This is a genomic window from Halorubrum sp. CGM4_25_10-8A (assembly GCF_005435025.1).
In the GTDB taxonomy this organism is placed as follows: domain Archaea; phylum Halobacteriota; class Halobacteria; order Halobacteriales; family Haloferacaceae; genus Halorubrum; species Halorubrum ezzemoulense.
The window spans coordinates 1-54877 of sequence record NZ_SGTX01000015.1; the positions used below are offsets into that span (position 1 = coordinate 1).

Genomic DNA, 54877 nt, shown 5'->3' on the forward strand with positions numbered 1-54877 from the left:
TAAGATTTACTTCGCAACCTACTCCAGCTACAGGCACTCTCACGTCCGAAAACAAACGATTAGCGCTCACGACCGAACGCATCCGGGATCCAATCTTACTTTGTCTTATTCCGGTAAGACAGAGTAAGCTCTTAGTGACCCCCACCCGTGCCCCCAACCAAGGCAGATTCCGAATTATGGCCAACGCTTCCCGAGACAGTCGCTCCAGCCAGAACAACGCTTCTAGGGCAGTGATCCGAAGGTACAACTCCCACACTCCAAGGGGCCGATGACGGGTCGCCGCTCCGTCGAAACGCCGATCGAGGACACGTTCACGAAGTACCTCACGGACAAGGGGAAGGGTGACGCCGGCGAGGAGGGTGCGTACCGAGCCGACGCCGATCGTGAACTGAATCGATTCCGACGCTGGTGTCTCGGCAAGACAGCTGACTCAGCGAATGCGTCACCACCAGAATCGTGGGCGGGTGTCGTCGACGACGACACCGTCCGGTTCGTCGACCTCGACACGACGGTCTTCTCAGACTACGCACGGTACCTCTCGACCGCGGGATACGCCGCCGGGACCGTGCTCACCTACTACGCCCACGTCGCGTCGTGGTGTGGTTGGGCGCACGCCCAGGGGTACCTCCCACGCCACTATGCCCGCGAATCGGACGCTGAAGACCCACTGCCCGAAAACGACGGGCGACGTCCAGGTGACCAACAAGCGTGGGAGCCGATCCACCGCGACCTGATCACGCAGTTCGTCGACCGCCGCGTCTCTGAAGCGTTCGACGAGCTCGGCGCGATCGAAGTTTCCCACACCGATCGTGGTGACCCCGAGAGTGAGCTGTGGCAGGCCAAACAGCGAGCGCGGTTCGAGGCCTACCAGCGGTGTCGCGAGCAGGCGCTCGTGTACGTCGTCGCCTACACCGGCCTGCGTGGCTCGGAATTCCTCTCCGCGCCGAAGGAGGACCACGAGGGCCGCAACGGAATCCGCTGGCGTGACGTGTCGTTCGCGGACAGCAGCGTTACCGTGTTCCGGAAGAGTCGCGAGTGGAAGGAGGCCTCGCTCCCAGAGCCCGTCAGCACGCCGTTGAAGCGATACGCCGAGGTGCTGGAGGTACCAGAGTCGTGGCCGGTGTTCACGACGCTCCACCGCCCCTCGCTCGCCTCGCACGTCACAGAGGGGCTCAACGATACCGGCCTCGACGATGATCAGATCGAACGCGTCCGGACGGGCGCTCCTGACCTGATCGTCGCTGCCGAACACGACCTTGACCCACCGAAGCCGCTTACTACCGACGGCGCACGCTCGATCATGGAGCGGCTCTGGACCCACGACGCGCTCGTCGAACGTCGCGGCGAGCTGGACCTCTCGCTTGATGGCGACTACCTCGAACTACACGGCGGGCGTCGGGGCGTCGGTGAAGTCCTCGTTCGACAGTTCGGCTACGCCGCGGCCGCACGGTATCTCGACAACAGCGAGGAACAGGTCCGTGAGGCGTACCAGCATATCGAGGCAGCCGAGCGCGCCGATATGGCGACTGAGGCGTTCTCACAAACCGACCAACGGGTAAGTGACCAGTAGAGCCCTGCTGATATCGGCAACGAATGATATCACACCCCTGCGGTCGGTCCATCAGAAAGGGATTATCCAGAGAACTGGTAGCGGTTTTCGATGGACGTGACGAAGTCGAATGCCTTGATGAGCTGAACTGCGTCCTCGTAGCCATGCTGTGAGAGGGCCCGCTCAATCCCGCGGAACGCCGGTAAGTCGTTCGTGTAGATAGCGATCGATTCTGTTCGTCCCTGTTCAAGGAGTGTTGCTGCCGCTCCACCTACTTCCGCATCTGCTTGCTCTATCGTATGCTCGGGACGATCGGTGGCAGCAGAGATATACTGGCGAACCATATCCATCGTCGCAGAAACGACTGGATTTGAATATTTGACCTCCTCGAGAAGCTGTACCCAGCCAGCTTCGATCGCATCCTCTACCGGAGGGGTCCCGTAGGGATAGGATTCTGGCGTGAGTTCCTCATATACTCGTGTGGGCAGGAGCAGGACGATATTCTGCTCGGTGACAGCCCGCTCAAGCAGATTGACAGTGTTGTGCCGCTCGAACCGGATGAAGAGGTTCGCGTCGATGAGATGACTCTCCACAGATGGGAACAGTTGCGCTGACACGGATATTATTCGTCCAATTGTTCGTCGACGGCGGAGTCAAGCTCCTCGATATCGAGGCTCGTCGAGATACCAGGCTCAGCTTCCAGAATAATCTCCTGGAGTTCTTGGAGGATAGTTTCTGCTTCGAGAACAGGGATATCCTGTTCACGGGCCATGATTCGGGCGTTCATTTTCGACTGTGTGTACGCACGAGCGTATTCGATCGCCGTTGCGAGTCCACTGACACCGTTGCGGTCAATATAGAGGCTAATATTCTCGTTCGATTGGCGTTCCGCGAGAGCGACGAGGAGCGTCGGCGTGATCTGGAACGTCTCTCCGCTAGCCTGAATCGTCATATCAACCTGACTCGCTCGATAGCGGTACGGTTGCGTCTCCGTGACCCGTTCCAACAGATCAATCTCCACGAGATGTTTGACATCCTCGTAAATGGTTGTCGTCGAACTCTCGATGCCCTCAGATAGTTCCTCGACAGTTGGCGAATCAAGTTCAAGGACACGAGCATACAACTGGGCGAGCCGGTCGTTCCGAATCACGTCAGAGACGGCCAGCATCGTATCAAGCGGGTGTGAATGTGAGATCGCGGATTCTGCCATGTATTTTACTTTCCGCGGAATAGCAAAAATCTATCGGCGGGATGAGGTCACACAGGTCCGATCTGAAATGCGCTGATAGCGGTGATAGCTCTCTTAGATTAGGTAGCTTAGGCACCTGCTTTAGCTAACTCTGCAGGAATATCTACCGTAGCGATCATAAATCGGCATAACAGATAAAGTAGCTAAGGTGGCTAAGGTAGCTGCTTTATTAAGAGTAGCTGGCATGGGTAGATTCAAGTGCGCCGCAGACGCTGTTCTAGGCAGAACAGGGACTATGGCAGTTGAATAAAGTACCCTAGTCACCTCAGGTGACACAGCTGCCATAGCTACCTTAGCTAACCCACCTATGTCTGAAACAGAACCACGGGCGGTCAGCGTCGGCGTATTAAAAGGTGGCTTCGGGAAGACGACTACCGCCATCAACACGGCGCGCGAACTCGCCCACCGCAACGGGAGCGCGCTCGTTATTGACCTCGACGACAACGGGCACATGACCCGCCAACTCGGGTTCGAAGACGAGTTTACAAGTGAGGTGAACCATACACAGCGTGTCCTCGTCGACAGCGAGGAACCGATCCAGTACATCGTGAACGTCGTCGACGGTCTCGACCTATTCCCGGCCCATACCGAACTTGAATCCGTCGAGAACGAACTCCGGAACGCAACGATGGGGAGCGCCCGACTCCGCAAGCATCTCGTCGATCCGCTACTCGGCGACGAATACGACTACATCGTCGTCGACTGCCCAGCAAACCGGGGAAAGCTGAACGACAACGCGATGTACGCCACGCGGAACATCATCATTCCACTTAAACCTGAGAGTGGCTACGACTCCGGCCTCTCGAATACGATTCAACGGCTCGTCGAGGAAGCTCGAGAATACTTCGAGCTGAATATCCTCGCGGTGACGCCAACGGCGCTTAACAGTCGGATCGACCAGGACACCCGCGATCGGGGTCTGCTCGAACAGCTCAACTCCCTCGATATCGCCGACGATATCATTCCTTCCTACGCTCGCATCACCCCTGAGGAGTGGGACGCTATCGACGTCGGTGAGTACGACGGTGGGCTTCCGGGGATCCGGTTCCGTGGCGCCATCGACGCTGCGCACGACGCTGCTCTTCCCGTCCGTGACTACGACGAGAGCTGTGACCAACTGGAGAACTACGCCGAACTCGCTCAGATCGTCGAACAAGGAGGGATCGACCGATGACCGGATTTGATGACCTCAACGAGGCAGGAAAAGACCAAGCGGCAGAGGAAGAGGAGTCCGGACCCGTCGTCGACGCCGATGAGACCACCGGGCAGGATACGAGCACGTCGACTGTAGACGACAGAAACGAGCCGGCCTTCTCTTTTGACGAATCCGTCCAGGCGCAGATCTACCCACGGAAATCCACGCACGAGAAGTTTGAAGATTTCCTCGATATCGAGGTGAAACGCCACCTCCGTGACCGGAATATCCGCAACGAGACGGGACGAGAGTTACATGAGGCAGTGTTGAAGGTCGCGATACAGCACCCTGAGGAGGTCGCCGAACGGCTCGAAAACGAACGGACAGAGTAGCTGCGTCGTCGCTTCTGACTACGCTTAGACCACAATTACGTTTAGCCCGAGGATGTCATAGAACGGTTATCATGGGTAGGATGAGAGAGCGTTTGTCTAGTTGAGTTCAAAAATGGAGTGAAACTGGAGTTACTCTTGGTGTAGATCGCCGTACTGCGGGTATGTGAACGTTTCTATGATACCCTCAAAAATGCTCGCTACCGCTACACAACCGAGGTGTAGGGGTTAACTAAAGACGGACAGGACAGCGGTTCTCGTGGACTCACCGACCCAAGAGTTGACTCCGGAGACACGCCTGTGGAGACTGCGGTTCCTACGGGAAACACGGTGGTTCCTGCGAAGTACGTCGTGGAATCAGGAAATCCCTAAGTGAAGGAGCTGCTTGAGGCGGCGAGTAAGCAGGGCTGGTTTGTTGGTTAAAGTGGCCGCTCTTATGTAGAAACGTGGAAGGACCGTATAATTACACTGAGCCGATGCTAATCTGGGGATATGGCTTCTACTCAGCCAGCGTTCGGTGGGATGTTTCGACAGCTGATTGAGCTGAGAGTTATCGAAATCAACACGGAGCCGCTCGATGAGGCCATCGAGCGGCGACTCAAGCAGTTCTGGGAGAATACATTCTGTCCACGCTGCGGTCACCAGCGTATGTTGATATCACCATCGATTGTCTTGTTATGGGGGCTTTCCGCAGTTCTACATAAGAGCGAGCCGGGCGAACTGTCTATCCCCGAGCGGCCGATATCGACGAGCATGATCGAGACGTTCGACGTCGACTGCCCGGGGTGTGGCGACACGACAAGGGCGATCACCACGGGCACGAAGTCCGTCGGTATCCACTGTTCGTGCGGCGTCACCGCTCGGGTCGACATCGACGCTCGAGAGGTTGGCGAGTGGGAGAGGCGGTAGCCTACCTCAGCGCCTCGAGCGCTTCCTCACGGTCAGGAAACTCGGAATCGAACAGCCAGATCCACCATATGACCGCGAACACGATCGGGAGCCACGCTGTTATGTCTCCGGAGGCGATTTCCCCGAACATCCCGATGATGTACAGGTAGCCAAGTTCGATCGAGAAGAGCACGCCGAGCCCTATTCCCAACCCCGCCTGCCGCTTCTTGCTCATGTTGGGGTAGTGCTCGAAGTCTGGGTGGAGTGTCATCCCGTCATGCTTTGCCTGACCCCACGCAGTTGCTACTCGCCCAGCAGCGACGCCTGCGTAGCTCGTGAGATAGGCAGCAGCCCCAGCGGGGAACAACGCCTTCGCACCTTCCCAGCCCTCTAGTGTAGCTTGTCTAGCCGTCTCGACGAGGTCGAACGCTGCGTCTCCATCGATATCGCCGATGTCGATGTTGCCGATCTCGTCGGCAGGCTCGAGGTCCTCAACCGGGACCGATAGTTTGGTGTGGGCGAACTGTTCGAACGTGTCGAACCAGCTACCCATGAGAGGATCATTATACGATGAGATTGGGATGCGGTCAGACTGTGACCCCTGCGCTGAGGCTGCGAAGTTATTGTCCCGACGGAACTCGGAGTACGCTGCAGTATACTCGGTGTACCAGAAATTGCGAAAGTGCTTCGGGGTGGGCTTCTCACCGTTGCGAAGCGTCTCGTCGACGCGCTCTCCGATCGCTTTGACGGTATCTCGAACCCACTGCGTCGACCGCGCCCCGTCATCGGAATCATCAGATGGGAACAGCGCTGTGCCGTTGTCCGGCACCGTCTTGACGAACCGCACCCACTGTTCGATGAAGTCTTGGCACAGGATAATCGGGACGAGGCTGGGGCCGTTCTTTCGTTCATCTGTGAATTCGACGTAGGGGCGCTCCCCGTCGAAGTGGATGCCGCGGATCGCCTCCGGATCACAGAAGTCAGCTGGCCGCCACCCCATTACGGCTAGGCAGATCATCACCATCTGCTCCGTTCGGGTTTCGCAGGCGTCGAAGTACGCCTTTACGAGCGATGTAGAGGGCGCAATTGTGACTGATGTCGAATCTCCGGCCCAGCCAGACATCCCGACCAGCGACGTCAGCGGGTCGTGGTCGATGACGTCTTTCTCCTCCATCCGTGCGAGAAGATCGCGAAGCGTCGTCGCGTAGTTGTACTTCGTCTGGCCACTATTGAACTCGTCCTTGAACCCCCGCATCAGCTGCTCCGCGCGATTGAAACAGACCTCACGCTCGCCGCGGCCCAGCTCGAAGATGTCACTCGTTCCGGTCGTCTCCTTGGCGATTTCCATTGAGCGCCGGATGTGTGTCCGAGCTGTCGAGATACTCGTCCCGTTGATCCGCTCGCCAACCTCCTCTTCATACTTGAGCCAGCTTTCGACGCGCCGGACTGTTTCGGGATTGCTACACGGGTAGTCTTTCCCCGACTGCTCGAAGCCACACTCCTCGAGGAGCCACTCATCAGGACGCATGTTGAGTTCGCGGACACGTTTGAGGAAGTATCCGAATCCATTCTGTCGAAGCCACTTGTGGGTCGGCTTCTCGTTCGTATTGTAGCCCTGCTCGGCTCGCAGTTGCTTCACCTCGTCAACGAACCCATTCCGGAGATACTTGAGGGTCCATTTGCGCGACATGATCAGTACTGCCCAGCCCAGGGTAATATTCGTTACTGGGGTGTCTCTTATTGTGCGGTCCAAACGGGAATCCGTACCTTGATCGTCGTTGTTTGAAGATCCAAAGACCCAAACCGCATGACGTGAGTCGGGGGTTGTGTGGATAGCAACATATCATAGAGTGTTTGGAAGCACAACAAATCGCACGACACAACGGTCGTCACCGGCTCTGTAGATCATCTCCTGTTGGCTGTCCGAAGTTGAACAACCAACACACAAGTATAGATCACGGACGGGAGTGCCGCCACTGTTGGCACAAAAAAGCGATGCCGATTGCTCCTAAATATAGTTTATCCGAACAATAATATATAAAATTTGTTCGCTAACATATGAACAGACGGCTCCTTGCGGTCGCTGTCCCTCGTGCTACTCGTTGGGCTCTTTGGTTGTACGACGATCGCCCTACCGACATCGGCTACGCGATCGCGTGCGATCGGTGAAAGCTCACTGCGCGACAACGCCCGGGCGATCGCACTCTACGCCCGCCGGAAGCGCCTCGCCGAGAAGTGCGGCGTCACCACGGTGGACTCGGAGTTCGAAACCCCCCGCTTGCCGACTGGTAACAGGGACGAGTCGGTGGTCGTCGCCGGCGGCCGGGTCGAGACGCCACCGCCGTACGAAGTCCTCGACCTCTCGGAAGACGCGCCCGATCCTGTCGTGAAGGGTCCGTTCAGAGAGCTGGTGAAGAAAGAGCACGGCGATCAGGGCGGCAGCGACGAGTGGGACGTCTCGGAGCTGAAGCGGGCTCGTGACGAGCTGCTCGATGATTGAACATTGGTCCAGAGATCGAGTGTGAGCTTTTTACGCGATTGTGGCGTAGACTAAGGTATGAGCGGGTTCACACTGGGCGGCGAACACGGTGCTACTCTGGGCGGGGCGGTCGGCGGCACTCTAGGTGCTGTACCAACACCAGAGGTTTTCCCGATTACAGCTGCCATCCAGGAGTTCCTCAACGTAGTATTCGATCATATATTCCATCCTGCCGTGCGTAATCTGCTCCTCGAAGTTGATGCTGAATGGGTCTTGGTGATCGTCGATATCTGTTCATCCTCCTCAACATGACCGACGACTGCGTGTTCACCTGTCTGGAGTGCGGCGAGGACGTCCAGGGCGACGTCGACGAACAGACCGTCGCCGACTGGTGAGAACGCAAATCCTAACCAACAACTAGGCAATATCGGTCCACTGTGTTGGTTAAGAGCGAAATCAAGAGATTCCGACACCCACGAATATCACTTCGCGGCGGCTAGAAGATGATATGGGACACAAAACACCGGCCGACATCGACACAATCTCGGACGAGGAGCTCACCGAGCTGCTCGCCGAGGCCAAGGGGACGGCACCAGAAGAGATCGAGCGCGGCGCTGCCGAACTCGATATTGCGCCGCCTGAAGAGGCGACCGTCGTCGACGTCAACGAGTAGCACTACTGCTTCAACGTGGTTTCAGTATCGCCCAGCTACGGCGATAGACGGCTCTAAGGACGCAACGGTCCCATTCTAGTGGATAGAAGACAACATGGACGGTTGATCCAAAGTTGTACCACGATTTGGGGGAGGATAAACGCCTCAGGGCCCCATTCAGAAGTGCTTTATTAAAAGTCGAACTCGAAGTGAGTGCTAAACCCAAGGAAATCGGTTTACAAGACGATTCTCGAACCGAAGACAAATCCGTCAAACCGCAAGAAGGCGAGCGATCAGCAATCTTCTACACATGAGTGTTCCAAAAATATTTAATTGGGAGTAGAAGCACTAGACCGCAAGAAGTTGGTCCTAATGTCGGGCGTTATGACGCAGAGTTGTCGTCTTCGTCGCCGTCACCGTCATCATCATCCACGTCGCCTGAGTCAGCCTCATCACACTCATCGTCAGCGTGATCCTCGGGAAGCAAGTCGACATCAGGTGCCTCGAACTCAGCAGGGTCGAAGTCCTTGCGTTCATGAACGAGATACTTTACACTCACTGGGACGCCTCCATCGTCGCCGAACTGGTTCACAGCTTCTTCACGAGTCAGGGGTGGTCCCTCGTAGTATTCGTGGTGGTACTCGTTCCACGCATGACGATGCTCGATCGGGAGTTGCCGATGCCATATCCGGTAGGGTGGCTCGTCCACCTTGTGGATGTGGACGTGACAGCTCTGACACAGCGGGATCACGTTCTCGACACGGTGGTCCGTATCGTCGCCGTTGACGTGATGGAAGGACAGTTTGTCTTGGTTGCGCGCTCCGTAATCGGTTTCGAGCCATTCCTCTGGCGTTCGACCGCAGAGTACGCATTGCCGGCCCCAGCGGTCGAAGACTGCTTGTTCAAGATGTGTTGGTCGCATTAAGTTGGTGTGGATGGCCGCTCGCGTGGCTGGTCGGCTGTGACCTGACGCCGACAGTGTGTGTCCACACGATGCCGCGAGCAGCAAACTGGTTGGAAATCGAGACGGCTCTGTGGGAGCTTCCTCCCGTGCGGTGCTTCTTTTTTTTGACTGTTCACCTCACCCCCATCGGGAAATAAAAATAGACACCACAGACCGATCACTACCCACTAGAAATCACGTCTATCCACCACCGCTGATGTCGGTCGCATTACAGCGGCCACAGCTGCCGGGGAGACAGTCAGTTTCAATGGCCGCAATTGAAGAGTCCCACTCAAATGGAATTTTGGATTTCAGAAATTGGGAGTTCCGAACGTGTGGTTCCATCCTGTATAGTCCCGCCATGAGATATGAGTTGTCGGTGACATCGGGCAGAGACAACTAGCGATGGTCAGTCTTGAGGACAGAGTGGACGGATATCCGGCACAAACTTAATGCTTGTAGAACATATATATTAGAACAGATATGCCCAAAGGACATTATAAATCGGCGGGAGGGCGAATACAGTACGGGGACGCGACTGATCTCTTCCCGGTGGATGAACTCAATGCGACCGTCCACCAGTACCGGGATGCCGAGCGAGTGCTCGAAAATGTCCGGAGTGAGGACGTAATCTGTGTGTATCCAGAAAGTATGGCGACGGGGTACGCACTCGGTCAGAACCCGCTGACAGCGATTCGCGTTGAGACGCTTCCGGCGACGGTTCGCGGGAGGCTTGGTGACGCACTCGACGCCGCAATCAACTCGTTTGCGATCGTACAAGTTGGGAAGTGGGTGACAAGCAGTCCGAATCGGTCGCTCAGCGAATACGAGACCGCATGAATTTGGTCGCTGGTGATGATTCTATGACAGAGGTAGCAATAGTGGATCAGATTTCGTCAACCTAAACCAAGAAACGTATTTATACGTATAGTGCTTAGAGTGGACAGAGATGCTTACGAAGGCCGGACTCGCTGTCATCGACGCGTTGAGCACCGGCCGGGAAGCAACAGCAGCTGATCTCGCGATAGACACTGAGTATTCGCAGACTCATCTCTACGACGTACTCGACAAGTTACTCGAATCGGGGTTGCTCGCCGAACACCGTGGGCCAAACAACCAGCGGGAAGTCTCCCTCACAGACCACCCGGTCGTCGAAGCGTACCGGGCCCTTCGATCCGAACTCGGACACGTCGAATGGCCCGACCTCCTCTCGCCGGCCACACTTCGGGTGTGCTGGTATCTCGACGAGCCCCGACGCGTGTCCGAGATCGCCGAGCGACTCGGTATTACCCGGCAAGGTGTCCACAAGGCGCTGTCACCACTCAAGCATCGCGCGATGCTGTCCCCATCGGGCCCGGAGTATGCGTTAAGTGAGGACCTCTCGCCGCTGCTGACGTTCGCTCGTGCAGTCGTCCGGCACGAACACCGGTCGCGCGTCCGAGGACTTGTACCGAGTGCGACCGTCGAATGGTGTGATCCGAAGCGAGCACTCGTCCGCGTACAGACAGCCGAAGATACAGAAGCACTCGAGGCCGCCACCGACTGGCAACTGACCGGGCTTGCTCGGTTTGTGGAGTACGGCCTACAGTTCTTCCTCGCCGGCGAACCCGCGTTCTGGTATGCGCCCGACGAGGAGCTCACACCTGCCAACGTCGTGTGCCACACGCTCGTCCTCGATAGCGGGTCTCGTCGTGTCAGTTATGCGATGCTCCTTATCGAGACGTTGGATATCGATCAAGAGACGCTGACAGAGACTGCGCAGTGGTACAGTCTGGAGTCGACAGTGACTGCGATGTATCTGACACTCCACGGAGAGTTCGACACCACAGACGACCTTCCTGTCGTCCTCCCGAGTGAAGCAGAATTCAGGGCGCTCAAAGATCAGTACGGGGTCGCATGACTGTATTCAGTGGTAGCGAGGCGATCAAAGCGTTTCTCGAAGAGTTCGACAGCTGGCTGTCGGAGTCCGTGACGGTGTATCTCCTTGGGGGATCGGCGATGACAGTTCATGGCTTGAAAGACCAAACCGAGGATATCGACCTCGCGCTGGGTGTGGTATCTGAGTTCGAACACGTCTATCAGACGCTCATATCCCAGGGATTCTCAGTGGTTAGCGAGCCAACGGAATCGTTCGAAGGTGTCGGGAAAACCGTCGAACTACATCACGAAGAGCGTGGACTCCAGATTGACCTCTTCGAACAGCAAGTCGTCGGGAAAGTGTGGATCACCGACCGAATGCACGACCGGGCTGAAGAGTTCTGGACCGGCCGTCACGCAACAGCACACATCCTCTCGGATGAGGATATGTTTCTGTTAAAAGCGGTCTCCGGCGGAGACCTGGGGAGTGGCCGGCGCCGCGACATCGAAGATATGCGAACGTATGCCCAGCGTGGGTTGGACTACGAGGTGATTCTGACGGAGATTGACGATCAGCGACCGTTCAACACCGGCTCCACTGAAGCACGACAGATCCGTGACCGCTCCCACCCGCTATTCGCAATCGAAATGGCGGTGAGCTCACTGTCCGGGCTTCCAGATACGTTCATCGACCGCATCGAAGCGTTCGCGACAGCGTTCGAGATCGAATACATCGTCTTGAGGGCTGTTGACGAGGGTATCAACGGCGTCGAAGCAATTCAAGAGCAGGCGCTCTCGAATGTGCGGGCGCTTTCTGGCGATCAAGAAGACGCCGTCGACGACGCGATTGAGCGACTAGTCACGAAGGGTATTCTCGAGCATGATGAGGGAACGGTTCGACTTCGGTGACGCAACACTTCCTGGGTGTTCCAAGAAGGCGCGCATAGATCTCGTTGGGAAAGCGATGTGAGGGTCAGTCAGTTCAGATGACGCCGCCAATAATGAGGAGGACGATGAGGGCCAACAGCGTCGCGACCACGCACCCCCCGGCCAGCCACTTGTTCTCCATCGCTTTCTCGTGGAACGGCATGTCGGCGTACTCCTCGCGGAACGTCTCGAGGTTCTGGTCGTCGTAGAAGTACTTCGTCTTCAGTGTGAACCGCTCGGTGACTGCACACCCCGTACAGACCGGCTCGCCTTCCAGCCGCTCCGTTTTGATGTGGCTGTCGCAGGCGATTGCCCCGCAATTCGGACAGTAGGTGTACGTCTCGTCGACGCCGCTCGTGTCACAGTGGACGCATCGATGGATACCGTCCTCGACGGTCACTCGTGACGGGCCCGCTGCGTAGTACTCGTAGGGATAGGTGTACTCCTGGATGTCGGTGGTCTGCCGAATTTCGGGGAGGTACACTGGTTCGATCGACTGGACGGAGATATCCGAGACATTCGGCTCACACGTCTTGTTGTACGTGACGTTGTTGTCGCCGGTGTAGGTCACCGTCGTCGTATGGTGCTGCTGGAGTCGGTTGACAGCCCACTCCTTGTACTCCGTTTGGGTCTGCCCGAACCGGTTCTCCTCGACATCGTCGAACACCTCTCTGAACTGTTCCGAGTCAAGGTCGACCGTCGCGTGGAGGTTATCGGTGACCAGCGTCACGACGTCTTCGTCCGCGACCTGTGGCTGCCCGCGCTCGGCGTGGGCGACGAATCGCGATCGGTCGTTGATCCGGTGGATGACGCCCACCGATGTCTCGAAGACGGCGTTCGTGTTCGCGGTGACCGCGACCACGGGGCGGAACGTCACCGATGAGTGTGGGTCTGGGAGGCCGACAGCGTCGATGTTCTCGATGTCGCGGAACACCTCCGCGACGGGCGCGTCGACGTCGCCGGCCGGGTCGTACGGGCGGAGTGTCTCGTCGCAGAGTATCTCGATGCGCCCGTTGTAGAGGTCGAGGCCGATCTCGTCGGCGATCTCCCGGAGGTCTTCGCCGTCGAGCAACTCGATTGGGTGTGGGTCGTCGTTCTGCTGGAGGCGGTCGGCGTACTCCTGGGCGGGATTCGTGAACCGGCCGGTCGTGACGACCATTCCGCGTTTGGGGCCGTCAAAGTCGAACGTCGCGATGGCGGAGTGGAGCTTCTGGACGACCGGCCGTCCGACCGTCCCCGTGTGCTTGCACTCGACGATGATCGCGCGCCGCGTGCCGTCGACGACCTCCTCCATGATGACATCGCGACCCTCGTCAGCCGTGCGATCGGCCTGACGGACGTTCTCGTAGCCGAGGTTGCGGAACACGTCCTCCATCACGTCCTCAAACTCGAACCCGGAGAGGTCGTCCAGTACAGCCATCCGAATATAATTGGACTGTATCTTGCTAGAACCAAATACGTTGCCGACTCTGGCGACAAAAACGGATGAGGCGACCGCAGTGGTTCTGCTATTATTGGCTGGCGGAGGCCAATCAGATATACAGTAGTTCCAGCCAGATACTATCCAAGGAGGTCTCGTTGAGCGCCGCCGAAATTCTCCTTCGGAATACCGTAGTCAACGTTCAAATCGTCGAACCACTGGATGACGATTGGAAGAAGTTCTGCTTTCTGACGTGCCATCTCCGCGTGGGTTTCCCACGACCCCGAGTAAGCAAACGACCATCCCTCAAGGCCATGTTCCTCGCAGAGAAAGATATCATGTCGAGCAATCCCGGGATCATCGAGGGATGTATCGCCCAACAGCAGAAGATTAATCGTCGAATCAAGAGGTGGCTCTGTAGATTCCTCCGAGGCCTCTATATTGACAGAAATGCTCGCCAGATCGACGGGCCCATTCAATGTCACCTCCGTCGGGAAACCCTCGCAACTGGTTATGCCGGCGAGCCGGGATGCTAACTCCTGCTCCAGTCGCTCAATATTCGACCTGGGACGCTCTATATCCAGGATATCACAAAGCTCCTCAATCCGTTGTTCAGACGGATTCTTCTCGTCCAGAATTGAATCGAGCAGTCGTTTCGCTTCCTCTTCTGACAGGGTTTTAGTATCACCATCAAGGGGGGCAAAGTCATCGCGACCAAGCGTTCCGGATCCCTCGGTGTAGATTTCTCCAATCGATTTCAATGAGTGGATTGTATCCCACGAAATCTCGTCACCATCATCCAATCCGAAGCGTTCGATGATCGTGTTTCCCCGAGAGCGAAGCTTGTAATTGATGTTCCCAAGATCGCTCGTCCAAGCGCGGATGTAATAACCAGGATCGTTTTTGTAAGCGTTGATCGTCGGCATGCTCAACGACCCTCCTCTCGCTGCTTCTCAAATCGACTGGACATGGTGGCAAGCCGAAGTCGAGAGTGACCTGATGACATCCCATCAGGAGAGACAAACCCAAAACCCATAAATCTGGCGTTAGAAGGCCTTAGACACCAAATTACGCGCGATTAGCGTGCGCGAATTCGCGCGCGACATTACGCGCGTAATGGGGGAGAAAACGATGATTATCCTCAGATGCCAGATGTAAGATGAGTTGCAACGACAGCTTCGGTTGGATTGGGAGGGTGTGAAGGTTTCGAGGGCGACAAGTGGCGGCTCCCGACCAGCACATCTCGGCTGATACCTGTTCGCGAGACATCGACGTCGCTGATGAGACGCCGTCACCGGAGGCCGTCGACATCACGACAGTTGGTTTCGACGAGACGAGCTTTGCGGTTGAGCGAGCGCTCTGTAAAAACCACGACATCAGCATCCACCAGAGCGTCGACGCGCCGCAAGGAACTGAAAGAAGTTCGCGAGACAGTCCGATCAGAAACCACCGACTCGGATGATTGACCCACTCTCTTCCGGCATAACGTCATTAGGTTGGATTCGAAACTGGATATTATGCCCCCATTTCGTGCTCCCGAGACGATTGCTGATCGGATGGTTGAACTCCTCTTCGAGGATGTCAGTTCTACATACAGGAAGCGAATCCTGTATCCGGGATGCGGGGAAGGTGAATTAATTTCTGCTGTGGAACGATATTTCGAGGACTCGGTACATGACCCACCATCCGGGGTTGCGATCGATACCGAGGACGAGTATGTCGAGACGGTTCGAGAGAACTACGGTGATCGAGTAGAGGTTCGGAAAGGAGACTATCTAAGTGCGGACGCACGCCTTGACTCGTTTGAGTTCGTGCTTAGCTATCCGCCGACTATCCAGTGGATTGACCTGAGTGAGGAAAAGCAGCGCGAGTATGCTACCTCCTTTGCTCAGATATCTCCGGATACAGCCCGTATTCATACCGGCCTGCTGTTCCTCGAAAGATCGCTCCACGTCCTAACAGAGGACGGGAACGGTGTATTCTTGACTACGAGAGGATTCAAAACGGAGGACACAAAGGGCCCCTTCCGCAGTTACTTGGCTCCGAAAGTTGGAGATGTTGAATCGGTTGATCGCGACCATTTTGAGACCGATATTCCCCATATGCTCCTCAAAGTCAATAGTCCGGAGTCAGAGGAATTCGACCCAGCTGTGTCAACAATCCGACCAGACCCATCAGAAGTTGAGGCCCAACTCATGGCGAGTGCAACCTCACCGACGATCAGCGAACCTGCTCGCCATACAGCGACATGTTTCCCGGACTTGGATGTATATGATGCTGATGATGACGCCGCCTTTGTGTACTTAGATCTCTACTATGAGGACTACGATGCTGCATTCGTCTTCGATGATCCGGAGCAACTAGAGGGGCTTCGAGGCTACGTCTCCAGAGCAGAGATGGAAATTCGAGGTCAAGAGCCCGTCACGGAACACGTACTGCCGCTAAAGGGCTCGGATTGCGTCGCTCCGGGAGAAGAAGTCGGAACGGTAATTGAACGACTAGGAAGGGACGGAGGACGGTTCTGTTTCGTCGGCCAGCCAGATGATCCTGAGGGAATCGCAACCCGATTCGACCTGAACAAGATTCCCGTCTATCAGTATCTGTACGTGCTGCTTTCCCAGTTTGAAATTCGACTACGAGACATCATCCGTGAACACGTCCCGGACTGGGAAACTGAGACCGACATTTACATCCGCACGACCTACGTCGGCGATCTCGCACCTGACAAGCTAGCCGGGGGGACCGTAGGTGATCTACTTGAAATCCTGTCTGAGGCCGATAAGATGCAGCGGCTGCCGGTAGATCTCGAATCATATGGGGCAACAATATGGGATGTGAAAGACCTTCGAGATGCTGTTGCTCACTATAACCCGCTTGTTCACTCGATGAGTAACGACACGGAGAGCGATTGGACAGCAGGAGATTTACTTGCCCGACATAAGCTTTTGCGGGATATAGTAGAATCGAATTGAGCCATCCGTGGATACCAAATCTGGAGAAGGTACGGCTTCGTCGCTCAAGCACCGAGTAACGACAGTACGATGTGTCTCCGCCGGTTGGTGATTAACCGACAATTGGCTGTTTCCTGGGTCCATATTTGTTAACGTGGTGTTGTTTTTGCGCCCGGGAGGGGCGCAGGGCGCGAGACGATGCGGGCGCTCGTCGATGACCGTTCCTGTTCTGAGGTGAGTGAGATGAAAGATCCAGAGTCCAGAACCATCTTCGCTGGCGTCGATGGACGTACCGACACCGAACTACCCGAGTGGTATCGAGAGCGTCACGGCGGCAAAGACACCGTGAGCTTCGCTGAGGCGATCCGCGACCTCCCGCAGGCCGTCGAGTCGACCGTGGCCTACAAGAATCCGTACACCGACGAGTGGGTCGAGACGGAGCGGTTCAACGCGATCGTCGAGCCGAGTCGCGCTCGAGAGCAGGCCCGTGAGGAGGATGCCGAAACGGATTCCTTGTTCCATATTCCGACCGACTCGTACTCGATCATCAACCCGGTCGACGTCTACGGCCCGCTGGAGGAGGTCCTTCGGGAGGAGACTATCGACGGAACGCCGCTGGGTGACGTGATGTTCGGCGAGATTCGTCGCTACCGGGGCGGCGGCGAGGTCCACATGGACATCATGTTCGACGGCCTCGAGGTGCGCCTCCCCGGCCGGTCGAACCCGATCACGATGGGCGTCACGTCGGGCTACGACTTCTTCGGCGAGCATGCCGTCTACGTGGAAGGGTTCGCTCAGGATGGCTACTGTGCGAACACGATGCGCTCGCTCACCGACAAGGAAGTCATCAAGCACGTCGGCGACGTGCGGAACTTCCGAACCTGGTGGGAGGAGCTCCTCGCACAGGTCGAACTCGTCGCTGACGACCTCTTCGAGTTCATCCGTGACGCCCAGGACATCGACCTTGACTTCTCCGATCTCCCGTTCACCGTCACGGAGTTTTACAGTCTGCTGGGCTTCCCGGACTACCTAGCCGAGCGTGCCGCGAGTGATGCGGAGGCCAACGCTGTCTCCCCCGTCGAAATCAATATGTGGACGCTGCATTCCGGCGCGACGTACGCGCTCACTCACTTCTTCCAGGGCAAAGAAGGCGCGTCGCTGGACGGCTACGTTCGCACGGCCAACGACATCCTGTTCAACCCGGAGGGCACCATCGAGCGGGTCGAGCAGGCCTACGAGCAACAGTTAGAGGCGGACGGCGATGACGGGGCCCAGGCGTCGCTGGACGGCGAACGGGCGCTGGCGACCATCGAGCGCGTTAGCGACGATTTACAGGAAAAGGTCGACCAGTTCGAGGAGCGTGAAGACTCGCTTCGTGAGCGGTTTCAGGACGCAATGGACTGAGAGGTCCACGGCCAAAACAATTGAGGAGCAAATTGAAATTTATTGTTTCCAACGTGACCTAGCCTTACTGCTTGTCACCTTTGTTTTTGCTTTCTTGAGGTTTTATAACCTCATCGCATGTTGGACACTCAGCAAAAACACCGATATCGCCGTCTGCTCGTTCGTATTCAATAAGTTTCCATGCCTGTGAGATCTCACGGTTACAGGTAGGACAATGACCAAGCGAGGGTGGGTTATTGGTCATAGGGGAGAGGAAGGGAGCGTGTGTCCCAGATTCCTCCGTCAGAAACTGAGATTTAAATGATATTAAATATGGCGTGAAAATGCGCCGCCTGCGACAGTCCGATGATTACAACGCACCGCGATACGCTCACAACGAGTAGAACGAACGAGGTCCATGGTCGTCCTGCCACGCAAACGCGTAGAGACGGCGGGTTTCGACACGCCGGAGCCGGCGGCCGTCGGCACTTTCGCCCGTTGTGAGTGTCCACGTCGTGCCATCACCGCTGACCGAGCCGCTCTCAAGTCGAAGTTCGAATTCCGGCTGCTCGAAGGCGTGAAGATCGTCATCGGTCGCAAGAACAACAACAGCAGTTTCACCCACCGTTGTCTCCACGACGCCGCCGGCCGCCTCAACGATGGGCTGCGGGAAGCCGAGCGCGCCGCCGTCGGCCGGCGTCACGCCGAGGACGATCGTTTTCGGATCGAGATCGTCCCGGTTCCACTCGCGCTCCGGACCCTCGCCGCGCATCCCGCGGAGCCCGAATTCCTCGCGCTCTTCATACGCTTCGTACCCGGAGGGATCGTAACCGCTTGCCGCGGCCGATCCCTCAGATTCCGGTTGGAGTACGACCCCGTCGGGATGCGCCTCGCGGAAGGCCGCGTACGTTGTCATCGGCCCGGGCCGAACCCGGAGCCGCTCGCCGGCGAGGTCGCCTGCGATACACTTGCCGGTGGATTGTTTCCACTCGGAGTCGGTCTCGCGGTCGTACAACACAAGGTCGTCGTCGGCCAGTTTCCCCGAGACGCCGAAGGTGAGCCGGCGGCCGTCGACGGTCGCGTCGTAGACGACCCCGCTGCCGCAGATCGGACACCACGTGACGGCGATCGAAGCCGCGTCGCCGTCGGCGACCGGGACCGTGTCGTTGACGACCTCGTGGTAATTGAGGATCCGGATCGGGTAGGCGCGCGCTGGCGACGCCCCGTTGCCGGGCTCTACAATCAGTACTTCGTCGTCGGGATCGCCGACGTACTCCTCGCCGAACGTCGGGTCGTCGATGCTCGGAATCGCGTCCTTCGGGAGGACTGAAATCACGTTCATCGCCGACTCGCTCGAGTCCGTCACTGGTCCTCCGGAGCGGTGAGGTGTTCTCGGCCCCAGTCACGCATGGCGATGATCACGGGTTCGAGCGACCGCCCCCGGTCGGTCAGCGAGTACTCCACGCGGAACGGCTTCTCGCTGACGACGGTCCGGTCGATGAACCCATTCTCTTCGAGGTCTTCGAGGACGTCCGACTGAACCTTCCCTGAGATCCCGTCTACCTCTTCTTTGAGCGCGTTGAATCCCAGCGGCCCGTTCTCCAAGAGTCGGTGAATAACGACTGGATGCCACTTTTTACCGATCAGCGTCGCGGTCGTCGTGATCGGACACCAGTCGCTGCCCGCACACCACACTTCCAGGGGCTCGGAATCGGTACTCATACCGGATCCAGGGTCGCCACGAAAATAAGGGTACGTTTGGTAACCAGATGAGGAAACGAAACCGAGGATACCAACCGGTTACCCGGTTACCCGTCCGTTCGCGCGAGCTTTTCCATTACCCATCCATACTAAGTTACTGTAGGTAACCATGAGCGAACTCGAAATTGATGCCGACAGCACGGCCGTACTTATCACCGACCCGCAGATTGACTTCCTGAAGCCAGAAAGCGTGGTCTGGGACAAAGTGGGCGAGACCGTCGAGGAGAACGCCGTCGTCGACAAGCTCCGCCGGCTTCGCGACGCCGCCCGTGAAGGCGACGTGCCCGTCTTCTACTCCCCGCACGAGTACGAGGACGCCGAGTACGAGAGCTGGGAACACCTGAACACCATCGATCAGATCATGTTCGACACGCGGATGTTTGATATTGCGGGCGACGGCGCCGACTTCGTCCCAGAGCTCGAACCGGACGACAATACCTTCGTCCTCTCGCCACACAAGCAGCTGTCCGGGTTCTGGAGCAACGACGCGCAGATCCAGCTCCGGCAGCGCGGTATCGACACGATCGTGCTCGCAGGGATGAGTGCGAATCTCTGCGTGGAGTCACACCTGCGCGACGCCGTCGAGAACGGGTTCGAAGTGCTGACCGTGACCGACGCCACGGCAGCCGCCGGCGAGGAGGCGCTTCAGGCGGCGCTCACGAACTACGGGTTCATCGCCCACGAGACCGCCGAGACCGACGACGTCGTCGAGCGGCTGGCAGCGGCAGAGTAGGGGCAGCGCTGTAAGAGAACTCGGCTACGCGGCGTCTTTCCACACGCGAATCGTCTGTGGTTAACAGACATGTAAACTACCCTATCCTACTCCCTCGGCGCTACGCGCCTTGGTGCTTGAGGGTAGGGCTTTGATGTGGACTCCCGGCAATCAGTCGCCAGCAAGAGGCTGGTGACTCTCACCGTTCAACATCCCACCATTCACACGCACGTCTACTTGTGCGTCTCCGCTCCCCGACTTGGGCGAGGAGCGGAGTTTGTGTTGTCGCTTCCGAGCGTACCGCACGCCAATATTCTTTGCAGCGTTGTAATCCGCGTTCACCTCGTACCCGCATTTCTGGCACTCAAACTGTTCGCCGTGGCGGTTGCCGTCGTGCGTAAACCCACAGTCCACCCGAGAACAGCGTTGGGATGTATGGGTCGGCTCGACCCGCTCCACGGAGACCCCCCGTTCAGGGGCTTTGTAGGAGACGTATTCAAACAGGCGTCGGAACGCCCAGACGTGGTGCCACTTCGCGTGTGAAAGCCGCTCTCGAATGTCGCTCAAGTCCTCGAACGCGATTACGTCGCAGTCGTGTTCGACGGCTTCCGAGACGAGTTCGTTGGCGATCGTGTGGATGTACTGTTTGCGCCAGGCTTCCTCTCGCTTCCCGAGGCGAAGCAGGGCCTTGTGTGCAGCCTGCGTGCCGCGCCGTTGCATCTCGCCACGTCGCTTCTCGAACTCACGACACCAGTGGTCGTAGTCGTCCCCCTGCCAGAACGTGCCGGTTGAGGACACAGCGAGGCTGTTGACGCCGAGGTCGATACCGAGGACCGTTTGGTCGGAGTGCCCGGTATCTTCCGAAACCTCATCGTCACTGTCTGTCCGCCGCGTCGAAATGTTGAGGTAGAACTCGTCAGTGGCCGCGTCGTACCGAAGCGTACTCTCGCGGAACTCGTAGTTCTCGGAGAGTACGTACCGCTCGTAGGGCGTCGGACTGTCTGCCGGGAGAACGAACGACGGTTTGACTCGACCCTCAACAGTTGCCAGCGACACCTTGTTCCGGTAGAATGTCGCGCTCCGCGTGTCGTAGTCCATCGTTTCGGCGGTGAACGTCGGCTGAGAGACGCGCTGTCCCTTTTTCCACCGTTCGACACACGCTTTGACGGCTTCGACAGCGCGTTTGATAGCGGCTTGGACAAGTTGGGCCTGTAGGTCCGTCTCCTCTCGAAGTTCGGCGTAGAGCGCGTCACGAACCTCTCGCTTGTTGGTCTTACACTGGGTGTAGGAGGTGTCGGACCAACAGTAGTCGGCGGTTCGGTTCGCGCAGTACAGGTATTGCTCGGCGGTTCGATGGAGTGCGTCGCGTTGCTCGTCGGAAACAGCGAGTTTCACGACGGCGGTTCGACGCACATCCATGTTTTCAGAGAGCACCCTACGGTACTTATAAGCTCGGGAGTCGGTCGGTCGAGGTGTGGCGGTTGTGTCGTCCCATGTCGGTTTCCTCCCCGGCCTACTCGCTCACTTCGTTCGCTCCTTGAGGTTGGGGGCTCCACCTCGAAAATGCTGATCGAATCGACTCCTGAGGAGGTAGCGCGGTCGAGTCACACAACCAGTACAACTCTTTACAAACGGACAGTAATCGAACGTATGGACCGGCCGTCTCCGAGCGACCGTCTCGCATTTAAATCCGAGGGCGTCGTGATAGCGGTCGTCGCGTTCGTGCTGACGCGGGGGACGGTCGCCGACCTGTTGGTGACAGAGCGGGGGTTCGTGATGGAGATGAGCGCGGTACTGGTGTTAGCGGTCGGATTCGGCGTCGTCCTGTACGGGATCAACCTCGCAGTCAGCACCCGTGACCGGACATACACCCGGACTGTCCTCATCTGGTTCCTCGGCGGCGCCGCTGCGGTCGGACTCGTGCTCGGTCCGTTACTGATTGCGTCGTCGTCGGGAGACGCCACCGCCACAGCTGCCGCCGTCGGGATCGTCGGCGGCGGCACGGGACTGCTCATCGGGATCCGCGGCGCGGAGACGGACCGACGGCAGGCCACCGTGGACCGGCAGATCGAACAGGCGCGGCTCCTCAATCGGATCCTCAGGCATGAGGTCCGGAACTCCGTCACGATCCTCCGGGGTCACTCGGAGATTCTGTTCGAGGAGCGCGGGGAGACCACCGACCGGAGCAAGACGGCGATCACCGACGCGATCGCACGGATCGAACGGGCAGTAGACGAGACACGGTTTCTCACCGTCGGCACGGTCGACGGCGGTAGCGCGCTCGGACCAGTACGGCTCGACGAGGCGATCCGGAGACATGCGGAGCGCACCGATCGAGACGCGTCGGCGGTGGCGGTCCCGTCGGTGACGATCAGAGCGGACCGATACGTTGACCGGCTGCTCGACGAACTCGTCGCACTCCCTGACTGGGCAGACACCGGCGCCGATCCCCTCGCGGTCGACGTTGGGGACCGGTACGTCGAGCTGTCCGTCACGGCCCCCGGAGCGTGGCTTAGTGCTCGCGAACGCGACGTACTCGTCGAGGGGATCCCCGAACAGGAGCGGAACGACGTGGACTACGGCGTCCCGGTCGTCCGGCTTCTCGTCGCAAGATACGGCGGGGATGTCAGGGTCGACGACACCGACGAGGCGACTACCCTCCGGGTGCGGCTCCCGCGGACCGGCCAAACCAGCACAGACGACGACACGCCGGGACTCGCGAGCGGGACGCTATGGCGGACGCTTGGTATCGGGCTAGCGGCCGGCGTCGCGATGGGGGTGTTCTTTCAGGTGACGACCGGAACGCTGCCGGTGATCGGCGCGCTGTACGGGGCGTCCGTCTCGTCGGTGGGGTGGGTCGCGCACCTGTTCCACAGCGCCGTGTTCGCGACCGTGTTCACCGTGGTCCGCTCGGAGATATTCGGCAGGCTGCTCGGTGAATCCGTCGGGGCCAGCGTCGCCGCGGGGATCGCGTACGGGCTCTTCCTGTGGTTCGTCATGGCGGGAGTGGTCATGAGCCTCTGGTTGAACGCCGTGGGGGTCGCGACGCCGCTCCCGAATCTCGGCCCGGCCTCGCTTGTCGGTCACCTCCTCTGGGGCGGACTCGTCGGCGCCCTCTCGACAACGCTGCCGCCGCTTCCAGACCGGCAGACGATCCGGGACCGAGTGTTGGCAGCCATCGATCGATAACGGGGTGATCACCACTCGACGGTCGAGTACTTTCTCGGTTCGGTCGAACCGTCTGTGCGCTCTTGCCGCACGATCTGAACGCTGTTAACATCCGTTGACGCCAACCTATTGTATGGTACAGGTTGACAGACGAACCCTCATCGGCGCCCTGGGGGTCGGAATCTCGTCGGTTTCGGGGTGTCTCGGACCCTCCGACGCCGGCACCGAATCCGGGTCGATTGACGAGGGCTCTGACGGATCAACCGGGTCGACACCCGAGGGGCCGCCGACGGTCGAGCGGTCGCTCCCGGCGGCGTACACGGCCGAAGAGCTCGAAGCGGCGAGCCGGTCTGGCGGGCCGCCGCCCGATGGCATTCCCGCGATTGAGGACCCACAGTTCGCCGAGGCGGCGGATCCGCCGGCGTTGCTCGACAATGGCGATCCGGTGTTCGGCGTCGTCCTCAACGGTGAAGCGAAGGCGTACCCACAGTTCGTCCTCGTGTGGCACGAGATTGTCAACGACATCGTCGGCGGAACGCCGGTGTCCGTAACCTACTGTCCGCTTACCGGCACCGCACAGGGTTTCCACCGTGGCGAGACGACGTTCGGGGTCTCGGGACAGCTGATCAACGCGAACCTCGTCATGTTCGACAGGGCGACGGAGACCTGGTGGCCGCAAATGCTCGCGACGCGGATTACTGGTGACGACCCCGGAGAGCACCTACAGGAGTTCCGGGTCGTCTGGACGACGTGGGAACGGTGGCGCTCGGCTCATCCCGAGACAGTCGTGCTCACCGACGACACCGGATTCGCCCGGAATTACGGCAGCGATCCGTACGGCGGGTACAACCCGCGAAGCGGGTACTACGCCGGTGACTCCTTTCTGTTTCCGCCGCTCACAGAGGACGCCCGGCTCGCCCCGAAGGCCGTCGTGATCGGGATGCGATCGGCGAACGGCGCCGTCGCCGTCCGCAAGGAGACGCTCCGCGAAGAGCGGATCATCGAGTTCGATCTCGGTGGCGTCCGTCACGCGGCCGTCTACGACGAATCGCTCGACACCGGGTACGTGTACCGGTCCAGAGATGGCACCGAGAGCGACGGGACCGATAGTGCCGACCTCGAAACCGCGACGCTCTCATGGGTGGACAGAGACGTCGTCGTCGACGGCGCCGTTCACGCTCCCGACTCGCTGCCGTTCGAGCGGGAGATCGTCTTCGACGCCATGTGGTTCGCTTGGTACGGCTACTACCCGATGACCGATCTTCACCGATGAGCGCTCGCAGCACACGTGCGACGTTTTATGATGTCCTCGGAAACATCGACGGGGCGGTGCGACTGGCCATCAGTCGCCGCGATAGCGCGGCGGTCGTCGCCGCCGTGACAGTCGGCTACCTGCTGGCGTACCTCTGGGCGACGGGCGATCTGTCCCTTCGTACAGGGGTCGCCCCCGGCGTACTCGTGATTGACGACCCGCTCGGTCGCCTGTTCGCCCGGACCGGCCCGGCGTCATTCGGCGCGATCGCCACGGTCGACACCGGCGTCGTCCGGCTGCTTCTCTCGCCGGTCAACGTCGCGATCGGTGCCATCGTCGCCGGGCTCGTTGGAATCAATCTCGGGATGACGTATCTGGCGATTCGACGGCCCACAGCATGCGGGATCGGAGCCGGTTCAGGCCTGCTCGCGTCCGTTCCCGCCCTTCTCTCCGGGACGGTCTGTTGCGGCCCGGTCGTGCTGCTCGCGCTCGGCGTCCAAGCGACGGCCGTCGTCCTGACGGCGTTCGTCTGGCTATTACCGATCGGGGTTGCGCTGCTCCTCGCCAGCCTCGCATACGTTGCAATGAAGATCGATCCGGGACGGCCGATCGAATCTTGATCACCGATCGGAGCCGGGACGAGCGAGCGATTCACTCCGTCTCCGTCGCCACGAGCGCTATCCGGTAACTGCTCCTGTGGCGGCGAGACCCCACCCGATGGTCGAACCCGCGGCGACGAGCACCATCGTCACCACGGCTGGGAGCGGCTCTTCGCGTCTCGTGAATCGGTAGTATCCGGGAACGAGCCCGACCATCGGCAGTACGGTCCCGAGCATGACGACTCGCGGGAACACGGCATCAAAAAACGCGAGCGCGACGGCGGACCCCGCGGCGGCGAGACTTCCGAGGCCGTAGGCCAGCCGGAGTCGATCGGCCGACCACCGCGTCGCGAGCGTTCGTTTCCCGACGGCTGCGTCCGCGCGGCGGTCGGGCCACTGCGTCTCCAAGAGGTTCACGAACACCACCAGCGCGAAGGGAAGGGTCGCGAGCGCGGCGGCAACGGTGACGCCGCCGATGACGACCGCGAACCCGTACAGCGGCAGCGCGACCCCGCCGAGCACTGCGTTCGTCACTTCACCGAGCCCCTTCCACGCAAGTCGGAGCGGCCGTACTGAGTACTGCCAGCCGGCCAGTAGTATCCCGACGAGGACCGCCGCCGGGACCGCTCCCAGCACCCGACCGCCGACCGGCGCCGCGCCGGCGACCAGCAGCGCGACTCCGACGGCTCCCGACGCGACCGCGGCGCGCAGCGCGAGGGACCGGGGAAGCCCGCTCTCGGCCAGCGCGCCGCTGCCGCCCGAGAAGGGTGTCCGGTCGGTGAGCGCGTCCGTTTCGGCGTCCGCGTACTCGTTCGCGTAGTGAACGCTCGCGGCGGTCGGCAGCAGCGCCGCCAGCCCGACCGCGACTGCTCCCGCATCCGCCTCCGCGCCTCGACCGAACGCCATCGCGACACCGAGCGCGTACACGAGCGCGATGAGCGCGAGCTGCGCCGGGCGGGACATCCGCCAGAGCGCGACGAGGGCGGCGCGGCGTTCCGGCCCGCCGTCCTTGCCTCCTTGGCGCGGTCCGGTCTCGCTCACCTCACTCGCCACGCAACGTCCGGATCTCGTCGAGCAGGTCGTCGATCTCCGGGCGGTCGGCAGGCATCCGTCCCTCGTAGGTGTACGCGACCGCGGGCTCGCCGGAGCGGGTGTCGAGGACCATCGCGACCGGCATCCGGCCGACCAGGTCGTGAAGCGAACCGAGGACGCCGAACCGCACGGGCTGGTCATATACGTCGCTCACGTCGGTGGTCGGGTCGGCGAGCAGCGCGAACGGAAGGTCGTACGAGTCCTGCCACTCGCTGGCTCGCTCGACGGGTTCCGGGAGGATCGAGACGACGGCGGCGTTCAGCGCCTCGAACTCGTCGTACCTGTCGGCGATCGCTTGGACCTGTTTCCGGCAGTTCCCGCAGTGGTAGTCCCGCTGGAACAGCAGCACCAGGGCGTCCATGTCGGCATCGGCCGCAGCGCCGGAAAGAGAGAACGGATCCGGGCCGGCGCCGGCGTTCGGCAGCTCAAAATCCGGTACTGCGTCCGGTGTCGGCGACGGAGTCGTATCGCTCATGCCACCGATACGCGGAGCCGCGGGATAACGCCGGGTCGGTTTGGCGCGCGAGGTGCCAGACCCCGTCAGCTATTCTCACGCGTCGAGTAATCTTCTATCATGCCAACACCCGAGTCGACGTCCGTACCGGACCCCGACCGGGAACCCGCGGACGATCCCGACTCTACGTCTACCGAGGGTCTTTCGCTCGTCGCGGACTCACGGCGATTCCTCCGCGCGGTCCGAGCCTCCGAAGGACGCGGGCACGCACTCGACACCTCCCGAGAGCGACTCGCTGACGCCTCGCCCGACGAACTGGACGCGCTTGGTCCCGACGAGCGGCTCGCGTTCTGGCTCAACGTCTACAACGCCGCGACGGGAGCCGCGCTGCTCGCGGACCCGGAGCGGTTCGAGGACCGCCGGCAGTTCTTCGGCGAGTCGGTCGTCACCGTCGCCGGGGCCGATCTGAGTCTCGATCAGATAGAACACGGGATTCTCCGCGGCTCACAGTGGAAGTACGGGCTGGGCTACGTCCCGAATCCCTTCCCCCCGGCGTTCGTCCGGCGCCACCGCGTCGCTGATCCCGACGCGCGCGTTCACTTCGCGCTCAACTGCGGCGCCGCCTCCTGTCCCGCGGTCGCGGCCTACAACGCCGCCGATGTGGACGACCAGCTCGACCGCGCCGCCGCCTCGTACCTGCGAAGCGAGACGGTCGTCGAGGACGGGACCGCTCGCGTGCCGCGCCTCCTCCTGTGGTACCGCGGCGACTTCGGCGGGCGATCGGGTATCCGCACGCTCCTCCGCGAGCACAGCGTGATCGACCCGGACGCGACCCCCCGGATACGCTACCGCGAGTACGACTGGTCACTCGCGCTCGATGCGTTCCGGACCGAGAGGGAGAGGCGATGAGCGACGACGGCCTCCTAGGATCGCTGTCGGTCGTCGGACTGTTGAGTCTCTGTTGTATCGGGGTCGGCGGGATAGCGGGCGGTGCGGTCCTCGCCGGCGGCGGCGCCTCTGCCACCGTCGTCACTACGGGCGCGTCGAGCGCTCGCGGCGCGCTGATCTCGGGCGGCGTCACGTTCGCGACCGTGTTCGTCGCGGCCGTGGCGATCCGGTGGCAGCTCAATCGGTGACGACGGCGGAAGGGGCGGTATCGTCGCCGGCGATCAGACGACTCCAGCGCCGCCGAGGATCAGTCGGACGCCGATGACCGTCAACAGCCCCAGGACGACTCCGCGACGGAGGCGCTCGCTCACGCGCTCGCGAAGGCGTTTTCCGACTGCGACACCCGCGACGGCGGGGACCGCGGCGGCGACCGATGCGAGGACGAGACCGGGGTCCGGGTACAGTCCGAGCGCCCCGGCAGCGCCGACTCGCAGACCGTTGATGCCGACGAATACGAGCGCGACGACGCCGACGAACAGCCCGTGGGAGAGGTCGAAGCTCCGAACGAACGCGACGAGCTGGACTCCGACATTTGTCGCGCCGAACAGGACGCCTGAGACGACGCCGACGACAGCCATGACGAGCGGCGTATCGGCGAACTCCCGCTCGCTCACGACAGGGAGGGACGGTAACGGGACGGTGTGCTGATTCGTCGCGACGAAGCCGAGCGAGACGAACCCGAGTAGGATCCGGAGCGGGGCTTCCGGGAGCCGGTCGAGGAGTGCCATCCCGAGGAGAGTGCCGACCAGCGCGGCGACGAGCAGCGGCGCGAATCGGGTTCCACACGTGCGGAGCTCCTCGCGGGTGAGATCGCCGACGAGCGCGAGATTGACAGCGAACATCGGAATGATCATGAACGTGACGGCGGTCGCGGGATCGAGCGTCGCGGCGAGTACCATGGTCCCAACGACGGCGAATCCGAACCCTGCGACCCCGTTGACGGCGCCCGCGACCCCGACGACGACGGCGATCGTCGCCACCAGTTCGACGGAAAGCGCGAGGGTCATACGCCTGAGATGACGCGGTTATTCATAAATGACCGCTGACTGTGTGGCGCCGAGACACGGCCGCGAGGTCGGCCGTATGCTGACGGCGGCTCTCGGGTGGTCGGACGCGTTTTGAGGTGTGTGCGATCACCCCGCACGACCGGCCGAGGCTCATACCCGTCGGCCGTCGTTATTCAAATATGCTCCAAACCGGACAGACGGCGCCGACGTTCGAGCTTCCCGGTGCGGGCGGCGGACGGATCGACACGCACGGCCTCGCCGAGTACGCCGATAACGGGTGGGCTGTCGTGGTGGTGTTCTACCCGTTCGACTTCCACCCGGTGTGTACCAGCCAAATGTGTACGCTGCGGGACAGCGAGGCACTGTCGCTGTTGGAGAATACTGTCGTCCTCGGTATTTCGACCGACAGCGTCTACAGTCACCGCGCGTTCGCCGAACAGCATCGTATCGACTTCCCGCTGCTCTCAGACAGCGACGGCCGTGTCGCCGGGGCGTACGGCGTGCGCGCCGAAGAGATCGATGACCACCGCGGGGTCGCGCGTTCGGCGGTCTTCGTGGTCGATCCGGACCGCACCGTCCAGTACGCGTGGCGGAGCGAGGAGACTGACGACGAACCGGATCTTGAAGCCGTCGAACACGCCGCGCGGTGTCACGGTGACGAGTGCGAACTGCCGGACGGGAAGTCGTACCTGTGAGCGCAACTGCTGACAGCCATTACCGACCAGTAACTCGGTTACCCGTCCGTTCGCGCGTCTTTATCCAATAGTCTCGCATCTGGGTTACTAGAGGTAACCTGCGTCGGCTCGCCGGCGCGTATTACACATCATGGTAAGCATACTCACCGGACTGATCGCTGGACTGATCGCGACCGTCGTCATGACGATGTTCATGATGACGATGGGAGACGACTCGCCGCCGCCGACTGCCGCCCTCTGGGCGAAGTACGTCGGCGACGAGGGGCCCGAGGCGTACATGAAACAGGGCATGCTGCTCCACATGCTGTACGGGGTCGGTGCGGGGGTTGCCTTCGCAGTCGGTGCGACCGCACTCGGGCTCGCTGTCGGCGCCGGGGCCCTCGTCGGGAGCGTCCTGTGGGGGCTCGCCTTCGGGCTTGTCCTGATGATCGGCGGAATGATGTTCTGGATGCGAATCGTCCTCGCAATGGAACCCGACCCGAAGACGATGGCTGCGTTCGGCTTCTTCCACGTCGTCTACGGCGTCGTACTGGGCGCGGGAATCGCGCTGCTCCCGGTGTAAGGCGTGGGCACGAACACGAACGCGGACGGTCGTGGCCCGGGATGCCTGCGCGACGACCGCCCGGTACACAGCTGTACCGCGGCGGCCGGATCGGCGGTCAGTCGCGGGATAGAGGCGACCGTTCGACGCGTCGCATTCTGGACGGCGATTGCGTTCCCGACGGCGTACGTCATCGGGGCCGTCGATCCCGTCGCGGCGGCGCTGCCGGTCGGCTGGCTCCCGCTCGCGATCTCGACCCACCTGCTGTTGCTGTGGGTTGGACACGGCGCTCACCATCCGGAGTAAGCGATGTCAGGCGCACTCGTACTAGCGACCGGGGTCGACCCGCTGCCGCTACTCTCGGCGGTGTCGGTCGATCGAGTCCTCGATCACTGGTGGGTGTTCCCCGCGTCAGTGTTGTTCTCGATGATCGCCATCGCGGCCGGCGTCTCGGGCGCGCTCTTTTTCAGCCCGTTCTTCCTGCTGGCCGTCGGGCTCGGCCCCGCGCAGGCGGTCGGCGCGGGCCTGATGACTGAAGTGTTCGGGATGGGCAACGGGCTCCGGTCGTACGTCAAACAGGGCGTCGTCGACTACGCGACCGCGAAGTGGCTGTTGGTCGGCGCGCTGCCGGCGATCGTGATCGGATCGTTCGTAGCACATTACGTCCCAGACACGCTGTTGCGCGGCGGGTTCGGCGTCGGGCTGTTCGTGCTCGGCGGATTCCTGTTGTACTCCGACTCTCCGGAAGAGACCGAACCCGGCGAGCGCGAGGGCGAGTTCCTCGAAAAGAAGAACGCGGAGTGCGGTACCACCGTTGTCAACGCTACCGACGGCGAGCGGTTCGTCTACCCGACCTGCTGGCGCCCGCCGGGCGTCGCGCTCGCGGCACTCGGCGGGGCGATCACGGGGTTGATCAGCGCCGGCCTTCCCGAGATTGTGACGACCCAACTGGTGGCGCGGTGTCGAATGCCACCGCGAGTTGCGGTCGCCACGTCGGTGTTCGTGCTCGCGATCGCCGCGGTCGCCGGGGCCGCCGTCCACGCGCTGGCGGCGACACCCGTGTGGTACGTGGTAGTCTGGTCGATCCCGGGCGTGATCGTCGGTGGAACAATAGGTGCCCGCGTCGGCAAACACGTTCCGAGCGGGCTGATGGAGCGCGGGCTCGGCGTTGTCTTCGGGATCGTCGGCGGAATCGTTCTCGTGACAACGTTCGGCGTCTAAACGCTCGCACACCGGTTCTGGGCGGTCGTGTACAACTCACGCCACAACGGACCGGGGTTGATGACCGTAGGTCCCGTCGATCAATCCATGCAAGAGTTTGATTTCCTCGTTATCGGGTCTGGATCAGGATTGGACGTAGCGAACGCGATGGCCGGTCGGGGGAACTCGGTCGCGGTCGTCGAGGAGGGCCGGCTCGGCGGGACCTGTCTCAACCGCGGCTGTATCCCCTCGAAACAGCTCCTCTATCACGCAGAGGTGCTGGAGACGATCGAGGGCGCCGATGCGTTCGAGATCGAGGCGGAGGTGACCGATATCGACTTCGCGGAGATCGTCCGGAAGGTCAACGACGACGTCGCGGGAAGCTCGGAGTCGATCCGTCGCGGGCTGGAGTCCTCGAACAGCCACGACCTGTTCTCGGGAACCGGACGGTTCGTCGATGACCGCACGGTCGAGATCGTTGAGGGCGACGACGCGGGCGCCACACTGCGGGCCGACACCGTCCTCGTCGCCACCGGCACCCGCCCCTCGGTCCCGCCGATCGACGGGATCGACGGCGTCGACTACCTCACGAGCACGGAGGCGCTCCAGTTGGAGACAGCGCCGGACCGCCTCGTGATCGTCGGCGGGGGGTACATCGCGGCCGAGCTCGGCCACTTTTTCGGGACGTTCGGCACCGACGTGACGATCGTCGGCCGGCGCGAACACCTCCTGCCGGAGGCCGACGTGGAGGTCGGCGAGGCGTTCACCGACCGCTACGCCGACCGGTTCAATGTGTACACGGGGTACGAGGCCGTCGCCGCCGAGGAGGCTGACGGCGAGGTGACGGTCGAGGCGCGCCCGTACCCCGAGGCGAACTCGGTCCGCGCAGGCGACGAGACGGTCGGCGCGCCCGACGAGGCCGAGTCGGTGACCGTTACCGGCGACGAACTGCTGGTCGCCGCGGGCCGCCGCCCGAACACCGACTCACTGAACCTCGACGCGACGGGCGTCGAGACGGACGCGGACGGCTTCATCGAGACGGACGAGTACCTGCGCACCGACGCCGAGGGGGTGTGGGCGCTCGGCGACGTGGTCGGCGAGTACCTGCTGAAACACAGCGCGAACCACGAGGCGAAGGCCGTCGTCCGGAACCTGCTGGGTGACGAGCCGGAACCCGTCGACTACTCGGCGATGCCGTTCGCGGTGTTCGCCTCGCCCGAGGTCGCCGGCGTCGGGGCACGTGAGCAAGACCTCCGCGAGGCCGACGTCGAGTACGCCACGAACACGTACGCGTACGAGGAGACGGCCCGCGGCAGCGCGATGCACGCCGACGGCTTCGTGAAGGTCCTCATCGACCTCGACGGCAACATCGAAGGCTGTCACATCATCGGCCCCGAGGCGTCGAACCTGATCGAGGAGGTCGTCGTCGCGATGACCGCCGGCTCCGGAACAGTTGCGGACATCCGCGACGCGGTCCACATCCATCCAGCGCTCTCCGAGGTTGTCGACCGGGCCTTCTCGGGTCAGTTCTCTCGCGGCGGCGGTCACGACCACGGACATCATCACCACGGATAGCCGTCAGAGCGGATCTGCGGCCAAACACGGCGACTTCTGGGTCGGGCGAGCGGTTTTGTCGCTTCCCACCAACCATCAACTATGGATGACCTCGGTCATTTCTCTCGGCGTCGACTGTTGGCCGGCCTCGCGAGCGGCGGCACACTGGTAGCGCTGGCCGGCTGCGCTGAGAGCAACACCGGTACCGAAGCTGACACCGACGCCAACGGAACCGAATCGGAACCGCCCGCTGCTGACGACCTCGACCTCCGAGAGGCGAACGTCGTTGACGTCGCGTTCGAGGCGACGGACGGCGGCTACGCGTTCGACGTGACGCTCCACCACGACGACGACGGCGAGGAGGGCTACGCGAACTGGTGGCAGGTCGAGCGACTCGACGGGACTCGGCTCGGTCGCCGGGAGCTGCTCCACGCTCACTCCGAGCAGCCGTTCACGCGGTCAGCGACGGTCGCAATTCCCGACGACATCATCCAGGTCGTCGTCCGCGGTCACGACCAGACGCACGGGTACGGCGGGGTGGCGGCCCTCGTTGCCATCGACGACGGGTCGGTTCGGTTCATTGACCAGGGACCCGAGCCACGGTCGTTCGACGCCGGGGACTTCTCGTAACGCGCTCCCACGGGCCTGACACGCTATCACGTGCCGAGATGGTGTCCCGGACACACATCCGCGGACGGGTTTTGTACGTATGCGTTTTATAAGCGAACACGATGGCAAAAGCAGCAATCGTGATTCTCGCCGGCAACGAATCGCACTCAGACTACGGTCGCCTCGCGAACGCGCTCGAAGCGGCGAAGGAGTTCGCCGAGAACGACGACGACGAGCTGGAACTGATCTTCGATGGCGCCGGGACCCAGTGGATCCCGGAGCTCGAAGACGAGGAGAGCGACTACCACGAGCTCTACCAGGCAGTCCGCGACGACGCGGCGGTCTGTGACTTCTGTTCCGGTGCGTTCGGCGTTGAGGACGCCGTCGCCGACTCCGGGCTCGTCACGCTCGACGAGTACGATGGCCACCCGAGCATCCGCTCGCTCGTCGACGACGACTACGAGATCATCACGTTCTAATCCGGGCGACCAGCTCGGCGGTGCCTATTATTTTTGACCGTGTTCTTCGATGTTCGCCCAGACGACAGCCATCAGCTCGCCTGTCTTCGCGACCAAGTCCTCTACAGCCTCGTCAGAGTCAGCTGGCGCGCAACCTAAGTCCCGGATCGCCTTTGTCGCTGAGACGTGATGGACATGGACGCGGTCGTCCGCAGCGCGCTCGTAGACGGTCGTCGTACACGGTAACATGCCGGCCAGGGTTGGATCGATCTGGAGGGCGTCATGTGCGATTTCTGGGTGACAGACCACAATTAGAGCGGTTCGTTCAACGTCGTCGTGTCCGAGCATACCCGCGATCATCTGATCGAGGCGAGTGACGCGTACCGTTTCGAAATCAGCCAGTTCGTGTTCGATCTGGACGAAGGGGACGGCGTCCTCGAACGGCATATCGAGAGTCGTATGAAGAGCCTCATCAGCCGTCGGTGTCGGTGATCGGGATGACGCGTCGCTCATGCGAGGTTCTCTCACGCCCGAATATAAATATCGAATCGCACCCTCGACAACTGCCGTTACCTCTTACGCGCCGTGCCCGTTGCCGGTCGGGACGGACTTATGACGCCGTCGGGCCATCTCCCGACATGATCGAACTCACGCGAGCGGCGTACGACGACATCGTGTATCGGGCGTACGAGGGCGGGGAAGCGGAAATCTGCGGCGTGCTCGCCGGCGACCACGGCGACGACGGCGAGCCCAGCGTCGTCACGGAGACGTACGCGGCCGAGAACGTCGCGGAGACGCCGGAGATCCGGTACCTGATCGACCCCGAAGAGCAGTTCGAGCTGATCGAGACTGTCGAGGACGCAGGCCTCGACGTGGTCGGCTTCTACCACTCGCACCCGACCGGCCCGACGCACCCAAGCGAAACGGACGCCGCGCGGGCGACGTGGCCAGGCCACTCGTACGTCATTTGTGCGCTCGACGGCTACCCGTTCGTCGGGTCGTGGCGCTGGCGCGACGATGCAGACGAGTTCGAACAAGAGACGGTGTCGGTATGGAGCGAACGGTAGCGGGGTCGACCGGGAGTCGGAACCAGAGCGGAAAACCGAGAGAAGACAGCGGGTCAGGCAGGGCTCAGTCGCTCGCCTCGATCTCCGGCTCGGAGTCGCCGCCGACGTCGATCGCACAGGAGGCGGTGTACTCCACGTCGTGGACGGACTCGATGGCGGGGTTGTCGCCGCAGACCGGGCAGTCGTCCTGCTTGGGGATCTTGACCTTGTCGAACTCCATGTCGAGGGCGTCGAAGAACAGCATCGAGCCGTCGAGGCTCTCGCCTTTGCCCATGAGGTGTTTGACCGTCTCGGTCGCCTGGAGGCAGCCCACGGTGCCCGGCAAGACGCCTAACACGCCGGCGGTCGCGCAGTTCGGGACCATCCCGGCCGGCGGCGCCTCCGGGAACAAACAACGGTAACACGGCGAATCGTCGTCGCCAGCGAACGTGGTCACCTGCCCCTCGAACCGGAAGATGGAGCCGTGCGAGAAGGGGATCCCGGCGAGGGTACACGCGTCGTTGACGAGGTAGCGCGTCTCGAAGTTGTCCGTGCCGTCGACGACGAAGTCGTAGCCGTCGATGAGCTCCTCGATGTTGTCCGGCGTGACGCGCAGATCGTGGCGCTCGACGTCGACGTCGGGGTTGAGGTCGGCGACGAACTCCGCCGCCGAGTCGACTTTCTTCCGGCCCACGTCGTCGTCACCGTGGATGACCTGTCGCTGGAGGTTCGACAGCTCAACCTCGTCGTCGTCGGCGATGCCGAGCGTGCCGACGCCGGCAGCGGCGAGGTACTGGATGATCGGCGCGCCGAGCCCGCCGGCCCCAAGGACCAGCACCTTCGCATCCAGTAGGTCCTTCTGTCCCTCGGGCCCCACGTCGTCGAGGATGATGTGTCTGGAGTAGCGGTCGAGTTGCGTTGGGTCGAGGTCGAGATCACTCATTCACGCTTCTATACCGTTTGCGGACGGTTAAGCCGGCCGTCCACCGGTGGGTACTGCCGCCATCTCGGAGGTGCGTCGCGGGCGCACAGACGGCGCGTGACGCGCCGATCGCCGCGGCGAGAGTTCCGTAGCTGCCGGTATCGCCACCGTTGAGAAGTTGCGAGTCTGCCGGAACCGGCGGAACTCACTCCGACGCGGACGGCAACCGTGTCAGACCGTGGTCGACGTTGCCGTCGACACGCCCCTTTTGAGGATGAGCGTCGAACGAGCGGTATGGCCACAATTAAACTCCCGGCCGCGCTGGTCGGCGGGTCAGCGACGTCGAAGGTCGATGTCGCCGGCGAAACGGTGGCAGAACTGTTCGACAACCACGCCGCGGAACACGGCAACGAGCTGCGCGACAGCGTGATCGAGGACGGCGAGATCAAGGAGTTCATCAACGTCTACGTGGACGGAACTCCGGTCGACGGGCTCGACGCCGAGGTTCCGGACGACGCGCAGGTGCGGGTCATCCCCGCGGCGAGCGGCGGCCGATAAGACGGTCGACACTTCTCGGCTCTTTTCGGGCGCTCAGAGGTACTCCTCCCACAGCGGGATGTCCGCGTACTTGTCGCCGCGGTCGCACAGCATGAACACGACGGCGTCGTCGTCTGCGAGGTCGCCGGCCGCGTCGAGGGCCGCGACGGCGGCCGCGCCCGCGCCGGCCGAGGTGCCCACGACGAACTGGCCGTCGACGCGGAGGTGCTCGCGGATCGTCTCCGCGTCGTACTGCCCGGCATCGGCGATCGGGATTGGGTCATTGGCGTACCGCTCGCGGAGCGCTCGGGCCCGCTCGTAGGCGTCGTCGGTCGGGACGTACAGCTTCCGGTCGAGCACCGACTCGTCGTACGTCTCCGGGTGGTAGTGGTCGCCCGTGCGGAGGTACTTCAGGCCATCAATGGCGTGGAGCGGCTCCTCCGGCTCGAAGCCGACGATCTCGGCGGCCCCGTCGGTCAGGTTCGTCAGCCCGCGGCCCGTTCCGGTGATCGTCCCGCCGGTCCCGGCGCCTGCGACGAAGTGGGTCACCCCGCCGTCGGTCGCCGCGTGGATCTCGCGTGCGGTCGTCCGCTCGTGAGTTCCGGGATTGTCGGGGTTCTCGTACTGGTTCGGGCGGTAGTAGGCGTCGGGGTCCGCGGCGACGATCTCCTCGCAGCGCTCGATGACCGCGTCGTACCCCAAGTCCGCGTCAACGAAGTGGATCTCGGCGCCGGCGTCGCGGACGGCCTCGACCTTCCCGCCGGCGGCGTTGTCGGGCATGACGATCTCAACGTCGTAGCCGCGCGCCCCTGCGAGTCGAGCGACCTCGCTGCCGGTGTTGCCCGAGGTGGGCTCGATCACAGTCACGCCGGGCTCGAGGTCGCCGCGCTCCTCGGCGCCGTCGAGCATCCCCTTCGCGATCCGCGATTTGATCGACCCGCCGCCGTGGGGAACCTCGTAGAGGTTGAACCACTCGGCTTTTGCGTACACCGCGGCGTCGCTCTCCAAATTGAGGTCGAGTTCGAGCAGCGGCGTCTCGAAGATCGTCGACTCGTCGACGGCGTGTCCGGTCATACCTTCCGTTCGCCGCTCCCGAATAAGAGTCCGACGGAAACGGCGGTCTCGGACCTCGACGCGGTCGTGCGCGGCGAACGCCCGTCCGAGATACGGGAGAAGCCTGCCGGTCACGAAAGGGGTTCCACGACGAGTGTCGTACGAGAGTCCATGAGTGAACTATCGTGGGACGACGTCGTCGAGATGCCCGACGAGCTCGACGACGAGACCGCCGAGGCGCTCTTCGAAGACGCGACCGAGGTACAGGACATGACCGGCGAAGTCTGTCCGTACCCACAGGTCGAGGCGAAGAAGGCTATCGCGGGGCTTTCGCCCGGCGACGTGCTCGTCCAAGAGACGGACCACGTGCCCAGCACGGAGAACGTCCCGAAGGCGGTCGGCGAGGACGCGACGGCCAAGGTGTGGAAGTCTGGGGACGGCCGCTACCGCATCTTCATGCGGAAGGAGTGACCATGGTCGAGGAACTTACCCCCGAGGAAGTCAACGAGCGCGCCCAGAATGGCGACATCCGCGTCATCGACACGCGGCCGCCGGCGGAGTACGAGCAGGGCCATATCCCCGGCTCGATCAACGTCCCGCTCGGCGATCTCCCGTCTATGGTCCCCGACATCGACTGGGACGACACCGACGTGGTGTGCGCCTGTCCCGTCGGCGAATCGTCGAAGCAGGCCGCGATGCTGATCAGCAGCTACGAGGGCGTCGAGGACGACGTGGTTGTCGCGAGCATGGCCGGCGGCTACGAGGAGTGGACGTTCGAACTGGAGACCGGCACGGCGGCCGACGCCTGAGCGGGTAGTCTCGTTTCTCGGGTTCTTTTCGCAGAGTTTTAGATCCGAGTAGGGTCGCGTCTAAAAGACGTATGCGGCGGTTTAGGTCTGAGACCCGCGATGGCGCGTACCGACGAGCGCCCGCAGGGCGCGAATCGCACGCGCGAGGGAGTCGGCCGACCGGAGCGAACCGGAGGGAAGCCGACAAGGCTGGGGGGCGTGAGGTGTGGTTGCCGTGCGGTGCGGGACAGGACTCAAAAGGGAAGCCGCGAGGCTGGGGTTTTGGAGATGTTCCGCATCTATCCCCTAGAAATCACTCCGTCAAACTCATGCGTATTATCGACTCAACCAAGAAATCCGGAACCGGTTGGAAATTCCGATTAAATCGCGCAGCCGACCTCGCGATACATATAGTGGGTCATCACGTAGACGCCGAGGATGATCCCCGCGCCGGCGAGGAAGGAGTGGACCGACAGGAGCGCGACCCCGGAGAACAGGTTCGCGATGTTACAGCCGGCCGCGAGCCGCGAGCCGACGCCCATCAGGAGCCCACCCGCCGCGTAGTTCGGAACGCGGTTCAGCTTCGGCTTCCGGATTCGGAAGTCGCCAGAGGCGTACGCGGCGATGAACGAGCCGACGATCAGCGACGCGATCATCAGCATGTCGATGGTAAGCGAGATGTTGCCGTCGCGGAAGAGCACCGAGCCCCAGTAGTCGACGCTCGCGACGTCGAAGCCGGCGCCGGCGAGGAGGTAGCCGGCCCAGCGCGCCTCGCTGCCGGTGATCGCCCAGTGGCCGTGGACCGAGAACCAGAGGCTGGCGACGAGCGCCATCGCGACGCCCGCGGTCCGGGCGTCCCAGGAGTCGCGCAGGCGTGTCTTCAGCGGCCGGTCGTCGTCGCGGAGCGCGCGGACGTACTCAACGGTGCCGTTCGCGATGCCGCGGAGGCCGAGCGCCACCGACGAGAGCAGTCGTGAGCCGCCGAGCGCGACCTGTGCCCGCGCGTCGCTGGCGACGCCGGTGCCGCCGGAGGGGTCGTCCGGGAGCTGGCTGCGACCCTTCACGAAGGCGTAGGCGAGCGTCCCCACGGCGACCGCGAGCGCGCCGGTGACGGCCGGCGAGAATGGGAGCGCGAGGTAGAGCGTCTGCCCCTCGAACGGGTTCAGTGTCTGGAAGTAGTACGTCTCGGCGACCGGGAACGCGAACGCGAAGAGGACGTATCCGACGAACATGAACAGGAGGACGAGCCAGAACTGGAGGTATCCCTGTCCCGCGCGGTACAGCGTCCCCGACGCGCAGCCGCCGGCGAGCGTCATCCCGAGCCCGAAGACGAAGCCGCCGATTAGCGACCCGAGGCCCCACGCGGGCGTCCAGAAGCCACGGAAGTAGCCGAACGTCGCCTGAAGGCTCCAGAACACCGTCATCACGGCGATCCCGGCGAGCAGTCCCTTCAGCACGCGGGTGTCTTTGAATGCGACGAAGTCGCGGAAGGCGCTGACGAAACAGAAGCGCGCCTTCTGGAGCAAGATACCGAAGGCGAGACCGACGGCGATCGAGACGCCGATATAGGCGCTCGGCGAGAGTATCATCGGCTCGTTCTACTGTCCTCGCACCTAAATCCGCCCCGGACACGGTAACGAACCCCTTTTATCGCAGATTAGCGTAAGTGTTGCCGAAATGTGGGACACGGGGCAACGGGACGGGCGTTCGGCGAGGCTTTAGCCACAAAGGATCATCCGATACGTATGAGCGATAACTGCGGCTGCGGGTCGAGCGACTCCGGGGACGGAGAGACGGCGGCGTCCCCGCGACCCGCGAAGGGAGAGGAACTGGCGAACAACGACCGCCAAAACCCCTTCGCGGACGGTGTCGACCGGCGACGCCTGCTTCAGGCCTCCGGGACCGTCGGCGCGACCGCCGCCCTCGCCGGCTGTTCGGGCGGCGGCGACGGCGGCGACGGCGGCGAAGCCGTCCCGACGATGTTCGTGTTCAACAACGGCGACCGGACGCTGAGCGTCATCGACGCCGAATCCGACGAGCTCGTCACCTCGGCGTTCCTCGGGACCACCGCCTCCTTCCCGGCCAACCAGTACTCCACCGGCGTCGACTCCGACCACGACGTGCTCTGGCTCAACGTCGCCGGGGGCGTCCGCGCGGTCGACCAGCGCACCCTCGAGGAGCTGGCGTACATTGAGACCGGGTTCGCCCCGAACTACCCGAACCTGACGCCGGACGGCGAACACCTGCTCATCGCCTCCGGCGGCACGACCGGGATGGACCCCGAGGGCGACGCGAACCACGCGATTTTCCGCGTCGACGCGAACCGCGACAGCGACACCTTCGGCGAGGTGACCGCCGAGATCGAGACCGGCTACGTCGGGCCCTGCGACATGACGCTCGGGCCGGACGGCGACTACGCGTTCGTGGTCGACGTCGCCGACGAGGCGATCCGCGTGCTGAGCGTCGACCCGTTCGAGACCGTGGCCCGCGTCGACGCCGGCGAGCCGGTGAACGAGGGGAACGTCCTCCCGTTCATGTGCACCGCCTCCTTCGACGGCGAGCTGCTCCTCGTGGAGAACGGCGAGGGGACGCTCGGCGGCGAGCCGGAGGTGCCCCGCGAGGGCTCCGAGAGCGTCTGGGACATCTCCGACCCGGAGAACCCCGAAGAAATCGCGAAGATCACCCGCGACGACGGGCTCCCGGGCGCGCCGATCACGAGCGAGGTCGCTCCGGACAACTCCGCGGCGTACCTGTTCATCCCGGGCGAGGGCGTCGGCGTGATCGACCTGGAGGCGAACGAGTACGCGACGACGCTCGACGTCGGCGGGAGCAGCATCGCCGGGGCATGGGGGCCGAACCGCGAGAAGCTGTACGTCCCGGTCCAGGACGCCAACCAGGTCGCGGTGATCGACCACGCGAACCGCGAGGTCGCGACGACCATCGAGGTGGGCGAGTCCCCCACGGGCGCCGCCGCCGGGACGGTCCAGCCCGAGAGCGACGCGGTGTCGAGCATCCAGGCCTCGCTCGCGTCGCTCGGGATTCCGTTCGGCGACATGGAGGCGTCGTGGTGTATGGACGACCACTGCTACTGCGGCTAATGGCCGACGAAACCCCGGAGGCCGACGGCGACGGGAGCGGCGATGCGACGCGCCGCGGACTCCTCCGCGCCGCGGCCGGCGCGACGGTCGCGGGGGCGGCGAGCACGGCCGGCTGTCTGAGCGTCTCGACGCCGGCCAACGTGGCGGCAGAGTACGAGGTGACGGGCAACGTCGCTCACTTCGTGGGCCCCAGTTGGCTGGCCGAGCACCGCGACGACGCCGTCGTGCTCGACGCGCGGAACGCGGAGCGGTTCCGCGAGGAGCGCGTCTACGGCGCCCGCCGCGTCCCCTTCGACGCGATCACGAGTCGGCGCGGCACTGAGGACGGGGCGGTCCCGGACGCGGACGGGATCGCGGCCGCGTTCGGGTCGATCGGCGTCGCACCCGACGACGACGTGCTCGTCTACGGCGCGAGCGTCGGCTCCCGCGTCACGCGGACCGCGTTCGCGCTCGCCGCGGTCGGCCACCGCGGCGATATCAAGGTGCTGAACGGCGGGCTCGACGGGTGGAACGGCCGGCTCGGAACCGGATCCCGCGGCGACGTGTCGACGGCGACGTACGACGCCGACCCGGCGCCGTCAGCGTGGGTCACCCGGGAGTGGCTCGCCGAGCGTGTTGGCTCGTTCAACGACGGCGGCCCGGGGCTGGTCGACGTGCGGGTGCCGGAGGCGTATCTGGCCGCGGCCGGCTCCGACGCGCTGAACGACGACCACGAGCGCCACGGCCACCTGCCGGGCGCGATCGATGTCCACTGGGTCGGCAACGTCTCCGGCCGCCGGATGGCGGATCCGGGTCGGCTCGTCCAGCTGTACGAGGGCGAGGGCGGGCTCGATCCGAGCGACACCGTCGTCGTGTACGGCGACGACAACGTGGATCCGACCTCGACGTGGCTCACGCTGCGGGCGATCGGTTTCGATGACGTCCGCGTTTACGACGGCGGCTTCGGTGAGTGGGCGAACGCGGACGACCGCGGACGACACCCGGTCGAAACGGCGACGAATGTCGTGGTCGAGACCGAGGGGAGCGTCGGCGGCGACGACAGCAGCGGCGACTTCTCCTGTACGGGATGAACTCGGACGGTGCCGGCGAGGGAGCGGAAGACGCGCCGAACCGTGTCGTCGCCGTCCCCTGCGAGGGCGCCGACGTTCTCGCGCTGTTCGCGCTCGCCACGGGCGACTCGCTCGGCGAGGTGCCGGTCGGTAGCCACCCGGTCCACGCGACGACGACTGCCGACCGGACGTTCGTCGCGACGATGGGCGAGCGGTCGGTGACCGCGGTCGATCCCGGTGGCGAGGTGACCCGCATCGACACCGGTGTCTTGGGCCCTTCGCACTTCGCGAGCGCGAACGACGAGCTGTACGTCGCCTGTTCGGCCGGCGACGCGCTCGCGGTGATCGATCCGGTGGAACTGGCACGTACCGACCGGATCGGCGTCGGCGCGGAGCCGCACGAACTGGCCGTCGCGCCCAACGGCGACCGCCTCTACAGCGGCAGTCGGCGAGACGGCCTCGTCGATGTCGTCGATACCGCGACTCACGAGCGGATTGGTACGGTCAACGTGGGTCCGGAGGCGAGGGTACAGGGTGTCGCGCTCACGCCCGACGGGCACCACGGGTACGCCGTCGATCAGGACGGAGACCGGATCGTCGTATTCGAGCCGGCTAGTCACGGGGACGAAGAGCCAGACGCACCTGCGACCCGAGTCGGCCACGTTCGCAAAGCGGCCGCGGTCGGGGCGGACCCGTACGACCTCGTCGTCACTGCCAACCGCGTGTTCGTCCCGGGGAGGGCCGACGGGACGGTCCACGAGTTCTCGCCGGACCTGACGCTCGAAGCGGTCCACGACGGCTTCTCCCGCCCAGTCGACCTGTTCAAAACGAACGGTCACTGGTGGGTGATCGACGCCGAGGCCGCTCGACTTCGCTCGCTCGATGGCGAGGTCGTCGACACGAACGTGCCGGGGCTCGTCGCAGCACCGGTGGGCGGCGGGCGGCTCGTGGTGTCTCACTACGACGACGACCGGATTTCGCTCGTCGACGTCGCGGACGGGATCGTCTGGACCGCCGACACGCCGGCGTACCCGTTCGGCGCGGTCGTGGTCTGACGCGTCACAGGCCGCGGGGAACCCTGCCGGAGTCGCCGCCGTAATTCTTCCGTTGGCCGTCTCTCGCCCGTGAAGGTAGCATACGTCTTCGCGACGGCCGGACAGACCATCGACTACGTGCTCGGCGACATGATCCTCCCGCAGCTGGAGGCCGGCGCGCACGGCGCCGACGTGGTCGGCATGTTCTTTTTCCACGACAACACGTACGCGCTCCGGGAGGACGACCCGCTCGGTCAGCGGCTCGCGGACGTTGCGGCCGAGCAGGAGATCCTGCTCATGCTCTGTGACCAGTGCGCGACGCGCCGCGGGCTCGCCGAGTTCGACCACACCGACGAACACGGCCGCGACCACTACGAGCCGACGGACACCGTCGAGGGCGCCACAGTCGGCTGCTTCCCCGACCTCTACGAGGCGCTCGGCGAGGTCGGCGTCGACCAGGTCATCACGCTGTAGCTCCCGGGTTCTCCGACCCCGCACCGTTTTTGACGCGCGCCCCGAACAACGCCGCATGGACGCGTCCGCGTTCGACGACCCCAATGGGCGCCCCGTGACGGCGGTCACGGCTGCGGAGATGCGGGCGGTCGACCGCGTTGCCGTCGAAGCGATCGGCCTCGATCTCTGCCGGATGATGGAACACGCCGGCCGGGGACTCGCCGAGGCCGTCCTCGACGTCCGGTCGAGCGACGGGAGCGACGGCCACATCGCGGTGCTCGCTGGAAACGGGGGGAACGGTGGCGGTGGCCTCGCGTGTGCCCGCCACCTCGCGAATAGGGACCTTCCCGTACGGGTCGTTCTCGACCGAGACCCCGCTTCGATCGACGGCGTCACCGCGGAGCAACTACGAATCCTGGAAGCGATGGACGTGTCGATCGGATCGCCCGACAGAGACACGGATACCGACACGGCGCTCGACGGTTTCGTCGTCGACGCGCTGATCGGCTACGGACTGACTGGGGCGCCCCGCGGCGCCGCGGCGGGACTGATCGAGGCCGTCGACAGCGCGGCGGAAACGATCGTGTCGCTCGACGTTCCGTCCGGTACAAACGCGACGACCGGAGAGACGCCCGGAGTCGCGGTCGAACCGGACCGGACGGTAACGCTCGCGCTGCCGAAGACTGGGCTCTCCGCGGTCGGTGGCGACCTCCGCCTCGTCGACCTCTCGATTCCCGCGACAGTGTACGACCGGCTCGACATCGAGTACGACGACCCCTTCGGCGACGGGTTCGCCGTTTCGCTGTCGCGGACGAACGTCGAGTGAATTGCCTCAGGGTCAAGCCCCGAGGCACTCGGCCTGCTCAGCCTGTAGAACGGCCCGGCGGTTCGCCCGGGTTACCCCGGACTCACCGGAGCATTATACGGTTCGGTGCGGTGTATCCGTTTATCAATGACGCCAGCGATCGGTGACGCGGCTGAACTGACGGACGCGGACGTGGGACTGGACGGAACGAGTGGGCGACCCGAGCCGACGACACGGCGAACAGACAGATGAGCGCCGAGAGCGCACGCAACCCAGAGCGGATCGCAACGTGGAGTGACCTCGGAGACCGGGAGCCGACCCACGCCCGAGCGGCCGGCGTCGACCTCGTCGTGATTCGGTACGACGACGAGGTGTCGGTGCTGTACGGCCGGTGTCTTCACCGCGGCGTGCTCCTCGGCGACGGCCACGTCGAGGGCGAGGATCTTATTTGCGGCGTCCACGGCTGGGACTACCGGTACGACACCGGGATCAGCGAGTACGACAACTCCGAGCGGCTGGAGAAGTTCCCAGCGTGGGTCGAAGCCGACGGCGACGGCGAGGAGGCGGTGTACGTCGACGCGGCGGCGGTCGCCGAGTGGGCCGACGACCACCCGGAGCCGTACGACCTGCCGGACGACGCTGCGGAGGCGGACGACGTGGACGCGGCGGTAAATCCCGAGTTCTACGGCGAGCCGGAGGCCGAGACCGAGCCGCACACCCATTACATCCAGAAGCTCGCCCGCGAGGGGCCCGAGGGGATCGGCGAACACGGGAGTGTCTCTGCGATGGGCGTGCCGCGGGCGGAGCTGCCGAGCTGGGAGGATCTCCAGATCCTCACGGCCCAGCTAGACCGGACTCCCCTTGACGATGAGGCGCCGGTCGACTCGACGCTGGTGATCGGCCCGAACGCCGAGAACCCGCTCGAACTGGAGATTCCGGTGTTCGTCAGCGACATGAGCTTCGGCGCCCTGAGCGAGGAGGCGAAAGTCGCCATCTCGAAGGGCGCTGACGCAGCCGGGACGGGGGTCTGCTCCGGCGAGGGCGGGATGCTCCCCGAAGAGCAGGCGGTCAACTCGCGGTACTTCTACGAGTACGCCACCGGGAAGTTCGGCTGGGACATCGAGAAGGTCGCGGACGTACAGGCGTTCCATTTCAAAGCGGGCCAGGGTGCCAAGACCGGCACCGGCGGGCACCTCCCGGGCGAGAAGGTCCAAGGGAAGATCGCGGAGGTTCGGGACCTCGAACCGGGCACCGACGCCGTCAGCCCCGCGCGGTTCGACGACTTAGAGACCCCAGACGACTTCGCGGCGATGGCCGACCGCGTCCGTGAGGTCGGTGACGGGATCCCGGTCGGATTCAAGCTCTCCGCGCAGCACGTCGAGGACGACATCGACTTTGCGCTGGAGGCCGGGGCGGACTACCTGATACTCGACGGGCGCGGCGGCGGAACGGGCGCCGCCCCAGACGTGTTTAAAAACAATATCTCGGTGCCGACGATCGCGGCGATTCCACGGGCACGCCGCCACCTCGACGCCCGCGGCGCCGACGACGTGACGCTGATCGCGACCGGGGGGCTCCGCACCGAGTCGGACTTCATTAAGGCGCTGGCGCTGGGTGCCGACGGCGTCGCGGTCGCGAACGCCGCGATGCAGGCGATCGGCTGTCTCGGCATGCGCGCCTGTGACTCGAACAACTGCCCGGTCGGGATCGCGACGCAGAAGGAGGGACTCCGGAACCGGCTTGTGATCGACTCGGCCGCCGAGGGGCTCGCGAACTACTTCGCCGCGACGGTGAAGCTGATGAAGGTGATGGCCCGCGCCTGCGGTCACGACGCGCTGACCGAGTTCGAGCGCCGCGACCTGACGACGTGGAAACGGGACGTCGCCGACCTCACCGGCGTCGAGTACGGGGGCGTGAGGGCGGAGGGGCGTCGGCGGTGAACGGTCGGCCAGACTCAGAGATCCGGCTCGGCGATGACCAGCGGCTCACTCGAGCGAGTCAGGTTGGTGAAACGCGTCTGGACCGTGGTCGTCCAGCCAGGTGAACGCATAAAGTCGTCGCGCCGGTAGGCGTTCGAGCCGACGACCGTCCGCCGCGGCGCCCGTGGTCGAATCCCACGTCGTCCCGTCGCCGGAGACGCCACCGTCGGTTGTCTCGAACTCGTGACCGGGGTCCGCGTACGCGTGGATACCGTCATCCGCCGCGAAGGCGACGACGTCCTGCTCGCCGACCGTCGCCCGCGCGACGCCGCCGGCCGCCCGCATCCGGGAAAACGCGAAGCCGAGCGCGTCCTCGTCGAACTCGACGCCCAACACGACTTCCTTCGGATTGAGATCTGTGGGGCCGTCCCACTCTCGACCGTCGGCCGTGCCGCGGTGTGCCGCGAGCCCGAACCCGTCGCCCGCGGTGTACACCTCGTACGGCGACTCAGCGTAGTCGATCGGGGCGGGCTCGTCGCCGTCGCTCGCGGCCTCGCTCTCGCCGCCCGGCGGGTCGAGGACGACGCCGTCCGGGTACGACTCGCGGAACTCCCGGGCAGAGAGCATTGCCGCCGGGCGGACGGCGAGCGAGTCGCCCTCGAACGCACCGTCGATACACTCGCCGGTGGACTGCTTCCACTCGCTTCCCGTCTCGCGGTCGTACATCACGAGGTCGTCGTCAGCGAGCTTCCCGGACACGCCGAACTCGAGCGTCCGCCCCGCGTGGATCCGGTCGTACACGACCGCGCTTCCGCAGAGCGGACACCACGTGACGGCGATCGGGTCGTCGCCGGACGCGCCCTCAAGGGCGTCGTTGACGATCTCGTGGAACTGGAGGTACCGCACGGGGTACGCTCGCGGCGGATCTGCGTCGGTCACGGCGATAACCGGGTCGTCGGCGTCTCCGTCGTACGAGTCGCCGAACCGAGGCAAGTCGACGCTCGGAATCGCGTCCTGCGGAAGGACTCGTCGGACGTTCACGTCGGTGACTGGCGTTCGCCTCCTATAATTCGGTCGTCCGCGGATTGGGTCCGCCACCGCACAGCGCCGCGCTGTTTATTCGATTGGCCGCGCACTGCCGGGTATGAAACGCGTCCGCGTCGACAACGTGGAGAACTCGCTCCAGCCGGCCGCGGTAATGCGACCACTCACCGAGGCGTTGGGGCTCACCGACCTCGCGGTCAACTACTACGAGCTCGAACCTGGCGACAGCTTCGCATTCGCGTACCACAGCCACGAGGTACAAGAAGAGGCGTTCTACGTTATTTCGGGGACGGCCACGTTCGAAGCAGACGACGGACCGGTCGAGGTGAGAAAAAACGAGATCGTGCGATTCGACCGCGAGGAGTTCCAGCGTGGGTGGAACCGCGGCGACGAACCGGTCCGCGCGCTCGCACTCGGCGCCCCGCTAGAGTACGGCGAGATGCCGCGGCTCCGATACTGTCCCGACTGCGACGCCGAGGCGGACACCGAGTTCGACCGCGTGACGGAGGCGGGCGAGGACGACAAGGCGTCGAGCCGCGAGGCCGTGATCGCCCGCTGCGTCGAGTGTGGCGCCGAGACGGGCCGCTGGTACCGTGGGTCGATGGACGGGGAGGTACCGTGAGCCGATGACGCCGCCGAGGCCCCCGGAGCCAGTCGAGCGATTCCTCGCCGATAACCGGGCAGACCTCGTTTCGACCGCGGAGACCCTCCTGAGCCACGACACGGCAAACCCGCCCGGCCACACCGCGGCGGCGGTCTCGTGGATCGCGTCGCGGCTAGAGGCGGCCGGCGTCGACCTTGAGCGGATCGCAGTCGACCCGGAGAAGCCCAACCTCGTCGCGACGCTTCCCGGCACCTCCGACCGGACGCTGTGTTTCGTCGGCCACGTCGACACGGTCCCGTTCGACGGGACCGAGTGGTCGCGCGACCCGCTCGGCGAGCGCGAGGGCGACCGGCTCTACGGCCGCGGCGCGACGGACATGAAGGGGGCCGTCGCCGCGATGCTCCAGGTCGCGCTCGCGTACGCGGAGTCCGACGCAGCACCGCCGGTTGACCTACAGTTCGCGTTCGTGAGCGACGAGGAGACCGGCGGCGACGCCGGCCTCCCGAGCGTCAGGGAGGCGATCGAGTTCATGCCCGACGCCTGCGTCATTGGCGAGACCACCTCACGGAACGGACGCTGCGCGGTGTCGATCGCCGACCGCGGCGCGATCTGGCTGACGCTAGAGGCGACCGGTGAGGCCGCACACGGCTCGCGGCCGATGCTCGGTATCAACGCAATCGACCGACTGACGGCTGCGATCGACCGGCTCAAACGAGAGTTCGGGACACAAGAACTGGACGTCTCCCCAGAGATGGCGCCGATAGTTGAGGAGTCGGTCGGCTTCCACGAGGAGGAGTTAGACGCCGAGACCGTCCGTGACCTCTTCCGATATCCGACGATCAACCTCGGCGTGATCGAGGGCGGCAGCGCGGTCAACGCCGTCCCGGCGTCGGCGCGCGCAGAGGTCGACATCCGACTGACCGCCACCGTCGAGACCCGCGACGCGCTCGGGTCGATCCGGCGCTGTCTCGGTGAGATAGAGGGGATCTCGGTTGCGGATGTCTCGTGGAGCCGTGGGAGTTACGAACCGATCGACTCGCCACTGGTCGAAGCGAGCGCGGCCGCGGCGGAAGCCGTCGTCGAGGGAGAGGTCTACCGCCGGAGCGCGACCGGGGGCGGTGACGCGAAGAACCTGCGTCACGACGGGGTCCCGACCGTGGAAATCGGCTTCGGAACGGACACCGCCCACACGGTCGACGAGTACACGACGGTCGACGCGCTCGCGCAGAACGCCGAGGCGTACGCGCGGCTCATCAGTGAGTTCGCGGCTCGGGTCGACGACGGAGCCGTCGGTTCCGACGACCGATGAATTCGGTCAATCCCCGCCGTACGTGTGGAAATCCACCGCCTGTTCGAGCAGCTCATCCGGGATGCCAGGAACCTCTTCGTCGCGAACGGGGCCGGCCTCCCGCAGCGCCTCGGGCGTCCGCGGAAATTCCCTGAGCGCGAAGTGGATCGAGATGCCCGCCTTCGCCCCGTCGGCGAGCGCGATCGGGAGCTGGTTGTGGCCCGGCGTCACGTCGCCGACAGCGTACACGCCGTCGACCGACGTTTCGCCGTGGTCACCGACGTCGACCGTCCCGTCGTCGTTGAGATCGCAGCCGAGCTCGCGAGCGAGCCCGTTGTTGTACTCGGAGCCGTACATCGCGAACCCGCCCTTGTACTCGCGGGTCGTCCCGTCCTCGAACTCGAGCGCCTTCAGCCAGCCGTCCTCGCCGTTCTGCACGCCGGAGACGTCCGAACTGACCACGTCGATCGGGTGGTTGTCCAGCATCTCCGCTGTGTCGTCGCTCCACTCGGGTTCGTGGCCCCGCGTGAGGATGTCGACGTCGTCGGTGAAGTTGAGCATGATGCCGGCCACGTGCGCGGTGCTCTCGGCGTGTCCCATCACGTACACTGGCTTGTCGACGAACATGTGCGCGTCGCAGTGGAGACAGTAGTGGAGCCCGCGGCCGGTTCGCGGTAGCGGCGGGTCCGGCCGAACGTCATTGAATCCGGTCGCGAGGACGACGGCGTCGGTCTCGTACACCGCGCTGTTTCCCTCCAGCGCGATGCGGTCGTCGTCGCCCCCGCGATTACATGAGGCGATCACGTCGCGGTGGAGGTCGCAGCCGTACTCCTCCAGCTGCTCTTTTCCGACGCCGAGCAGCTCGTTCCCGCTCGTCTCCTCCCGCGTGCCGATCAGGTTGTGGACCTCCTGCATCATCGCTGCGCGACCGCCGCCGCGGTCGACCAAGGCGGTCCGGTGACCTAATCGAGTGCTGTATAATGCCGCGGTCTGGCCGGCGGGGCCCCCGCCGACGACGACTACGTCGTACGATTCCGTTGGTAACGCGTCGGACATAATCATGGCGACAGCCGGCGCGGACAAAAACGTGTGTTGTTATTGGATCGCACAACCGCCGGAACCTCTCAGAGACGCCAGTAGTTCATTTTGGTTCAGTCCCGGTACGCGCAGTGGAATCCGGCGGCGTGCCGGTAGAAAGCCGGAACAACCGTCCCGCGAAGGTCGGTGTTGGGTTTATCCGCAAACTCCACCCCGACCCAGGCGCGGGCGTCGTCAACCGCGGCTGCGACGTGCGGCGGGAGCTCGTAGGCGCCGGTCACGGTGAGATACGCTCTCGTGAACGCGTCCGCGAGACGATCGAGGAACCGCTCAGTCGGCTCGAAGGTGTCCCAGCCGTCGGCGACGAGCCGGTAGTAGGTGCGCCGAATCAGTTCCGACCCGTCGTCGATGCCGTGGTCGTCGAACGACTCCGTCGTCGTACAGTCGTCGGTTCCGTCGTCTCTATTCGTGTAGTCTGTGCTTTCGTCCATACGAATGAAGACGCGTGGTTACTATAAGTAACCACTATGGGCGTGCGCCTCAGTCGCACACCCGGAATGATCTCATTCCCTGCGCAAGCTGGTCGGTGCTCAAAGAATTGCTAACTTTCGTGTACGAGGCGGTCCTAGCCTGAACAATGAGTGTCCGTGGCCGTCCAATCTCGTTCTGGCTCCTACTTTTATTGCTTGGACAGCTATCGGTTCGCGCGCTCGCCGGTGGCACAGCGCTACTTGTGTCCCCGTCCGGCGAACTCGTGGGACTGCCGACGGGGCCACTCAACAACGCACCGATCGAGAACTTTCTCCTTCCCGGTCTCGCGTTGTTTCTGGTGTTCGGTCTGGGGTCATCAGTCGTCTGTTACGGCCTCTACACGCGGCGACGGTGGGCGTGGTCGGGAGCGATCGGCGTCGCGCTGGCGCTCCTCGTCTGGGTGGTCATCGAGGTCGCCGTCGGGTTCGCCCGGCCGACGCTCTCCCTGAACGTCGCAACTGCGGTCAGCATCGCGGGGGCCGCTCTGTCCCCGGCGGTACGTGCCGACACACGGGACGAGAGCGCGTAAGTCTCCGGACTCTCTTAATTGCCGTCCGACGATGCCGGTCCGGTGTCCTCCGGGTCGGGCGCTCAGCAACACGGATCCGAATACAATGCGGTCGCTGAGACGGTTTACAGGTTAAGATGCTCGGCGGAGACGGACCGACACAGGAAGACGCGTCGACGGCCACCGCGGTCCGATGTCCGTCAGACCGCCTCAGCGCCTCCCGCCCTCACTCCAGCACCGCCCGGATCTTGTCGGCGCTCGTGACGCCGACGAACCGCTCGACCTCCTCGCCGCCGCGGTAGATCGCGACCGTCGGGATCGACCGGACGCCCGCCTCGGCGGCGAGTCCGTTGTGCTCGTCGGTGTCGACGCCGAGCACCGGGGCATCGATCGTCCCAGAGAGTTCCTCGAGGATGGGCGTCTGCTGCTTACAGGGGCCACACCAGTCCGCGAAGTAGTCGACGATCACCTGGTCGTTCTCCGCGATCGTCTCCTCGAAGGACGCCGCGCTCTCCACGTGGATGATTCCGCCTGCCTGTGTGCCGTCGCCGGGCGCCGCGTCGGATGACATACGTAGTTGGAGGGGTCCCGACGGTATATCCCTTCGCGAACCGCGCGGTAAGCGGGTTACCGACGGGTCACCGACTGCGGGATCCTCCGTCTTTCGTGTCGGTTGGTAACACAGACACATTTCCGCCGCGGTCTTATCAGCGCGTCAATCGTTCACTGACCATGCCAATCGAATCGAACGCGCCGTCCGTTCCGAGCGACAAGGACGCAATCCTCAGCGCCCCGCGCGAGGAGGGCGCGAACGTACTCTTGACTGCGAACAGATACGACGACCCCGAGCGCGGCCGACACGGGGCGATCATCGAGGAGACGTCGGCGTTCCGGTCGGACATGGAACTGTTCTACGACCTCCACGCGCTCGCGTGGAACGCCGATGAGGGGCACACGCTCGACGCCCGCGACGATGCCGTCGAGAGCGACGTGTCGTACGCGTCGAGTACGGTCCCGGAGATCACCCTCGAAAACCGCTTCGACGAGCCGGGATCGACCGGAACCCTCACGCAGCGCGTCGTCGCGAGCGTTGACACCTGCGGCTTGCTGATCGAGACGGAAGCCGACTTCGAGATGGTCGCGGAGCGGACGTTCTACACCGTCGCCGACCTCGGGATCCACGGCCACGACCACGAGGACCCGAACGCGGTCCAGGAGGCGTACATCACGGAGCGCGACGGCGCGGATCTGGTGGTCGCGACCGACGGCGACCGATGGCTGGCGATCGCACAGGACCGCGACGGGGACCGCGAGTTCGACGGCCGACGGATCGGTCACACCGGCGTCGCGGAGGGGCCGGACCGGAGCGCCTGGGCGGACATCTCCGAGGGGAACGACGGGTTCATCGACGACGCCGAGCGGGCCGAGGGGAACCTCGACGTGGGCGTCGGGCTGTACGTCGGCGAGACCGACGCGGCGTCGTGGCTCACTGGGGTGGGATTCGGGTACGGCGAGGAGGCGGCGGTCGAACACGCCCTCCGGCTCCTCAACCGCGGTTACGAGTCGGAGCGGGAGACGTTCGCGACAGCGTGGGAGGAGTGGCACGAGACGGTCTCCGACGGGCCGACGGACCACCCCGAGGTCAACGACCTGTACGAGCGGTCGCTGACCGCGATGAAGTGCGCGCAGGACGGCTGCTGTGGCGTCATCGCCGGCGCGTTCAAGCCGAGCGACATGACGTACAAGTTCATCTGGCCCCGCGATCAGGTGATCATCACGCAGGCGCTGATCGCGGCCGGGGCCGAACACGAGGCGCGGCTCGCGCTCCGGTGGTTCGACGAGAACCAGATCACCGGCGACGTCGTCGACGACCGGGGGATCGACCGGCACGGGACGTGGTGGCAGAACTACTACGTCACCGGCGAGGCCCACTGGCGGGCGCTCCAACTCGATCAGGTCGGCGGCCCGATATACGCACACTGGCTCGTCTGGCGGGAGACGGGCGACGACGACCTCCTCGACGAGCATTACGACATGTCACGCCGCGCCGCGGAGTTCCTCCTCTCATACGACAACGGCTACGGCTTCCCGGAGAAGCACCAGGACCCGTGGGAGGAGATCTGGGGCCACAGCACCGAGGGCACCGCGGCCGCGATCGCCGGCCTGCGCGCGATGAGCGAACTCGCCGATGCGCGCGGCGAGGAGTCGTTCGCCGAGGAGTGCCGCGAGCGGGCGACCGTCTGGGCGGATAACTTCGAGAAGTACTGTTTCAAACCCACGCCGTACGGCGACGTCCTCGTCACGGCGGACAGCCCGGAGACGCCGGCCGACCCGCCGGCCGACGCTCGGCCCGACGCGGCGGCGTTTATGGCCGTCTGGCCGTGGAACGTCGTCGACGCGGACAGCGATTCTGCCGCCGCGACGCTCGCCGCTGCTGACGACGAGGCGTGGGTCGCAGGCGATTCCCCCTGTCTCGGCCGGTATCCCGGGGACCGCTACACGCCGACTGGCACCATTGAGGACGGTGGCTGGCCGCTCTGTGAAGCGTACGCCGACGCCGCTCGCTGGCTCGGCGGGAGCGACCCGGACGCGGTCGCCGACCACGTGTTCGAGGACGCCCGCGAGTGGACGACAACTGCCGGGCTCCTGCCCGAGCGCGTCGACGGGAGCGGCCGGGTCAGATGGAACTCGAACCTCCAATGGAGTCAGGCGACGTACCTGCTGCTCGTCGAAAACCACGTCCGCGACGAGGCGTTCGGGCTCGCGCCCGGGAGTGAAACGGGATAAAGACGGAGTGAACGATCGACGGCGAGCGGCGCTACTCCGACGCGACGGCGTCGAGCGCCGCCGACCGCCACCGATCGATCGCGCGAGCGACAAGGTCCTCGGACGCGTCGTCGGCGACGTAGTACTGGTAGACGTGGCCCCCCTCGTCGAGCAGTCGGCGGCCCCGCGTCACGAGCCCGGTCTCGCGGAGCCGCTTCAGCGACCGGTTCACGTTGCTGCGGTCGCGGTCGAGGTGATCGGCCAGTTCGCTCGTCGTCGCTCCCGTGACCTCGACGACGGCGTCGTACGTTCGGACGTCCTGTTCGCCGAGACCGAACACCGTCCGGAACACTTCCTCGCGGTCAGGGGCCTTCACCGCGAGTTCCGGCTCGTCGGCTCTCGCTCCCCGCTGACCGGCTCCGCGTTCGGCCCGCGTGTCGGGAGAGATGTCCGTCTGCAGGTCGGTTCGGCTACTCATCGTCCGTCACCTCTCTGCCGGGGCGACCGGGAACGTGCGGGGTC

62 protein-coding genes and 1 pseudogene (1 of these 63 cut by a window edge) are annotated in these 54877 nt (G+C 63.5%); 41 read left to right on the forward strand and 22 right to left on the reverse strand.

Annotated elements, in window-relative coordinates; genetic code table 11:
- The first annotated feature begins 268 nt into the window (after positions 1-268).
- Positions 269-1570, forward strand: coding sequence for a site-specific recombinase (locus EXE52_RS13995; RefSeq protein ID WP_092563146.1), 1302 nt, complete (start codon positions 269-271; stop codon positions 1568-1570).
- 62 nt (positions 1571-1632) lie between these two features.
- Here EXE52_RS13995 and EXE52_RS14000 read toward each other — a convergent pair whose 3' ends face one another.
- Both EXE52_RS14000 and EXE52_RS14005 read right to left on the reverse strand, forming a co-directional pair.
- A complete protein-coding gene (locus tag EXE52_RS14000; protein ID WP_137703771.1) occupies positions 1633-2166 on the reverse strand; it encodes a hypothetical protein in 534 nt (177 codons plus the stop codon).
- Positions 2167-2171: 5 nt separating this feature from the next.
- Positions 2172-2759, reverse strand: coding sequence for a helix-turn-helix domain-containing protein (locus EXE52_RS14005; RefSeq protein WP_092563152.1), 588 nt, complete (start codon positions 2757-2759; stop codon positions 2172-2174).
- 346 nt (positions 2760-3105) lie between these two features.
- Between EXE52_RS14005 and EXE52_RS14010 the strand changes: the two genes are divergently transcribed.
- The 3 genes and pseudogenes from EXE52_RS14010 to EXE52_RS14020 form a co-directional block, all read left to right on the forward strand.
- Entirely contained in the window at positions 3106-3972 is an 867-nt protein-coding gene (locus EXE52_RS14010; RefSeq protein ID WP_092563155.1) for a ParA family protein, read from the forward strand.
- The gene (locus EXE52_RS14015) at positions 3969-4325 is read left to right on the forward strand and encodes a hypothetical protein (RefSeq protein ID WP_092563158.1); all 357 of its coding nucleotides are present in this window, start codon (positions 3969-3971) and stop codon (positions 4323-4325) included. The genes EXE52_RS14010 and EXE52_RS14015 overlap by 4 nt, the downstream gene beginning before the upstream one ends.
- Positions 4326-4814: 489 nt before the next feature.
- A pseudogene (locus EXE52_RS14020) lies at positions 4815-4964 on the forward strand (IS1595 family transposase); the annotation flags it as partial.
- Positions 4965-5232: 268 nt separating this feature from the next.
- Here EXE52_RS14020 and EXE52_RS14025 read toward each other — a convergent pair.
- Positions 5233-6900: a hypothetical protein gene (locus EXE52_RS14025; protein WP_092563164.1), complete on the reverse strand. Its 1668-nt coding sequence runs from the start codon at positions 6898-6900 to the stop codon at positions 5233-5235.
- 384 nt (positions 6901-7284) lie between these two features.
- On the opposite strand from EXE52_RS14025, the gene EXE52_RS14030 reads away from it, so the two are divergent.
- From EXE52_RS14030 to EXE52_RS14040, 4 genes are all read left to right on the forward strand, one after another.
- On the forward strand, positions 7285-7710 hold the full coding sequence (locus EXE52_RS14030) for a hypothetical protein (protein ID WP_199239158.1): 426 nt from the start codon (positions 7285-7287) through the stop codon (positions 7708-7710).
- 57 nt (positions 7711-7767) lie between these two features.
- Complete coding sequence (locus EXE52_RS14035; RefSeq protein ID WP_137703772.1) at positions 7768-8001, forward strand: hypothetical protein; 234 nt, start codon at positions 7768-7770, stop codon at positions 7999-8001.
- Positions 7956-8084, forward strand: a complete 129-nt coding sequence (locus EXE52_RS19045) for a hypothetical protein (RefSeq protein ID WP_255310039.1) — start codon at positions 7956-7958, stop codon at positions 8082-8084. Before EXE52_RS14035 ends, EXE52_RS19045 begins: the two co-directional genes overlap by 46 nt.
- A 113-nt stretch (positions 8085-8197) precedes the next feature.
- A complete protein-coding gene (locus tag EXE52_RS14040) occupies positions 8198-8362 on the forward strand; it encodes a hypothetical protein (RefSeq protein ID WP_241988260.1) in 165 nt (54 codons plus the stop codon).
- Positions 8363-8723: 361 nt separating this feature from the next.
- Here EXE52_RS14040 and EXE52_RS14045 read toward each other — a convergent pair whose 3' ends face one another.
- Positions 8724-9263 (reverse strand): HNH endonuclease, encoded by a 540-nt coding sequence (locus EXE52_RS14045; RefSeq protein ID WP_199239159.1) that lies wholly within the window; start codon positions 9261-9263, stop codon positions 8724-8726.
- Between the two features lie 504 nt (positions 9264-9767).
- On the opposite strand from EXE52_RS14045, the gene EXE52_RS14050 reads away from it, so the two are divergent.
- The 3 genes from EXE52_RS14050 to EXE52_RS14060 all read left to right on the forward strand — a co-directional run bounded on the left by EXE52_RS14050 (position 9768) and on the right by EXE52_RS14060 (position 12050).
- Complete coding sequence (locus tag EXE52_RS14050) at positions 9768-10124, forward strand: hypothetical protein (protein WP_092563167.1); 357 nt, start codon at positions 9768-9770, stop codon at positions 10122-10124.
- Between the two features lie 109 nt (positions 10125-10233).
- Positions 10234-11184 carry a winged helix DNA-binding protein gene (locus tag EXE52_RS14055; protein WP_137703773.1) on the forward strand — a complete coding sequence of 317 codons (951 nt, stop codon included), beginning with the start codon at positions 10234-10236 and terminating at the stop codon, positions 11182-11184.
- Complete coding sequence (locus EXE52_RS14060; protein ID WP_092563173.1) at positions 11181-12050, forward strand: hypothetical protein; 870 nt, start codon at positions 11181-11183, stop codon at positions 12048-12050. Before EXE52_RS14055 ends, EXE52_RS14060 begins: the two co-directional genes overlap by 4 nt.
- 73 nt (positions 12051-12123) lie before the next feature.
- Here the strand turns inward: EXE52_RS14060 and EXE52_RS14065 are convergent, their stop codons facing one another.
- Together EXE52_RS14065 and EXE52_RS14070 are read right to left on the reverse strand one after the other, a co-directional pair.
- Complete coding sequence (locus EXE52_RS14065) at positions 12124-13488, reverse strand: restriction endonuclease (protein WP_137703774.1); 1365 nt, start codon at positions 13486-13488, stop codon at positions 12124-12126.
- A 140-nt stretch (positions 13489-13628) separates the two neighbouring features.
- Entirely contained in the window at positions 13629-14414 is a 786-nt protein-coding gene (locus tag EXE52_RS14070) for a hypothetical protein (RefSeq protein ID WP_137703775.1), read from the reverse strand.
- Between the two features lie 293 nt (positions 14415-14707).
- Between EXE52_RS14070 and EXE52_RS14075 the strand changes: the two genes are divergently transcribed.
- The 3 genes from EXE52_RS14075 (at position 14708) to EXE52_RS14085 (ending at position 17843) form a co-directional block, all read left to right on the forward strand.
- Positions 14708-14950 carry a hypothetical protein gene (locus EXE52_RS14075; RefSeq protein WP_199239160.1) on the forward strand — a complete coding sequence of 81 codons (243 nt, stop codon included), beginning with the start codon at positions 14708-14710 and terminating at the stop codon, positions 14948-14950.
- Between the two features lie 94 nt (positions 14951-15044).
- Positions 15045-16460 (forward strand): class I SAM-dependent methyltransferase, encoded by a 1416-nt coding sequence (locus EXE52_RS14080; RefSeq protein ID WP_137703776.1) that lies wholly within the window; start codon positions 15045-15047, stop codon positions 16458-16460.
- A 222-nt stretch (positions 16461-16682) separates the two neighbouring features.
- Positions 16683-17843 (forward strand): hypothetical protein, encoded by a 1161-nt coding sequence (locus tag EXE52_RS14085; protein ID WP_394347644.1) that lies wholly within the window; start codon positions 16683-16685, stop codon positions 17841-17843.
- A 370-nt stretch (positions 17844-18213) separates the two neighbouring features.
- On the opposite strand, the gene EXE52_RS14095 is transcribed toward EXE52_RS14085, so the two are convergent.
- On the reverse strand, positions 18214-19188 hold the full coding sequence (locus EXE52_RS14095) for a DUF3179 domain-containing (seleno)protein (RefSeq protein WP_321167070.1): 975 nt from the start codon (positions 19186-19188) through the stop codon (positions 18214-18216).
- On the reverse strand, positions 19185-19544 hold the full coding sequence (locus EXE52_RS14100) for a helix-turn-helix domain-containing protein (RefSeq protein WP_089308273.1): 360 nt from the start codon (positions 19542-19544) through the stop codon (positions 19185-19187). The genes EXE52_RS14095 and EXE52_RS14100 overlap by 4 nt, the downstream gene beginning before the upstream one ends.
- Before the next feature lie 148 nt (positions 19545-19692).
- On the opposite strand from EXE52_RS14100, the gene EXE52_RS14105 reads away from it, so the two are divergent.
- Positions 19693-20316: a cysteine hydrolase family protein gene (locus EXE52_RS14105; RefSeq protein ID WP_137703777.1), complete on the forward strand. Its 624-nt coding sequence runs from the start codon at positions 19693-19695 to the stop codon at positions 20314-20316.
- A 150-nt stretch (positions 20317-20466) separates the two neighbouring features.
- On the opposite strand, the gene EXE52_RS14110 is transcribed toward EXE52_RS14105, so the two are convergent.
- Positions 20467-21714: an RNA-guided endonuclease TnpB family protein gene (locus EXE52_RS14110; RefSeq protein ID WP_137703830.1), complete on the reverse strand. Its 1248-nt coding sequence runs from the start codon at positions 21712-21714 to the stop codon at positions 20467-20469.
- 231 nt (positions 21715-21945) lie between these two features.
- On the opposite strand from EXE52_RS14110, the gene EXE52_RS14115 reads away from it, so the two are divergent.
- From EXE52_RS14115 to EXE52_RS14125, 3 genes are all read left to right on the forward strand, one after another.
- Positions 21946-23484, forward strand: coding sequence for a histidine kinase (locus EXE52_RS14115; protein ID WP_137703778.1), 1539 nt, complete (start codon positions 21946-21948; stop codon positions 23482-23484).
- Positions 23485-23596: 112 nt separating this feature from the next.
- Positions 23597-24736, forward strand: a complete 1140-nt coding sequence (locus EXE52_RS14120) for a DUF3179 domain-containing protein (RefSeq protein ID WP_137703779.1) — start codon at positions 23597-23599, stop codon at positions 24734-24736.
- A gap of 56 nt (positions 24737-24792) precedes the next feature.
- Positions 24793-25335, forward strand: coding sequence for a hypothetical protein (locus tag EXE52_RS14125; RefSeq protein WP_137703780.1), 543 nt, complete (start codon positions 24793-24795; stop codon positions 25333-25335).
- 57 nt (positions 25336-25392) lie between these two features.
- Here the strand turns inward: EXE52_RS14125 and EXE52_RS14130 are convergent, their stop codons facing one another.
- Together EXE52_RS14130 and EXE52_RS14135 are read right to left on the reverse strand one after the other, a co-directional pair.
- A complete protein-coding gene (locus EXE52_RS14130; protein ID WP_241988261.1) occupies positions 25393-26355 on the reverse strand; it encodes a prenyltransferase in 963 nt (320 codons plus the stop codon).
- Position 26356: 1 nt separating this feature from the next.
- Entirely contained in the window at positions 26357-26881 is a 525-nt protein-coding gene (locus tag EXE52_RS14135) for a peroxiredoxin (protein ID WP_137703781.1), read from the reverse strand.
- Between the two features lie 99 nt (positions 26882-26980).
- Here EXE52_RS14135 and EXE52_RS14140 point away from each other — a divergent pair, with 99 nt between their 5' ends.
- Both EXE52_RS14140 and EXE52_RS14145 read left to right on the forward strand, forming a co-directional pair.
- Positions 26981-27769 carry a DUF547 domain-containing protein gene (locus EXE52_RS14140; RefSeq protein WP_137703782.1) on the forward strand — a complete coding sequence of 263 codons (789 nt, stop codon included), beginning with the start codon at positions 26981-26983 and terminating at the stop codon, positions 27767-27769.
- Positions 27766-27996, forward strand: coding sequence for a hypothetical protein (locus tag EXE52_RS14145; protein WP_137703783.1), 231 nt, complete (start codon positions 27766-27768; stop codon positions 27994-27996). The genes EXE52_RS14140 and EXE52_RS14145 overlap by 4 nt, the downstream gene beginning before the upstream one ends.
- Positions 27997-28029: 33 nt before the next feature.
- On the opposite strand, the gene EXE52_RS14150 is transcribed toward EXE52_RS14145, so the two are convergent.
- On the reverse strand, positions 28030-28815 hold the full coding sequence (locus EXE52_RS14150) for a TSUP family transporter (RefSeq protein WP_137703784.1): 786 nt from the start codon (positions 28813-28815) through the stop codon (positions 28030-28032).
- A 179-nt stretch (positions 28816-28994) separates the two neighbouring features.
- On the opposite strand from EXE52_RS14150, the gene EXE52_RS14155 reads away from it, so the two are divergent.
- The 7 genes from EXE52_RS14155 to EXE52_RS14185 all read left to right on the forward strand — a co-directional run bounded on the left by EXE52_RS14155 (position 28995) and on the right by EXE52_RS14185 (position 33893).
- Positions 28995-29510, forward strand: a complete 516-nt coding sequence (locus EXE52_RS14155) for a redoxin domain-containing protein (protein ID WP_137703785.1) — start codon at positions 28995-28997, stop codon at positions 29508-29510.
- A 130-nt stretch (positions 29511-29640) separates the two neighbouring features.
- Complete coding sequence (locus tag EXE52_RS14160; protein WP_241988262.1) at positions 29641-30072, forward strand: hypothetical protein; 432 nt, start codon at positions 29641-29643, stop codon at positions 30070-30072.
- Positions 30073-30075: 3 nt separating this feature from the next.
- Complete coding sequence (locus EXE52_RS14165; RefSeq protein ID WP_089308267.1) at positions 30076-30357, forward strand: hypothetical protein; 282 nt, start codon at positions 30076-30078, stop codon at positions 30355-30357.
- 3 nt (positions 30358-30360) lie between these two features.
- Complete coding sequence (locus EXE52_RS14170; protein ID WP_137703786.1) at positions 30361-31272, forward strand: sulfite exporter TauE/SafE family protein; 912 nt, start codon at positions 30361-30363, stop codon at positions 31270-31272.
- 87 nt (positions 31273-31359) lie between these two features.
- Positions 31360-32826 carry a dihydrolipoyl dehydrogenase gene (locus EXE52_RS14175; RefSeq protein ID WP_137703787.1) on the forward strand — a complete coding sequence of 489 codons (1467 nt, stop codon included), beginning with the start codon at positions 31360-31362 and terminating at the stop codon, positions 32824-32826.
- Between the two features lie 81 nt (positions 32827-32907).
- Entirely contained in the window at positions 32908-33435 is a 528-nt protein-coding gene (locus EXE52_RS14180; protein ID WP_137703788.1) for a hypothetical protein, read from the forward strand.
- Between the two features lie 101 nt (positions 33436-33536).
- On the forward strand, positions 33537-33893 hold the full coding sequence (locus EXE52_RS14185) for a DsrE family protein (RefSeq protein WP_089308263.1): 357 nt from the start codon (positions 33537-33539) through the stop codon (positions 33891-33893).
- A gap of 27 nt (positions 33894-33920) precedes the next feature.
- On the opposite strand, the gene EXE52_RS14190 is transcribed toward EXE52_RS14185, so the two are convergent.
- Positions 33921-34385, reverse strand: a complete 465-nt coding sequence (locus tag EXE52_RS14190) for a DUF302 domain-containing protein (RefSeq protein WP_137692211.1) — start codon at positions 34383-34385, stop codon at positions 33921-33923.
- A 125-nt stretch (positions 34386-34510) separates the two neighbouring features.
- On the opposite strand from EXE52_RS14190, the gene EXE52_RS14195 reads away from it, so the two are divergent.
- Positions 34511-34939 (forward strand): desampylase, encoded by a 429-nt coding sequence (locus EXE52_RS14195; protein ID WP_137703789.1) that lies wholly within the window; start codon positions 34511-34513, stop codon positions 34937-34939.
- A 64-nt stretch (positions 34940-35003) separates the two neighbouring features.
- Here EXE52_RS14195 and EXE52_RS14200 read toward each other — a convergent pair whose 3' ends face one another.
- Entirely contained in the window at positions 35004-35861 is an 858-nt protein-coding gene (locus tag EXE52_RS14200) for a molybdopterin-synthase adenylyltransferase MoeB (RefSeq protein ID WP_137703790.1), read from the reverse strand.
- A 273-nt stretch (positions 35862-36134) separates the two neighbouring features.
- Here EXE52_RS14200 and EXE52_RS14205 point away from each other — a divergent pair, with 273 nt between their 5' ends.
- Positions 36135-36398, forward strand: a complete 264-nt coding sequence (locus tag EXE52_RS14205; RefSeq protein ID WP_137703791.1) for a MoaD/ThiS family protein — start codon at positions 36135-36137, stop codon at positions 36396-36398.
- Positions 36399-36431: 33 nt separating this feature from the next.
- Here EXE52_RS14205 and EXE52_RS14210 read toward each other — a convergent pair whose 3' ends face one another.
- Entirely contained in the window at positions 36432-37451 is a 1020-nt protein-coding gene (locus EXE52_RS14210; protein ID WP_137703792.1) for a PLP-dependent cysteine synthase family protein, read from the reverse strand.
- A gap of 150 nt (positions 37452-37601) precedes the next feature.
- On the opposite strand from EXE52_RS14210, the gene EXE52_RS14215 reads away from it, so the two are divergent.
- Both EXE52_RS14215 and EXE52_RS14220 read left to right on the forward strand, forming a co-directional pair.
- Positions 37602-37901, forward strand: coding sequence for a sulfurtransferase TusA family protein (locus EXE52_RS14215; protein ID WP_089308257.1), 300 nt, complete (start codon positions 37602-37604; stop codon positions 37899-37901).
- 2 nt (positions 37902-37903) lie between these two features.
- Positions 37904-38239 carry a rhodanese-like domain-containing protein gene (locus tag EXE52_RS14220; RefSeq protein ID WP_137703793.1) on the forward strand — a complete coding sequence of 112 codons (336 nt, stop codon included), beginning with the start codon at positions 37904-37906 and terminating at the stop codon, positions 38237-38239.
- Positions 38240-38598: 359 nt separating this feature from the next.
- Here EXE52_RS14220 and EXE52_RS14225 read toward each other — a convergent pair whose 3' ends face one another.
- Positions 38599-39807, reverse strand: a complete 1209-nt coding sequence (locus EXE52_RS14225) for a YeeE/YedE family protein (RefSeq protein ID WP_137703794.1) — start codon at positions 39805-39807, stop codon at positions 38599-38601.
- A gap of 156 nt (positions 39808-39963) precedes the next feature.
- On the opposite strand from EXE52_RS14225, the gene EXE52_RS14230 reads away from it, so the two are divergent.
- The 6 genes from EXE52_RS14230 (at position 39964) to EXE52_RS14255 (ending at position 46597) form a co-directional block, all read left to right on the forward strand.
- Positions 39964-41316 (forward strand): hypothetical protein, encoded by a 1353-nt coding sequence (locus EXE52_RS14230; RefSeq protein ID WP_137703795.1) that lies wholly within the window; start codon positions 39964-39966, stop codon positions 41314-41316.
- Complete coding sequence (locus EXE52_RS14235) at positions 41316-42386, forward strand: sulfurtransferase (protein ID WP_137703796.1); 1071 nt, start codon at positions 41316-41318, stop codon at positions 42384-42386. Before EXE52_RS14230 ends, EXE52_RS14235 begins: the two co-directional genes overlap by 1 nt.
- Complete coding sequence (locus EXE52_RS14240; RefSeq protein ID WP_137703797.1) at positions 42383-43420, forward strand: YncE family protein; 1038 nt, start codon at positions 42383-42385, stop codon at positions 43418-43420. The genes EXE52_RS14235 and EXE52_RS14240 overlap by 4 nt, the downstream gene beginning before the upstream one ends.
- Positions 43421-43489: 69 nt before the next feature.
- The gene (locus tag EXE52_RS14245) at positions 43490-43873 is read left to right on the forward strand and encodes a SaoD/DsrE family protein (protein ID WP_137703798.1); all 384 of its coding nucleotides are present in this window, start codon (positions 43490-43492) and stop codon (positions 43871-43873) included.
- A 55-nt stretch (positions 43874-43928) separates the two neighbouring features.
- Positions 43929-44678 (forward strand): NAD(P)H-hydrate epimerase, encoded by a 750-nt coding sequence (locus EXE52_RS14250; protein ID WP_137703799.1) that lies wholly within the window; start codon positions 43929-43931, stop codon positions 44676-44678.
- Positions 44679-44905: 227 nt separating this feature from the next.
- A complete protein-coding gene (locus EXE52_RS14255) occupies positions 44906-46597 on the forward strand; it encodes a glutamate synthase-related protein (RefSeq protein WP_137703800.1) in 1692 nt (563 codons plus the stop codon).
- A gap of 45 nt (positions 46598-46642) precedes the next feature.
- Here the strand turns inward: EXE52_RS14255 and EXE52_RS14260 are convergent, their stop codons facing one another.
- Positions 46643-47617: a DUF3179 domain-containing protein gene (locus EXE52_RS14260; protein WP_137703801.1), complete on the reverse strand. Its 975-nt coding sequence runs from the start codon at positions 47615-47617 to the stop codon at positions 46643-46645.
- A 103-nt stretch (positions 47618-47720) separates the two neighbouring features.
- Between EXE52_RS14260 and EXE52_RS14265 the strand changes: the two genes are divergently transcribed.
- Both EXE52_RS14265 and EXE52_RS14270 read left to right on the forward strand, forming a co-directional pair.
- Positions 47721-48242 (forward strand): cupin domain-containing protein, encoded by a 522-nt coding sequence (locus tag EXE52_RS14265; protein WP_137703802.1) that lies wholly within the window; start codon positions 47721-47723, stop codon positions 48240-48242.
- Positions 48243-48246: 4 nt separating this feature from the next.
- Positions 48247-49533 carry a M20 family metallopeptidase gene (locus tag EXE52_RS14270; protein ID WP_137703803.1) on the forward strand — a complete coding sequence of 429 codons (1287 nt, stop codon included), beginning with the start codon at positions 48247-48249 and terminating at the stop codon, positions 49531-49533.
- Between the two features lie 6 nt (positions 49534-49539).
- Here the strand turns inward: EXE52_RS14270 and EXE52_RS14275 are convergent, their stop codons facing one another.
- Positions 49540-50568 (reverse strand): NAD(P)/FAD-dependent oxidoreductase, encoded by a 1029-nt coding sequence (locus EXE52_RS14275; protein WP_199239161.1) that lies wholly within the window; start codon positions 50566-50568, stop codon positions 49540-49542.
- Between the two features lie 95 nt (positions 50569-50663).
- Entirely contained in the window at positions 50664-51041 is a 378-nt protein-coding gene (locus EXE52_RS14280) for a hypothetical protein (protein WP_137703805.1), read from the reverse strand.
- A 242-nt stretch (positions 51042-51283) separates the two neighbouring features.
- Between EXE52_RS14280 and EXE52_RS14285 the strand changes: the two genes are divergently transcribed.
- A complete protein-coding gene (locus tag EXE52_RS14285; protein WP_137703806.1) occupies positions 51284-51610 on the forward strand; it encodes a hypothetical protein in 327 nt (108 codons plus the stop codon).
- Positions 51611-51815: 205 nt separating this feature from the next.
- Here EXE52_RS14285 and EXE52_RS14290 read toward each other — a convergent pair whose 3' ends face one another.
- Positions 51816-52160, reverse strand: a complete 345-nt coding sequence (locus EXE52_RS14290) for a co-chaperone YbbN (RefSeq protein ID WP_137703807.1) — start codon at positions 52158-52160, stop codon at positions 51816-51818.
- Positions 52161-52321: 161 nt separating this feature from the next.
- Between EXE52_RS14290 and EXE52_RS14295 the strand changes: the two genes are divergently transcribed.
- A complete protein-coding gene (locus EXE52_RS14295) occupies positions 52322-54376 on the forward strand; it encodes a glycoside hydrolase family 15 protein (protein WP_137703808.1) in 2055 nt (684 codons plus the stop codon).
- 31 nt (positions 54377-54407) lie between these two features.
- On the opposite strand, the gene EXE52_RS14300 is transcribed toward EXE52_RS14295, so the two are convergent.
- Both EXE52_RS14300 and EXE52_RS14305 read right to left on the reverse strand, forming a co-directional pair.
- A complete protein-coding gene (locus EXE52_RS14300) occupies positions 54408-54833 on the reverse strand; it encodes a helix-turn-helix domain-containing protein (RefSeq protein WP_137703809.1) in 426 nt (141 codons plus the stop codon).
- A protein-coding gene (locus EXE52_RS14305; protein ID WP_158414001.1) for a helix-turn-helix domain-containing protein crosses the window boundary here: on the reverse strand, positions 54826-54877 show its final stretch. Its footprint extends 377 nt past the window's final position; only the last 52 of its 429 coding nucleotides appear in the window; its start codon lies off the right edge, out of view — the gene reads right to left on this strand; the stop codon is at positions 54826-54828. The genes EXE52_RS14300 and EXE52_RS14305 overlap by 8 nt, the downstream gene beginning before the upstream one ends.

Bases quoted from the DNA above. Each gene is read 5' to 3' on its own strand.
- EXE52_RS13995 (WP_092563146.1), top strand. From the start codon at position 269: ATGACGGGTCGCCGCTCCGTCGAAACGCCGATCGAGGACACGTTCACG.
- EXE52_RS14250 (WP_137703799.1), top strand. From the start codon at position 43,929: ATGGACGCGTCCGCGTTCGACGACCCCAATGGGCGCCCCGTGACGGCG.
- EXE52_RS14135 (WP_137703781.1), bottom strand. From the start codon at position 26,881: ATGAGCGATACGACTCCGTCGCCGACACCGGACGCAGTACCGGATTTT.
- EXE52_RS14160 (WP_241988262.1), top strand. From the start codon at position 29,641: ATGGTAAGCATACTCACCGGACTGATCGCTGGACTGATCGCGACCGTC.
- EXE52_RS14145 (WP_137703783.1), top strand. From the start codon at position 27,766: ATGAGCGACGACGGCCTCCTAGGATCGCTGTCGGTCGTCGGACTGTTG.
- EXE52_RS14045 (WP_199239159.1), bottom strand. From the start codon at position 9,263: ATGCGACCAACACATCTTGAACAAGCAGTCTTCGACCGCTGGGGCCGG.
- EXE52_RS14115 (WP_137703778.1), top strand. From the start codon at position 21,946: ATGGACCGGCCGTCTCCGAGCGACCGTCTCGCATTTAAATCCGAGGGC.
- EXE52_RS14015 (WP_092563158.1), top strand. From the start codon at position 3,969: ATGACCGGATTTGATGACCTCAACGAGGCAGGAAAAGACCAAGCGGCA.
- EXE52_RS14010 (WP_092563155.1), top strand. From the start codon at position 3,106: ATGTCTGAAACAGAACCACGGGCGGTCAGCGTCGGCGTATTAAAAGGT.
- EXE52_RS14205 (WP_137703791.1), top strand. From the start codon at position 36,135: ATGGCCACAATTAAACTCCCGGCCGCGCTGGTCGGCGGGTCAGCGACG.
- EXE52_RS14035 (WP_137703772.1), top strand. From the start codon at position 7,768: ATGAGCGGGTTCACACTGGGCGGCGAACACGGTGCTACTCTGGGCGGG.
- EXE52_RS14295 (WP_137703808.1), top strand. From the start codon at position 52,322: ATGCCAATCGAATCGAACGCGCCGTCCGTTCCGAGCGACAAGGACGCA.
- EXE52_RS14300 (WP_137703809.1), bottom strand. From the start codon at position 54,833: ATGAGTAGCCGAACCGACCTGCAGACGGACATCTCTCCCGACACGCGG.
- EXE52_RS14080 (WP_137703776.1), top strand. From the start codon at position 15,045: ATGGTTGAACTCCTCTTCGAGGATGTCAGTTCTACATACAGGAAGCGA.
- EXE52_RS14070 (WP_137703775.1), bottom strand. From the start codon at position 14,414: ATGCCGACGATCAACGCTTACAAAAACGATCCTGGTTATTACATCCGC.
- EXE52_RS14225 (WP_137703794.1), bottom strand. From the start codon at position 39,807: ATGATACTCTCGCCGAGCGCCTATATCGGCGTCTCGATCGCCGTCGGT.
- EXE52_RS14275 (WP_199239161.1), bottom strand. From the start codon at position 50,568: ATGTCCGACGCGTTACCAACGGAATCGTACGACGTAGTCGTCGTCGGC.
- EXE52_RS14265 (WP_137703802.1), top strand. From the start codon at position 47,721: ATGAAACGCGTCCGCGTCGACAACGTGGAGAACTCGCTCCAGCCGGCC.
- EXE52_RS14175 (WP_137703787.1), top strand. From the start codon at position 31,360: ATGCAAGAGTTTGATTTCCTCGTTATCGGGTCTGGATCAGGATTGGAC.
- EXE52_RS19045 (WP_255310039.1), top strand. From the start codon at position 7,956: ATGGGTCTTGGTGATCGTCGATATCTGTTCATCCTCCTCAACATGACC.
- EXE52_RS14190 (WP_137692211.1), bottom strand. From the start codon at position 34,385: ATGAGCGACGCGTCATCCCGATCACCGACACCGACGGCTGATGAGGCT.
- EXE52_RS14140 (WP_137703782.1), top strand. From the start codon at position 26,981: ATGCCAACACCCGAGTCGACGTCCGTACCGGACCCCGACCGGGAACCC.
- EXE52_RS14100 (WP_089308273.1), bottom strand. From the start codon at position 19,544: ATGAGTACCGATTCCGAGCCCCTGGAAGTGTGGTGTGCGGGCAGCGAC.
- EXE52_RS14230 (WP_137703795.1), top strand. From the start codon at position 39,964: ATGAGCGATAACTGCGGCTGCGGGTCGAGCGACTCCGGGGACGGAGAG.
- EXE52_RS14055 (WP_137703773.1), top strand. From the start codon at position 10,234: ATGCTTACGAAGGCCGGACTCGCTGTCATCGACGCGTTGAGCACCGGC.
- EXE52_RS14280 (WP_137703805.1), bottom strand. From the start codon at position 51,041: ATGGACGAAAGCACAGACTACACGAATAGAGACGACGGAACCGACGAC.
- EXE52_RS14155 (WP_137703785.1), top strand. From the start codon at position 28,995: ATGCTCCAAACCGGACAGACGGCGCCGACGTTCGAGCTTCCCGGTGCG.
- EXE52_RS14105 (WP_137703777.1), top strand. From the start codon at position 19,693: ATGAGCGAACTCGAAATTGATGCCGACAGCACGGCCGTACTTATCACC.
- EXE52_RS14040 (WP_241988260.1), top strand. From the start codon at position 8,198: ATGGGACACAAAACACCGGCCGACATCGACACAATCTCGGACGAGGAG.
- EXE52_RS14210 (WP_137703792.1), bottom strand. From the start codon at position 37,451: ATGACCGGACACGCCGTCGACGAGTCGACGATCTTCGAGACGCCGCTG.
- EXE52_RS14290 (WP_137703807.1), bottom strand. From the start codon at position 52,160: ATGTCATCCGACGCGGCGCCCGGCGACGGCACACAGGCAGGCGGAATC.
- EXE52_RS14195 (WP_137703789.1), top strand. From the start codon at position 34,511: ATGATCGAACTCACGCGAGCGGCGTACGACGACATCGTGTATCGGGCG.
- EXE52_RS14085 (WP_394347644.1), top strand. From the start codon at position 16,683: ATGAAAGATCCAGAGTCCAGAACCATCTTCGCTGGCGTCGATGGACGT.
- EXE52_RS14170 (WP_137703786.1), top strand. From the start codon at position 30,361: ATGTCAGGCGCACTCGTACTAGCGACCGGGGTCGACCCGCTGCCGCTA.
- EXE52_RS14235 (WP_137703796.1), top strand. From the start codon at position 41,316: ATGGCCGACGAAACCCCGGAGGCCGACGGCGACGGGAGCGGCGATGCG.
- EXE52_RS14255 (WP_137703800.1), top strand. From the start codon at position 44,906: ATGAGCGCCGAGAGCGCACGCAACCCAGAGCGGATCGCAACGTGGAGT.
- EXE52_RS14220 (WP_137703793.1), top strand. From the start codon at position 37,904: ATGGTCGAGGAACTTACCCCCGAGGAAGTCAACGAGCGCGCCCAGAAT.
- EXE52_RS14050 (WP_092563167.1), top strand. From the start codon at position 9,768: ATGCCCAAAGGACATTATAAATCGGCGGGAGGGCGAATACAGTACGGG.
- EXE52_RS14185 (WP_089308263.1), top strand. From the start codon at position 33,537: ATGGCAAAAGCAGCAATCGTGATTCTCGCCGGCAACGAATCGCACTCA.
- EXE52_RS14200 (WP_137703790.1), bottom strand. From the start codon at position 35,861: ATGAGTGATCTCGACCTCGACCCAACGCAACTCGACCGCTACTCCAGA.
- EXE52_RS14025 (WP_092563164.1), bottom strand. From the start codon at position 6,900: ATGTCGCGCAAATGGACCCTCAAGTATCTCCGGAATGGGTTCGTTGAC.
- EXE52_RS14270 (WP_137703803.1), top strand. From the start codon at position 48,247: ATGACGCCGCCGAGGCCCCCGGAGCCAGTCGAGCGATTCCTCGCCGAT.
- EXE52_RS14110 (WP_137703830.1), bottom strand. From the start codon at position 21,714: ATGGATGTGCGTCGAACCGCCGTCGTGAAACTCGCTGTTTCCGACGAG.
- EXE52_RS14180 (WP_137703788.1), top strand. From the start codon at position 32,908: ATGGATGACCTCGGTCATTTCTCTCGGCGTCGACTGTTGGCCGGCCTC.
- EXE52_RS14065 (WP_137703774.1), bottom strand. From the start codon at position 13,488: ATGGCTGTACTGGACGACCTCTCCGGGTTCGAGTTTGAGGACGTGATG.
- EXE52_RS14150 (WP_137703784.1), bottom strand. From the start codon at position 28,815: ATGACCCTCGCGCTTTCCGTCGAACTGGTGGCGACGATCGCCGTCGTC.
- EXE52_RS14120 (WP_137703779.1), top strand. From the start codon at position 23,597: ATGGTACAGGTTGACAGACGAACCCTCATCGGCGCCCTGGGGGTCGGA.
- EXE52_RS14215 (WP_089308257.1), top strand. From the start codon at position 37,602: ATGAGTGAACTATCGTGGGACGACGTCGTCGAGATGCCCGACGAGCTC.
- EXE52_RS14005 (WP_092563152.1), bottom strand. From the start codon at position 2,759: ATGGCAGAATCCGCGATCTCACATTCACACCCGCTTGATACGATGCTG.
- EXE52_RS14240 (WP_137703797.1), top strand. From the start codon at position 42,383: ATGAACTCGGACGGTGCCGGCGAGGGAGCGGAAGACGCGCCGAACCGT.
- EXE52_RS14060 (WP_092563173.1), top strand. From the start codon at position 11,181: ATGACTGTATTCAGTGGTAGCGAGGCGATCAAAGCGTTTCTCGAAGAG.